Source organism: Pseudomonas sp. GW821-FHT07G10, assembly GCF_059418545.1.
Map to the genome: position 1 here is coordinate 56,401 of NZ_JBWKQB010000001.1, position 55,433 is coordinate 111,833.

A 55,433-nucleotide genomic window follows, 5' to 3' on the forward strand; every position below is an offset into this window, starting at 1 on the left:
TGATCGGCAAGCGCATAAACGGCCCGATCGGTTACGCGGTGGATGGCTTCGGGATCATCGCGACGGTGTTCGGTCTCGGCGCGGACATGGGTTTTGGCGTGTTGCACCTCAACTCAGGTCTCGACTTCCTGTTTGGCGTCGCTCATACCCAGTGGATTCAGGTTGGGCTGATCACGCTGATGATGGGAGCGGCGATCCTCGTCGCGGTCTGCGGCGTCGATAAAGGCGTACGGGTGATGTCCGACATCAACATGCTGCTGGCCTGTGCGCTGCTGTTGTTCGTGTTGTTCGCCGGACCCACCCAGCACCTGCTCAACACCCTGATCCAGAATATCGGCGACTACCTCGGTGCGCTGCCGACCAAGAGTTTCGATCTCTACGCCTACGACAAACCCGGCGACTGGCTGGGTGGCTGGACGGTGTTCTACTGGGCCTGGTGGATCGCATGGTCGCCGTTCGTGGGGCTGTTCATCGCGCGGATTTCCCGTGGCCGGACCATCCGCGAATTCGTCTTCGGCGTGCTGCTGATTCCGCTGGGCTTCACCCTGGCGTGGATGTCGATCTTCGGCAACAGCGCCATCGATCAGGTACTCAATCACGGTATGAGCGCACTGGGGATGTCGGCTATCGAAAATCCATCGATGACCCTTTACCTGCTGCTGGAAACTTACCCGTGGGGCAAGACGGTCATCGCGGTCACGGTGTTTATCAGCTTCGTGTTCTTTGTCACCTCGGCGGACTCTGGCACTGTGGTGCTTTCGACGCTCTGCGCCCGTGGCGGCAACCCCGACGAAGACGGACCGAAATGGCTACGGGTGTTCTGGGGAGCGATGACCGCGCTGATCACCAGTGCCTTGTTGTTTGCCGGCAGCATCGATTCGCTGAAGTCAGCAGTGGTGCTGACCTCGCTACCGTTCTCGTTGATCTTGCTGCTGATGATGTGGGGGCTGCACAAGGCGTTTTATCTCGAGTCGCAGAAGCAGATCGCACAACTGCACTCGTTGGCGCCAGTGTCCGGTTCACGACGTGGCGGTTGGCGTCAGCGCCTGAGCCAGGCCGTGCATTTCCCTTCACGGGATGAGGTGTACCGTTTCCTCGATTCAACGGTGCGCCCGGCGATCGAAGAAGTGACGGCGGTATTCGTCGAAAAAGGCCTGCATATGGTCACCTGGCCGGTCCCGGCCAACGACAGCGTCAACCTTGAAATCAGTCATGGCGAACAACAAGCGTTCATCTACCAGGTGCAGATGCGCGGCTACTTCACGCCATCTTTTGCCCGTGGCGGGATGGGTTCCAAAGAGCTCAACAACCGTCGTTATTACCGGGCCGAAGTGCATCTGAGCGAAGGCAGTCAGGATTATGATCTGGTGGGTTACACCAAGGAGCAGATCATCAACGACATCCTCGATCAGTACGAGCGGCATATGCAGTTTCTGCACTTGGTGCGTTGATCGAGGGCCGGTGGCGCTCAGGCTCTGGTCAGCATCAGGAACAGCAGCAGAGCGATCACCGGCACGCCAAACACCACACTGCCGACCGCCAGTTCCGTGGTCAGCGGCTGCTTTGCGGTGACCATGCCGACCGCGCCGTTGATCACCGCGAGTGCCAACCACAGGCCGACGAAGCTATAGCTGAGCGTCTGCTGGTTGAAGCCGAGTTTGTCGCCGATAAAGAGCATCAGGGCCAGAAGGATCAGGCCGAAGGTGATGATGATGGTGGTGTGCATGTGGGTGATTCTCCTGATTTGAAATCTTTGGCGCCTGTTAAGCCGCCATCGCGGGCAAGCCTCGCTCCTACGGGGGGTGTATCGATCACATGATTGTGGCCTGACCCAACTTTGATCGTAGGAGCGAGGCTTGCTCGCGATGAGGCCCTTACGGATTCACTCGCGCTGAGGCGTTGTCCATCACGTCGTGATAATGAGCATAGGCGTCGCTGCGGGCCACGTCGGCCGGGCGGTTGTGCTGAGTATTGAGGGCTTAAGCCAAACCGCCGTTGGTGCGCAGGATTTGCCCGTTGACCCAAGCGGCAGCGGGGCTTATCAGGAAGGAGATGACGTTGGCGATGTCTTCCGGCTGACCGAGGCGTTCCAGTGGCGGCATCTTGGCGAAGGTCTGGATCTGTTCTTCGCTTTTGCCGTGCAGGAACAGTTCAGTGGCAACCGGGCCGGGAGCGACCGCATTGACGGTGATGTTGCGACCACGCAGTTCCTTGGCGAACACCTGCGTGAAGGATTCCACCGCCGCTTTGCTGGCGATGTATACCGCGTAGCCCGGCAGGTTCATGGCCACGGTGCTGCTGGAGAAGTTGACGATCCGCCCGCCGGCGTTCAGGCGGGTCGCGGCTTCGCGCAGGGCGTTGAAGGTGCCGCGGGTATTGATGGCGAAGGTTTGCTCGAACAGTTCGTCGCTGTGCTGGGCCAATGGCAGAACGTTGAGGATTCCGGCGTTGTTCACCAGTACGTCGACCTTGCCCAGTTGCGCTTCGGTCTCATCGAACATCCGGCGCACGTCGGCAGCGTTGGACACGTCGGCCTTGATCGCTATGGCCCGATGGCCGGCCTGGCGCAGTTCCACAACCAGAGCCGAAGCTTCGTTGGCGCTGCTGGCGTAGTTGATGGCAACCGCGAAACCTTCGCAGGCGAGTTGTCTGGCGATCACCGCGCCGATGCCGCGGGAGGCGCCGGTAACGATTGCGACTTTTGAGGTTGGAGTAGTCATGGCGTTGTTTCCTTGAGGTGGTGAAGTTGCTTGCCGGGTGTGAAGCAAGATTCACCTGTTTACCCATGGCGATAAATGCACCAGAGTTGCCTTGACTGTTCAATAATCGCCAACAATCGAGCGCCAGGAGTCCCGCGTGGATCAAGTCAAAGCGATGAAGGTTTTTGTGCGGATCTACGAGCGCAGCAGCTTCACGCTAGCGGCCGATGACCTGAATCTGCCCCGCGCGACGTTGACCCACACCCTCAATCAATTCGAAGCCTGGCTCGGCACCCGGCTGCTGGAACGCAGCACGCGTCGGGTGCGTCCGACCCTGGATGGCGAGGCGTACTACGTGCGTTGCGTGCAATTGCTGGCGGAGCTGGAGGAGGCTGAACAGGCATTTCGGAGCGTGGCACCGAAAGGGCGATTGCGGGTCGATTTGCATGGCACGTTGGCCAAGTACTTCGTGATCCCGGCGTTACCGCAGTTCATGGAGCGCTACCCGCAGATCGAGTTGTCCATCAGCGAAGCGGATCGATTTGTCGACCTGATCGCTGAAGGGGTCGACTGCGTGTTGCGGGCCGGCACCTTGGGGGATTCGTCGCTCATCGGCCGCCGCGTCGCGACCTTGCGCCAGGTGACCTGCGCCAGCCCGGCCTACCTGCGTAAATACGGCGAACCGAAGAGCCTCGACGAGCTGGCGCAGCATCGGGCGGTGAACTACGTCTCGCGCACCACCGACAAACGGTTCCCGTTCGAATTCATGGTCGACGGCGAGCTGAAAGAGGTCGCCATCGAGGGTGCGTTGTCGGTGTTCGGTGCAGAGATCTACGCCGCCTCGGCGGTCGCAGGTCTAGGTCTCATCCAATGCCCGCACTACCGCATGGCGACGCAGATTTCCCAAGGATTGGTGCAGGAAATTCTCCTCGACACTCCACCACCGCCCATGCCGGTGTCGGTGCTCTATCCGCACAACCGCCACATGTCGCCCAGAGTGCGAGTGTTTGTCGATTGGTTGAGCGAGGTGTTTGCCAAGGCTCAGTAACCGTCCGTCTGGGCAGAAGCGGGCGAAGCTCTTGTGGACTAATATTTAACACGGTGTGTATGGTGTGTATTAATTCCGCCCTTTGCTGCATACAGTTCGCCGCAGATGCTGTCGAAAAGGGCGAGGGTGATGCGAAGTCGGGAAATGATTAACGCGATCGAGGAGGATGGGTGGTATCTGGTGGCGGTGAAAGGCAGTCATCATCAGTACAGACATCCGAGCAAGCCGGGTACGGTCACCATCAAGCACCCGGACTCCGATCTTCCGAAAGGTACGATCAACAGCATACTGAAACAGGCCGGACTGAAATGAGGCCGGCAAGCGGGTACGAGAGCCCACATGGGATCGCATTGAAGACAAACCGGTCTCCAACGAAAGCAGATTTAAAGGAAGGGTCCACCAACATGAAATTCCCAGTCGTTCTGCACAAGGATGCCGACTCAGACTATGGAGTGATTGTCCCTGACGTGCCGGGTTGCTTCTCCGCAGGTAGCACGGTGGCGAAGGCATTCGAAAACGTGAAAGAAGCGTTGTCCTTGCATTTCGAAGGATTGGTCGCCGATGGCGATCCACTTCCACAAGTGCACGAGATAGATGATCACCTTGATAACCCCGACTACGCCGGCGGTGTATGGGGTGTGGTTGAGTTTGACGTGACACCTTACTTTGGGAAGTCGGTGCGCTTTAACGCCACGCTTCCTGAGCGGTTACTTGAACGTATCGATCAAACCGTAAAGCGGGATCATCGTTACAGCTCGCGGTCCGGTTTTCTGGCGGCTGCGGCATTGCGAGAGTTGTCGGCTTAAAAACAGTTGATCGTTCCTCGCGCATTTTTGGGGAACGATCAGGCTGTGTGCTGTTTCCATACCGAATACGGTGGTCATACCTTGCCCGCTAAATGGTCGAAACGACCTTCTGAATTCCAAGACACTGTTACCCCAAACAAGTAGAGAGTCCGATGACCTATATCGCTGCTGCTGATCGCTACGACTCCATTCCTTACCGCCGCGTTGGTCGCAGCGGGCTGGTGCTGCCGGCGCTGTCCCTGGGCCTGTGGCACAACTTCGGCGACAGCACGCCGATCGACACCCAGCGCTCCTTGCTGCGCACCGCCTTCGACCTGGGCATCAATCATTTCGACCTGGCCAACAACTACGGACCGCCCTATGGCAGCGCCGAGATCAACTTCGGTCGTTTGCTGCGCGAAGACTTCAAGCACTACCGTGACGAGCTGATTATTTCCAGCAAGGCCGGCTGGGACATGTGGCCGGGCCCGTACGGTCAGGGCGGCGGTTCGCGTAAATACGTGCTGGCCAGCCTCGATCAGAGCCTGCAGCGGTTGGGGGTCGACTATGTGGATATCTTTTATTCGCACCGCTTCGACCCTGACACACCGCTGGAAGAAACCGCCGGCGCATTGGCTACTGCAGTGCAACAGGGCAAGGCGCTGTACATCGGCATCTCGTCGTATTCCGGGGCTAAGACCCGGGAAATCACAGCCTTGCTCAAAGAATGGAAAGTCCCGCTGTTGATCCATCAACCGGCCTACAACCTGCTCAACCGCTGGGTGGAAAAAGATCTGCTGGACACCACCGACGAACTCGGTGCCGGGGTAATCGCCTTCACTCCATTGGCCCAGGGTCTGCTGACTGACAAATACCTCAACGGCGTGCCCAAGGATGCGCGGGTCAATCGTCCGGGCGGCGGTTCGCTGCAAGACTCGCACTTGTCGCAGGCCAACATTGCCCAGGTGCGGGCTCTCAACGAAATCGCCCAACGCCGTGATCAAAGCCTCGCGCAAATGGCGTTGGCCTGGACCCTGCGCGACCCACGCGTGACCTCCGCTCTGATCGGCGCCAGCCGCCCGGAGCAGATCATTGAAAATGTCGGGGCGTTGAAGAACCTGAGCTTTAGTGCGGAGGAACTGGCCGAAATCGACCGGTTTGCCCAGGAAGGCGGGATTAACTTGTGGGAGAAGCCTTCTACAGCTGAGTGATGCTGATTGTTCCCACGCTCTGCGTGGGAATGCCGCCGTGGACGCTCCGGGTCCACAGTGACGCAGAGCGTCACGGGATGTGTTCCCACGCGGGAGCGTGGGAACACTCATTGATCACTTAAACCGGTACATCCCCCAATATCGTCGCCCGGTGCATCACACGCCGTTGCGGGCGATAGTCATCCACTGCGTAATGCTGCGTCACGCGGTTATCCCAGAATGCCACGTCGCTTTCCTGCCAGCGCCAGCGGATGGTGAACTCCGGGCGGGTGGCGTGGGCGAACAGCAACTTGAGGATGGCTTGGCTTTCCGTCGGCTCCAGCTCGTTAATGCGGGTGGTGAAGCCATCGTTGACGAACAGCGACTTGCGCCCGCTGACCGGGTGAGTACGGATTACCGGGTGCGACAGCGGCGGGTTTTTCTGGCGGGCTTCTTCCCAGCGCGCCAGGTCTTCGGCGGTGGTGCCGAAGCGTTCCTGCGGGAAGGATTTGGTGAAGTCGTGGGTAGCGGTCAGACCTTGCAGCAGGGTTTGCATTGGTGCCGACAACGCCTCATACGCCGCGATGCCGCTGGCCCATAAGGTATCGCCACCAAACGCTGGCAACAGCTTGGCGCTGAGGACCGCGCCCAGCGCCGGGGTCGGCAGGAAAGTCACGTCGGTGTGCCAGATTGCGTTGTCTCGCACGTCGGTCACCGCGGTGTCGAGGATCAGCACTTCAGGCTGTTGCGGCACATTCGGATAAATCGGGTGGATATGCAGATCACCGAAGTAGGCGGCGAAATGCGCCTGCTGCTGCGGGGTCAACGGCTGCTCGCGAAAGAACAGGACTTGATGCTTCAACAGAGCCTGCTCGATGGCATCGCGCTGTTCGACGCTCAGTGGCTGAGTGATGTCGACGCCACTGATCTGGGCGCCAAGTGCGGAGCTAATCGGGGTGATGGTCAGGCTCATGATCTTTCTCAAGTTCGGCGCCGAAGTGTCGGCGTGGTCAGTTTTTCAATACCTGTCAATGCGTCTGGCCATGCCACGGCACTAGCTTGCGTTGCAGCGCACGCAGACCCATTTCCATGGCGAAGGCAATCAGAGCGATCACCAGAATCCCCAGCACCACCACATCGGTGACCAGAAACTGCGCAGCCGACTGGACCATAAAGCCCAAGCCACTGGTGGCGGCGATCAATTCGGCGGCAACCAGGGTCGACCAACCGACCCCCAGGCCGATCCGCACACCCGTGAGAATGTCCGGCAAGGCGCTGGGCACAATCACATGGCGAATCAGCTGTGCCCGCGTCGCACCCAACGATTGCGCGGCGCGCAGTCTGGCCGGGTCGACCGTGCGCACACCGGTAGCGGTAGCGATGGCAATCGGGGCGAATATTGCCAGGTAAATCAGCAGGACTTTGGACAGCTCACCAATGCCGCACCAGATGACGATCAGCGGCAGATAGGCCAGCGGTGGAATAGGGCGGTAGAACTCGATCAACGGGTCGAAAATGCCGCGCGCGATACGGTTATGGCCAATGGCAATGCCGACCGGGACTGCCGTCAGCACCGCAAAACCCAGGCCCAGCCCGATACGGCTGAGGCTGGCGCCCAAATGCTGCCACAGCGTCGAATCCATATAGCCGGTGGTCGCCAGTAACCAGCCTTTTTGCAGCACCGACGAAGGTGGCGGCAGGAACAGCGGTTCAATCAGTCCGCTGGCCGTCACGGCCCACCAGATGGCGAGCAGGGTGATCATCGTCAATACGCTGATCCAGCGTGTACTCAGACTGCGACGAACAGGAATCACAACCGATTGGCCGACGGCAGGTTTAGTGGTGGCTGTAGCTGGTAATGGGTAGCTGCTCATGCGCGCTCCTGCCGCTGGACGGCGCTGCGTTGGGAGAACACCCGGGCCAGCACATGTTCGCGGGTTTCGATAAAGCGCGGGTCAGACTTGATTGCCCGGGCCGATTCGCCGGCGGCGTAACGCTGACCAAAGTCCAGGCTCAGACGCTCGACGATTTGCCCGGGGTTGGGTGCCAACAGAATCAAGTCGGTGGCGAGAAACACCGCTTCTTCAATGTCGTGGGTAATCAGGAACACCGGTTTGGCGGTGCGTTTGCAGACTTGCAGCAGCAGTTCCTGCATCTGTTCGCGGGTGAAGGCGTCGAGGGCGCCGAAGGGTTCGTCCATCAGCAACACGCGAGGATTGGCAGCGAGGGCGCGGGCCAGGCCGACACGCTGCTTCTGGCCGCCGGACAGCTGCCAGATGCGGCGATGGTCGAAGCCGGCCAGGTCCACCAGAGCGAGCATTTCCCGCGCACGGACTTCCCGTTGAGGCTTGCAGATGCCCGCCAGTTCCAGTCCGAAGCCGACGTTGGCCAACACGTCCTGCCACGGCAGCAGCGCGTCATCCTGAAACACCACGCCGCGCTCGGCACTCGGGCCTTTGACCGGCACGCCGTCGAGGGTGATGCGCCCGGCACTCGGTTCAACGAAACCGGCAATCAGGTTCAACAGCGATGTCTTGCCACTGCCGGAAGGGCCGAGGGCGACCAGCAGTTGCTGCGGCCCAAGGCTCAGGGAAATATCCGCCAGCACCGGTTCGGCCGCGCCGGGGTACTGTGCGCTGATGCGCTCCAGTTCTAACAAGGCCATCGCCGTGTGCTCCTGATCAGTTGGTAATGAACCTGGCGCTGACGTACGGCGCGTAGTCCGGCAGTACGGCTTCGACCTTGCCTTGTTCCTTGAGGAACGCCGCTGTGTCGGTGATGGCCTTGGTGGTCGGTGCGCCGAGGGTGATCACTTGATCAGCCGCCAGCGGGTAGACGTTGCCTTGCAGCAGCAATGGAATGTCGCTGGCCTTGGCGCCGGAGAGTTTCACCAGTTTGTCGACGTTGCCTTTGTCAGCCAGCCAGGCTTGTGGGTCTTTGCGGTAAGCGGCGTAGGCGTCCAGGGTGACTTTGGCGAACGCGGTGACGATTTCCGGGTGCTTCTCGGCGAAATCTTTGCGCACGATCCAGGCATCGAAGGTCGGCGCACCGAACCTGGCCAGTTCGCCGGAGGTGATCAGCACCTTGCCGTTTTCCTTGGCCACGCCCAGCGCCGGGTCCCAAACGTAGGTGGCGTCGATGTCACCGCGTTTCCACGCGGCTATGATCGCTGGCGGTGCGAGGTTGAGAATCTGCACTTTCGAGGGGTCGATGTTCCAGTGCTTCAACGCTGCCAGCAGGCTGTAGTGGCCGGTGGAAACGAAAGGCACGGCGACTTTCTTGCCGATCAGGTCTTGCGGGGTTTTGATTGCGGAGCCGTCGCGGGCTACCAGAGCTTCGGCGGCGCCGATCTGAGTGGCAATGAGGAAGGTTTCCACCGGAACCTTGCGGGTGATCGCGGCGGTCAGTGGACTGGAACCGAGGTAACCGATTTGCACATCGCCCGAGGCGATGGCGGCGATGATGTCTGCACCGTTGTCGAATTTGCGCCAGTCGATCTTGGCGTGGGTGGCTGTTTCGTAAGTGCCGTCGGCCTGGGCGACTTTCGCCGGGTCAACGGTGGTTTGGTAGGCAACGGTAACGTCAGCCGCCTGGGCAAAGAGGCTCGCTGCGGCCAGGGACGCGGCCGCCAGGAGGCGAAGGGGAAAGTACGTTTTCATTGGCAAGCTCCTTGTCAGGCGGCCGAGAGTCGGCTGACAAAGAGACTAAATGATCTAATAAAGTTAAAATAAATAACTTTTTAGAATTAGCTTATGAGCGGAAAATTCTAAGAATCAAAAGATCGCAGCCATCGGGGACCGGCCCTGGATTGATTTGATCGTTCCCACGCTCCCGCGTGGGAATGCATCCCGTGACGCTCTGCGTCACAGCCGAAGCGGACGCGGAGCGTCCCATGAGGCATTCCCACGCAGAGCGTGGGAACGATCAACCGCGGGAGCGTGGGAACGATCAAACCGGTCCCCGCTGGCTGCAATATTTTTACAGGCGCCGCTTAATTACTGATCGCCAGAATGCTCGCCTGATACGACCCGACAAACACATCGAAATCGCCGACTTCGTTCTGTTCCAGCTCTGTTTGCTGAGCAAGCGACGACCGCGCCAGTTCTTCAAACTTCGCCTGCTCGTCGGCCGCCAGTGGTTCACTACGGAAGTACTCCGCGTGAGCCCGGCTCTGGCGCAGGGAGAACTGGGTAAAGCTCTCTTTATGTTCGTTCATGGCCGCCAGCACCTGAGCGGATGGCGTCAGGGACGGATCCTTGACCTTGGCCAGTTGCGCTTCCAGCGCGTTGCTATGGGCATCGCCGCCGTGGCATTGATCGAGCAGCGCGGCCAATGGTGCAATCTTCTCCAGCAACTCGCTGGCCCACTCTTTCAAGTCCACCGGTTGGCCCTTGCGCTGCAGTTGCAGGCCCGGACGGCGACCTTCCTTGACCACGGTGAGGAAGTTCGAGGTGCAGTTGCCGCATTCGATGTTTTCAAGCAGCGGGCTTTCATTCAGCGCGCAATACAGCAGGAAAGCGTCGAGGAAACGCGACTCTTGCAGATCGATGCCCATCGGCAGGAACGGGTTGATGTCCAGGCAACGCGCTTCGACGTACTGAATGCCGCGGGCCACCAGCGCCTGGATCGGCCGTTCGCCGGTGTAGGTCACGCGTTTTGGGCGGATGTTGGAGTAGTACTCGTTTTCGATCTGCAGGATGTTGGTGTTGAGCTGAACCCACTCACCGTCCTGATGGGTGCCGATTTCGACGTACGGTGCATAGGGTGTCGCGACCGCTTTGCGCAGGCTGTTGGTGTAGCTGTCCAGATCGTTGTAGCACGGCGTCAGACCTGCCTGAGCGTTGCTCTGGTAACCCAGATCGCTCATGCGCAGGCTGGTGGCGTACGGCAGGTACAGCGTGTCGGGATCCAGTTGCTCCAGCTGATGGGCGCGACCGCGCAGGAAGCCTGCATCCAGAGCGGGCGACGCGCCGAACAAGTACATCAGCAGCCAGCTGTAGCGGCGGAAGTTACGAATAAGTGCGATATAGGCCGCCGACTGATAGTCGCGCTCGGTGCCGACATAACCCTCGGCTTGCTTGAGCAGCGGCCAGAGTTTCTCCGGCAGCGAAAAATTGTAGTGAATCCCGGCAATGCATTGCATGGTCTTGCCGTAACGCAGGGCCAGGCCCTTGCGGTATACGTATTTGAGCTTACCGATGTTGGAGGTGCCGTAGTAAGCGATCGGGATATCTTCCTCGGCCGGCAACGGGCACGGCATCGATGGACTCCACAGGTACTCGTTGCCGAGTTTGCTGTAGGCAAAACGGTGGATCTTGTCGAGGCTGCTCAGCATCTCCGCCGGGTCAGGCAGGGCCGGAGTGATGAACTCCAGCAGCGACTCGGAGTAGTCGGTGGTGATTTGCTCGTTGGTCAGTGCAGATCCCAGTTCTTCGGGATGCGGCGTCTGCGCCAGACGGCCAACACCTGTAACGCGCAGGCATTCGCGCTCGATGCCATGCAGGCACTGCTCGAGCAGAGAGAGGTTAGCGCGCTCGCCAAGCAGAGCCAGGCGGCGGTTGAGAAGTTCGCTCAAGTTGGATTCCTTCACGCGTCAGTCGCCCCAATATGGGGGTGGGCAAGACGGTCTACAAGGGTGAAGTGAAAACTGGCGTAGTCGCCTGGTTTTGTAGGAGCGAGCTTGCTCGCGAAGGACGTGAGGACGCCGTGTTCATCCAGGCTGCCCTCGTCATCGTTAACCCCTATCGCGAGCAAGCTCGCTCCTACAGGATTCGCAGCGCCGAAATTAACTCAAATTGATGGCAGGGAGCTATAGGACAGCGAACGTGCCTTGTGCTTTTGCGACGAGTTTATCGCCTTGCATCACATCCGCTTCGACCACCAGCGTGCGCCGGCCAGGGTGGATCACCTTGGCTACGCACACCACGTCACCGTCAGAGACGGCACGCATGTAGTTGATCTTGCACTCGATGGTCACGCTCTGCTGGTCGAAACCATGGGCGCTGGAACAGGCCAGCCCCATGGCGATATCCACCAGACTGAACAACGCCCCGCCGTGCAGCTTGCCACCGCGATTACGCAGCGGCGGTGTCAGCGTCAGGGCAACTTCGGCTATGCCGACGTCCAGGCGCTGCAAGCGGCAGCCGATCAACTCGCTGAAGGCGCTCTGAGTGAGGCCAGCGGGGATTTCCATCAGCGTTTCTTCAACTGCTTGGCGTTGGCGAAGAGTGAAGCCATGGCGTTGTTGCCCGGAGCTGGCGCCTGGGTTTCTTTACGCGGTGCAGTGTTTTGCGACTGGCGTGGAGCCGAGCCAGGGCGGGCGCCACGAGCACCGTCGATCTTCTCGCCCGGAGTGTCGCTCATGCGCATCGACAGGCCGACGCGTTTACGCGGGATGTCGACTTCCATGACCTTCACCTTGACCACATCACCGGCCTTCACCGCTTCGCGCGGATCCTTGATGAATTTCTCCGACAAGGCGGAAATGTGCACCAAGCCGTCCTGATGTACGCCGATATCGACGAAAGCACCGAAGTTGGTCACGTTGGTGACCACGCCCTCGAGAATCATTCCCAGTTCCAGGTCCTTGAGGTCTTCGACGCCGTCCTGGAACTCGGCAGTCTTGAACCCGGGGCGCGGGTCGCGACCAGGCTTTTCAAGCTCTTGAAGAATGTCGGTCACTGTCGGCAGACCGAAGGTTTCGTCGGTGTACTTCTTTGGATCCAGGCGCTTGAGGAAGCTCGAATCGCCGATCAGCGAGCGAATATCGCGGTCGGTTTCAGCCGCGATGCGCTGTACCAGCGGATAGGCTTCCGGGTGAACGGCAGACGAATCCAGCGGGTTGTCGCCATTCATTACCCGCAGGAAACCGGCGGCCTGTTCGAAGGTTTTCTCACCCAGACGCGCGACTTTCTTCAGCGCGGCGCGGGTCTTGAACGCACCGTTTTCGTCACGGTGAGTCACGATATTCTGCGCCAGCGTCGCATTGAGGCCGGAAATCCGTGCCAGCAGCGCCACCGAGGCGGTGTTCACGTCGACGCCGACGGCGTTCACGCAGTCCTCGACGACTGCATCCAGGCCGCGAGCCAGTTTGAGCTGCGATACGTCGTGCTGGTACTGGCCGACACCGATGGATTTCGGATCGATTTTCACCAGCTCGGCCAATGGATCCTGCAGGCGACGGGCAATCGACACTGCGCCACGGATCGACACGTCCAGGTCCGGGAACTCCTTCGATGCCAGTTCCGACGCCGAATACACCGAAGCGCCGGCCTCGGAGACCATGACCTTGGTCATTTTCATGGCTGGGTATTTTTTGATCAGCTCAGCGGCCAACTTGTCGGTTTCGCGGCTGGCGGTGCCGTTACCGATGGCAATCAGGTCCACCGAGTGCTTGGCACACAAGGCGGCCAGCACGGCGATGGTCTGGTCCCACTGGTTTTTGGGTACGTGCGGGTAAACGGTGGCGTAGTCCAGCAGCTTGCCGGTGGCATCGACTACCGCAACTTTGCAGCCGGTGCGCAGGCCCGGGTCAAGGCCCAGGGTCGCGCGCGGGCCGGCCGGTGCGGCCAGCAGCAAGTCGTGCAGGTTGTGGGCGAATACGTTGATCGCTTCGGTTTCCGCGCCATCGCGCAGTTCGCCCAGCAAGTCGGTTTCCAGGTGGGTATAGAGCTTGACCTTCCAGGTCCAGCGCACCACTTCACCCAGCCATTTGTCCGCCGCACGGTTCTGATTCTGAATGCCAAAGCGTTCGCCAATCATCCCTTCGCACGGATGCATGCTGCCCGGCAGCTCTTCGCCGACTTTCAGTGCAGAGCTGAGAATACCCTCGTTGCGGCCACGGAAAATCGCCAGCGCGCGGTGCGACGGCATGCTTTTCAGTGGTTCGTCGTGTTCGAAATAGTCGCGGAACTTGGCGCCTTCCTCTTCCTTGCCGGCGATCACTCGGGCACTGAGGGTGGCTTCCTGCTTGAGGTAGCTGCGCAGCTTGTCCAGCAGGCTGGCGTCTTCGGCGAAGCGCTCCATGAGGATGTACTTGGCGCCTTCGAGGGCCGTCTTTACATCGGCAACGCCCTTTTGGGCATCAACGAAGCGCGCGGCTTCGGTGTCCGGGCTCAGGGTCGGGTCGTTGAACAGACCGTCAGCCAGCTCGCCGAGGCCGGCTTCCAGGGCGATCTGGCCCTTGGTGCGGCGCTTTTGTTTGTACGGCAGGTACAAATCTTCGAGGCGGGTCTTGGTGTCGGCGAGTTTGATGTCGCGGGCCAATTCCGGGGTCAGCTTGCCTTGCTCTTCGATACTGGCAAGGATGCTGATGCGCCGTTCGTCGAGTTCTCGCAGGTAGCGCAGGCGCTCTTCCAGGTGTCGCAATTGCGTGTCATCGAGGCTGCCGGTCACTTCTTTCCGGTAACGGGCGATGAAGGGCACTGTGGAGCCTTCATCCAGTAGAGCGACGGCCGCTTCGACCTGTTGCGGGCGTACACCGAGTTCCTCGGCGATGCGGCTGTTGATGCTGTCCATAAAACCACCTGACAAATTGTGAAAGCAGGCTCGCAGGCGCTGTTTAGAAGGCTTGGCGAGTCTGGTTGAGCGGCCTGGCCGGCGCCGCTACCTGGATCAAAAGGCAGCCTGTTGACCCGTGGAATCGAAAAATTACTGCGCGGCGATGGAAAATAAATAGCTGCCATTCACAGTAACGATCAGACGTTGCCCTACACAAAAGGCGGCGCATTATAACCAGCGTTCTGTCCTTCGGGGGCATCGCGCAATGTAGGCACAATGGCTGGTTTGCTGGCGGTCGAGGAAAAATCTGCTAACAATGCACACGGTGCGTATAACGGCGGCTACGCCATAATGCGCGCCGAGATCAAAGGAGCATCCAATGAGCAGCACTGCACAAACTGCTGAAGGCGAAAAAATTCTCATCGTTGACGACGACCCGGGACTGAGCAGCCTGCTGGAACGTTTTTTCGTCAGCAAGGGCTATCGTGCCCGCGCGGTGCCGAACACCGAACAAATGGATCGCCTGCTGGGTCGTGAGGTCTTCAACCTGGTGGTGCTCGACCTGATGATGCCTGGTGAAGACGGCCTGAGCGCCCTCAAGCGCCTGCGCACGGCGAAGAATCAAATACCGATCATCATGCTCACCGCCAAGGGCGACGAGCTGAGCCGCATCAACGGCCTCGAACTGGGCGCCGATGATTACCTGGCCAAACCGTTCAACCCGGACGAGTTGATGGCCCGCGTCAAAGCGGTCCTGCGTCGTCAGTCGGCACCGGTGCCTGGCGCACCGGGCAGCGAAGACGAAAGCGTGACCTTCGGCGACTACGAACTGTCCCTGGCCACCCGCGAACTCAAGCGAGGCGAGGAAGTGCACATGCTCACCACCGGTGAATTCGCTGTGCTCAAGGCGCTGGTGATGAACGCTCGTCAGCCGCTGACCCGCGACAAACTGATGAACCTGGCCCGTGGCCGTGAATGGGATGCCCTGGAGCGTTCCATCGACGTGCAAATCTCCCGCCTGCGCCGGATGATTGAGCCCGACCCGTCCAAACCGCGTTATATCCAGACAGTCTGGGGCGTGGGTTATGTGTTCGTACCGGACGGTACCGCAACCAAGTGATCAGTGATTTGTAGGAGCGGGTTTCTCGGGCGCGTTGTCATATGATTGCGAGCCGGGCGGCTCGCAATCCGCAATTCTGCGAGTGCGCTCGCTCCTGCAAAGTGTGTCTGCTGTCTATGAAAACCCCCGTGTGGTTCCCCCAAAGTTTCTTCTCTCGCACCCTCTGGCTGGTGCTGATCGTCGTGCTGTTCTCCAAGGCGCTGACCCTGGTTTATCTATTGATGAACGAGGACGTGCTGGTGGACCGCCAGTACAGCCACGGCGTGGCCCTGACCTTGCGGGCCTATTGGGCTGCAGACGAATCCAATCGCGACACCATTGCCAAGGCGGCCGGGTTGATCAAAGTGGTCGGTAGCGGCGTGCCCGAAGGCGAGCAGCACTGGCCGTACAGCGAGATCTACCAACGACAGATGCAGGCCGAACTGGGCTCAGACACCGAAGTGCGCTTGCGCATGCACGCCCCGCCGGCCCTTTGGGTGCGTGCGCCGAGCCTGGGTGATGGCTGGCTGAAAGTGCCGCTGTATCCACACCCGTTGCGTGGTCAGAAAATCTGGAGCGTGCTTGGCTGGTTCCTGGCAATCGGTTTGTTATCCACAGCCTCGGCCTGGATTTTCGTCAGTCAGCTCAACCAACCCCTCAAGCGTCTTGTGTATGCCGCCCGCCAATTAGGTCAGGGGCGTAGCGTGCGTCTGCCAATCAGCGATACCCCGAGCGAAATGGCCGAGGTGTATCGCGCCTTCAACCAGATGGCCGAGGATGTCGAACAGGCCGGACGTGAGCGCGAGTTGATGCTCGCCGGCGTGTCTCATGACCTGCGCACGCCGTTGACCCGTCTGCGACTATCCCTGGAGCTGATGGGCGACCACAGCGACCTGAGTGACGACATGGTGCGCGACATTGAAGACATGGACGCGATTCTCGATCAGTTCCTGGCGTTCATTCGCGACGGTCGTGATGAGACGGTCGAAGAAGTCGACCTCAGTGATCTGGTGCGTGAAGTCGCGGCGCCTTACAACCAGAACGATGAGCGGGTTCGCCTGCGCCTGGAGCCCATCCAGCCGTTCCCGTTGCGCCGGGTTTCGATGAAGCGTCTGTTGAACAACCTGATCGGCAACGCTTTGAATCACGCTGGCACTGAGGTTGAAGTGGCCGCCTATGTATCAGGCGACACCAACGCACCTTATGTGGTGTTGAGCGTAATGGACCGTGGGGCAGGGATCGATCAGTCAGAGCTGGAGGCTATCTTCAACCCCTTCACCCGTGGTGACCGCGCCCGTGGCGGCAAAGGCACCGGGCTTGGTCTGGCAATCGTCAAGCGGATCGCCTCCATGCACGGCGGCAATGTGGAACTGCGCAACCGTACAGACGGCGGGCTGGAAGCGCGAGTGCGCTTGCCGTTGGGGCTGATGTTGCCCAGGGATGCGGTGTAAGGGCCTGACAGTAGATCGTTCCCACGCGCAGCAAAGGAACGCATCCCGTGCCGCTGCACGTCACAGCGGAGCCGGACGCGGAGCGTCCAAGGCGGCATTCCCACGCAGAGCGTGGGAACGATCAAACGATCTACCTTCAGCCTTAGCCTTAGCCTTAGCCTTAGCCTTTTCCTTTAGTCCGCGTCATGTTCGGCCCGCCATTCTTCTCCAGATGCTGAATGATGATCCCTGCCACGTCCTTGCTCGTGGTGGTTTCAATCCCTTCCAGCCCCGGTGAGGAATTAACCTCCATCACCAACGGCCCGTGGTTGGAGCGCAGGATATCCACACCCGCGACACTCAGGCCCATGACCTTGGCTGCGCGCAGCGCGGTCATGCGTTCCTCGGGAGTGATCTTGATCAGGCTGGCGCTGCCGCCACGGTGCAGGTTGGAGCGGAACTCGCCGGGCTTGGCCTGACGCTTCATCGCGGCGATCACCTTGTCGCCCACCACGAAACAGCGGATATCCGCACCGCCGGCCTCCTTGATGTACTCCTGTACCATGATGTTCTGCTTGAGGCCCATGAACGCCTCAATCACCGACTCTGCTGCCGTGGCCGTTTCACACATCACCACGCCGATGCCCTGAGTGCCTTCCAGCACCTTGATCACCAACGGCGCGCCATTGACCATCTCGATCAGGTCGGGGATATCGTCCGGCGAGTGGGCAAAGCCGGTGACCGGCAAGCCGATACCGCGACGCGAGAGCAATTGCAGCGAGCGCAGCTTGTCCCGCGAGCGGGCAATGGCCACCGATTCGTTGAGCGGGAATACACCCATCATTTCAAACTGGCGCAATACCGCGCAGCCATAAAAGGTTACCGAAGCGCCGATCCGCGGGATCACCGCATCGAAGCCTTCCAGCGGCTTGCCGCGATAGTGAATCTGCGGCTTATGACTGGCAATGTTCATATAGGCGCGCAGGGTATCGATCACCACCATTTCATGGCCACGCTCGGTGCCGGCCTCGACCAGACGACGAGTGGAATACAGACGCGGGTTACGCGACAGCACAGCGATCTTCATGCAACACCTGTGGCAGAGGTAGTGGACGCCGGAAATGCCGGCTTGTCTTGAACGTATTTAATCCCCGGATTGACCACTAACTGGCCATCGATCAGGGCTTTGGAACCGAGTAACAAGCGATAACGCATGGCTTTGCGGCAGGCCAGGGTGAATTCCACCCGCCAGACCCGATCGCCCAGTGCCAGGGTCGTGCTGATCACGTAACGCACCTGCGCCTGGCCGTTGGAGCTTTTAATGGTTTTTATCGCTACCAGCGGTGCTTCGCAATGACGATGGCGCAGCTGCACCACGGTGCCCAGGTGGGCGTTGAAGCGCACCCACTTTTCCCCGTCGCGCTCGAATGGCTCGATCTCGGTGGCATGCAGGCTGGAGGTGCTGGCTCCGGTGTCGATCTTCGCCCGCAGGCCTGCCACTCCCAAATCTGGAAGCGCCACCCACTCGCGTAGACCGATAACGGTCAAATGGTCAAAAGTCTTCAAATGTGCTCAACCGGTGAGAAACCTGCTCGCGCCGCAAGCGGCCGAATTCGCGGTATTCACGCAGAATAATGGGTAAAAGGCGACAGATATCTACGGCCCGGATTTCCAGTCCTCGAACGAGGCGCTGGAGAGGCGCGCATTCTAAACTGAGCCGGTGTAATTCATGGCACAACAGAAACGGTAGTACAGTTCAGAAATATTTCAGGATGAGGAAATCCCATGGCACAAAAGACCGAAGAGGACGACAAAGTCCGTCTGGATAAGTGGTTGTGGGCTGCGCGCTTTTACAAAACCCGCGCGCTGGCCAAAGCGGCGATTGAAAGTGGCAAAGTGCACTGCCGGGGCGAACGCTGCAAACCGGGCAAAGAGCCGAGAGTCGGCGATGAGTTTCAGATCCGCACCGGTTTCGAGGAGCGCACCGTGACGGTCCTGGCGCTATCGATCGTGCGCCGTGGCGCACCGCAAGCCCAGACGTTGTACGCCGAAACCGAAGCCAGCATCGCCAAACGCGAGAACGCCGCCGCAATGCGCAAGGCCGGCGCCCTGGGCGTCAGCACCGATGGCAAACCGACCAAAAAACAGCGGCGTGATCTGTTCAAGTTTCATGGTGGGAGTAGTGGGGAGTAAGCTTGCCCGGAAAGCCCGAAGCCCGGAACCAAAAACACAGCAGCGCCAGAGGTAGTAAATTACACGGAACCAACCTGCCGATGTTCTACCTTGCTTGGAACAATCCCGGATTGTTCATAAAATGCGTTCCATGGCCGAACATTCGCGCACCAAAATGGCGCAAAAACGCAAGTTTCGATCCTTGTAACCATTTTTGTTTTCACTTTAGATACCCAAACCTATGACCGATCTACCGGATAACGACTACACCCAACGCTTCATCTTCGATGAAAGCGACGCCCGCGGCGAGATGGTTGCGTTGGAGCGTAGCTACGCCGAAGTCCTTGCCAAACACCCTTATCCCGAGCCAGTCGCGCAACTGCTCGGCGAGCTGATGGCCGCGGCGGCGTTGCTGGTCGGCACCTTGAAGTTCGATGGCTTGCTGATCCTCCAGGCCCGTTCCGAAGGCCCGGTGCCCTTGCTGATGATCGAGTGTTCCAGCGAGCGCGAAATCCGTGGCCTGGCGCGTTATGACGCAGACAAGATCGCTCCTGATGCGACCCTGGCCGACCTGATGCCCAACGGCGTGCTGGCGCTCACCGTCGACCCGCGTCAGGGGCAGCGTTACCAGGGCATCGTCGACCTCGACGGCGAGACCCTGTCGGAATGCTTCACGAATTATTTCGTCATGTCCCAGCAAGTCGGCACACGCTTCTGGCTCAACGCCGACGGCCGTCGCGCCCGTGGTCTGCTGCTGCAGCAGCTGCCGGCCGATCGCATCAAGGATGACGAGGAACGCGCCTCCAGCTGGCAGCACATCACTACCCTGGCCAGCACCCTGACCGCTGACGAACTGCTTGGCCTGGACAATGAAACCGTACTGCATCGCCTCTACCATGATGAAGCGGTACGTATGTTCGACGTGCAGACATTGCGCTTCAGCTGCAGCTGCTCGCGCGATCGATCGGGTAACGCGCTGGTGAGTCTGGGTCAAGAAGACGCGCAACAACTGGTTATCGAAAGCGGTGGCAGCGTCGAGATCGACTGTCAGTTCTGCAACGAGCGCTACCTGTTCGATGCTGCCGATGTTGCTCAATTATTCGCTGGAGCGGGTGTCAACACACCGTCAGATACTCGCCACTAAAACGGTTCAGCGCAGGTAAATTACCTGTCAAACGCCAGATTTACGCCGCCCTGACAGGAGGGCCCTACTTTTTTTGGGCATTTCTGGCATAATCCGGCCCACTTTTTTCGCGGTAGTAGTGCACAACTTTCTACTACAAAACGTTTGGAGCACTCGGCCACTGGCCGACGGGGAACCTCATGACGCAAGCCAATAACGCCGTGTACACCGATCTGAGTGTTGATGATCTGGTTAAAGAAGCCCTGAACCGCGGTGAAGGCGAGCTGTCCGATACCGGCGCTCTGGTTGTACGCACCGGTCACCGCACCGGCCGTTCGCCAGTCGACCGTTTCATCGTGGAAGAGCCTTCCACCCAAGGCGCCATCGCCTGGGGCCCGATCAACCGCAAGTTCCCGGCCGACAAGTTCGATGCCCTGTGGAACCGCGTTGAAGCCTACCTGGGCGAGCGCGAGCGTTTTGTTTCCCACGTCCACGTAGGTTCTGACCCTGCGCATTACCTCGCGGTCAAAATGACCACCGAGACTGCCTGGCACAACCTGTTCGGCCGTTGCCTGTTCATCAACCCTGAACAGTACAACCCAGCTGAAAAAGTCGAGTGGCAGATCCTCAACGCCCCAGCGTTCGTTTGCGAACCTGAGCGTGACGGCACCAACTCCGATGGCACCGTAATCATCAACTTCGCGGCCAAAAAAGTTCTGATCGCGGGCATGCGTTACGCCGGCGAAATGAAAAAAGCCCTGTTCTCGGTACAAAACTTCCTGCTGCCAGCAGCCGACGTTCTGCCGATGCACTGCGCGGCCAACATGGGCGAAGAGGGCGACGTAACGCTGTTCTTCGGCCTGTCCGGCACCGGTAAAACCACCCTGTCCGCTGACGAAAGCCGCTACCTGATCGGCGACGACGAACACGGCTGGGGCGTTGGCGTGGTGTTCAACATCGAAGGCGGTTGCTATGCCAAGTGCATCGACCTCTCCGAGAAGAACGAGCCGGTCATCTGGAAAGCCATCCAGCACGGTGCCGTACTGGAAAACGTCGTACTCGACCCGGTCACCAAGAAAGCCGACTACGCCGATGACAGCCTGACCCAGAACAGCCGCGCCGCTTACCCGCGCGAACTGATCGAAAAACGCGCCCCGAAAAACCTCGGCGGCGAGCCAAACGCTGTGATCTTTCTGACTTGCGACCTGACCGGCGTACTGCCGCCAGTCTCGATCCTCAGCGAAGAACAAGCGGCCTACCACTTCCTGTCCGGCTACACCGCTTTGGTGGGCTCGACCGAAATGGGTTCCGGCAGCGGCATCAAATCGACCTTCTCCACCTGCTTCGGCGCCCCGTTCTTCCCGCGTCCGGCTGGCGAATACGCTGAACTGCTGATCAAACGCATCCGCGGCTTCGGCTCCAAGGTCTACCTGGTCAACACCGGCTGGACCGGCGGTGGCTACGGCGTCGGCAAACGCTTCAACATCCCGACCACCCGTGGCGTCATCGCAGCCATCCAGAGCGGCGCGTTGATCGGTGCAGAAACCGAACACCTGGACACCATCAACCTCGACGTGCCGCTGGCCGTACCGGGCGTTGAAACCGGCCTGTTGAACCCACGCAACACCTGGGCTGACAAAGCTGCTTACGACGAAGCCGCCAAAGCACTGGCGGGTCTGTTCATTGAGAACTTCAAGAAGTTTGACGTGAGCGATGCGATCAAGGCTGCTGGCCCGAAGCTGTAACAATCGGGTAGTGGTTTGAGGTAAAGAAAAGCCGCCTGCGAGGGCGGCTTTTTCGTACCTGTTGATAAGTATTCAACTTTGCATCACCCCGACGTCCACGCCAGAACCTTATAGGTGCGGCGTGAAACCCTAAAACCCTTCCAGCTCCTCAGTGTCCCAGCGCTGGGCCTTGATGGCCCGGTAGAGCATGCCGATGGTTAACGGCAGTTTGTCGCCGCGACCTTTGGCCCTGCGTTTGAGGAACACGTCGTAGCCTTCGTGCTGGAAGTAGCGATAGGCGTCGTAGTCGATGAAGTCGATGGCGAACTGTTCTTCCAGTGCTTCCATCAGGTGTCTCACATCCGAGCCGTCGCAACCGAGGTCGAAGTTGATCGAGGTGGTGAGGCTGATGGTTTTGCGTTCGGGCAGGCCGAGTTCTTCGTGCAGCAGCTGCATGAGCAGGTGCATGACGTGGTCGTCGGGGAAGTTGGGGGCGAGGTGCATTGCGGGGCGTCCGGTTGGGCTTAGGCGGATTTTATTGGCCGTCGGGCTTGGGGGGAAGGGCGGACGCAGATATTGGTGGTTCGTCTTGTCGGTACTTTGCGAGCACTTCTTCTCGTGTAGGAAGTGGTTTGTCGAGGTCTACCGGTGACGTGTCGAATCCGGCGAGGCGTAGGCTGGCCAAGTAGTTTGAGCGGCGGACTTTTTCGTAATGCGCTTGTTTTTGTTTGAAGGTTAATTGGCTCATGGCGGTGGTCCCGGGGCTGCTGTTTCTTTCACTTATGTTTGAAAACACGCGGCGCGTTCATCGCTGGCAAGCCAGGCTCCTACAGGAACGTGGCGTGCCTGCGAGTGGGGTGTGTCAGGTAGGTGCTTTCCAGTTCAGCATGCGTTGCTGGGCGACTTGGAGCAGGTCGCGGCCGTCTTGAGTCAGCAGGTACAGGGCGTGGGTGATATGGGGAATGTCTTTAACGTCGCCGTGCTTGAAGCATTGGCAGTGCAGGGTTTCGAGCAGGTCGCTGGAGGTTCGGATGCGCTGAAGGGCAGCTTCGAGGATGTCTTGCGGGTCGGCCTCTGTGTCGATGATCAGAACCGGGGTGTCGGTGAAGTTGGTTTTGGTGGGGCGATAGCGATCTGCAAACGGATCTAATGTGTTCATGGTTAGTTCTCTGTATGGATCAAATGAACCACACCAACCGTGACCAAACGATGGGTGGCGGACTGTGTTCAGGTTGGTCAACCGGCGAGAACACCCGGCACGCTCGAAAGCGTCCCAAACACAGCCGCCATAAAGCGTACCGACATGTTAGTGCCGGCAGCATACAAGGGGATGCGAATGTTCCCCACGCGCTTGTCAGGCGTGTCGAATAGAGCCGCGGTAACACGTGCGCCAGACTGTGTAGGGGATTTCGTGATCTTCGATTCACATTTGAACGCCATCAGCCATGGAATCGCATCACGGGCCTTGCGCCGTTCTCCCTGTATCATGCCGTATCCTTTTTGCGCCCGACCTTTTCTCGACCCGCCGTTTTGCCGCGCTAGGCTTCAGGCATCTGCGCGGTCAATGGAGTGACAGTTTATGCACAACACCCTTGAACAGGTCTTTGGTTATCCACAGTTTCGGCCCGGCCAGGAGGTGGCGGTCAGCGCGGTGTTGGCCGGGCGGTCGGCGGCGGCGATTTTTCCTACTGGGTCCGGCAAGTCGTTGTGTTATCAATTGTCGGCCTTGCTGCTGCCGAATCTGACGCTGGTGGTCTCGCCGTTACTGGCGTTGATGCAGGACCAGTTGGCGTTCCTGGCGCGTCACGGCATTGCGGCAGCGAGTATCGATTCGGCGCAGAGCCGCGATGATGCCAACGAGGTGATGGCGCGGGCCCGCTCCGGCGAGTTGAAGATTTTGATGATCTCCGTGGAGCGCCTGAAGAACGAACGTTTTCGCAACTTTTTGCAGCAGGTGCCAATCTCGTTGTTGGTGGTGGACGAGGCGCACTGTATTTCGGAGTGGGGTCATAACTTCCGTCCGGACTATTTAAAGCTGCCGGCCTATCAGCGCCAGTTCAACATTCCACAAGCTTTGCTGCTGACCGCCACTGCAACGCCGAAGGTGATCGCCGACATGCAGGCGAAATTCGCCATCGCCCCGGCGGATGTGGTGACCACCGGTTTCTACCGACCCAACCTCAACCTGCTGGTGGAGCCGGTGCGTGGCCAGGACAAGCGTCGGCGTCTGGTCGAGTGGATGGGCCAGCGCGCCGGGCAGCCGAGCATCGTTTACGTCACGTTGCAGAAAACGGCCGAACAGATCGCTCAGCACCTGGCTCAGCACGGCATTCAGGCCGAGGCTTATCACGCAGGTTTACCCCACGAGCAACGCGAAGCGATTCAGCGCCGGTTCATGGGCGGGCAGTCCAATTGCATCGTCGCCACCATCGCTTTCGGGATGGGCATCGACAAGAGCGACATCCGCAACGTGGCGCATTTCGACTTGCCGAAATCCATTGAAAACTACAGCCAGGAAATCGGTCGCGCCGGGCGTGACGGGCAGTCCTCCGACTGCCTGGTGCTGGCCAACCGCGACAGCCTCAATGTGCTGGAGAATTTCGTTTACGGCGACACGCCGGAGCTGGAAGGCATTCGTTGTGTGCTGGATGAACTACAAGCAGCCAGCCCCGATGGTCAGTGGGAGTTTCTGCTGGGACCGCTGGCGGATCAGAGCAACATTCGTCAGTTGCCGCTCAAGACCTTGCTGGTGCAGCTGGAGCTGCGTGGTTTGATCGCGCCGCGTTATGCCTATTTTGCGGAGTACCGCTTCAAATTTCTGGTCGAGCCCGAAGCCTTGTTGGCGCGTTTCGAGGGCGAGCGGCGGGACTTCGTGTCGGCGATTATCCAGACGTCGAGCCGCGCCAGGACCTGGGCCACGGTGAATTTCGACGCGTTGTATTTACAGCATCAGGCCGAACGAAATCGCGTGGTGAAGGCGCTGGATTATTTCCAGGAAAAGGGTTGGGTGGAGCTCGAAAGCAAGCAAATGACAGAGGTCTACAGCCTGCTGATGACAGATTTCGATGCGCAGGCGCTGAGCGCCGAATTGCATGCGTACTTCACACAGCATGAGCGCACCGAGATCGCGCGGATCCACGCGATGCTCGATTTGTTCGCGACCGAGCGTTGCCTGGGTTATCGACTGGCGCAGTACTTCGGCGATGAAAACGCACCGCAGCGGTGTGGGCATTGTTCGGTGTGCCATGGCCAGGTTGCACGTCTGCCAGAGCCTCCCGAGTTGCCGGCGCTTGTGGATAAAAATTTCCAGGCACTGTGCGGCGATTTTATCCACAGGCATGAGCAGTACAACGGGAGTCTGCCGGGTGCGGAACGACTGACGCGGTTTTTGTGCGGGATCAGCGTGCCGCTGTTCACCAAACTCAAGGCTCGGGCGATTCCGGGGTTTGCGGTGTTGGAGGATTACCCGTATGCAGAGGTGAGGGCGTGGGTTGAGGCGAATCTTTAGGCCAAAGCTAGCGGGCAAGCCTGCGAATGACCCTGAGTCTCGCCCGATCGTGGAGGTCACAGCGATTACACTGCTTGCCCATTCTCTGAGAGACCACTCAATGACCAACCGCATGCCGCAACGCACTGACTACCGTCACTTCCAGCCGATCATCACCCGGTGGCATGACAACGACGTTTACGGCCATGTGAACAACGTCACCTACTACAGCTTTTTCGACACGGCGGTGAACACCTACCTGATCGAGGTGGGTGGGCTGGATATTCATGACGGTGAGGTGGTGGGTTTTGTGGTGAGTTCGGCGTGCGATTATTTCGCTTCGATTGCTTTCCCCGAGCGTATCGAAATCGGATTGCGGGTGGGCAAGTTGGGTAACAGTTCGGTGCAGTACGAGTTGGCGGTGTTCAAGGCGGGGGAAGAAGACGCCTGTGCGGCGGGGCGGTTCGTGCATGTGTTTGTGGATCGGGCGTCGAATCAGCCGGTGGCGATTCCTGCCGGGTTACGCGGGGCGTTGGAGCAGTTGCTGGTGTGAGGTCGTCGGCTACAGTGAAGACTTCTGTAGCCGCTGCCTTGGGCAGCGGCTACAGATCGCATGTCAATCCCGGTCTTCCCAGTGGCGGTGATGCTTGTGATGCCCCCAGGCATGGCCGCGGCCGCGGTGCTCATCATAATCACGGTAGTAGCGGCGATCACCACGACCGCGGTAGTCGCGATCCTCACGATAGCTTTCATTGCCCATATGGTTACCCAGCGCACCGCCCACGCCGCCGCCGGCTGCTGAGCCGATCAGGCTGCCGCTGGTGCCGCCCAGGCTGCGGCCAACCACGTTGCCGCCCGCAGCACCGAGTGCGCCGCCAATGGCCGCCTGGCCACGGCTACGTCTGTCGGCTCCGACCGCACTACCACCCGCGCCGCCCAGGGCTGCGCCAATGGTAGAACCGGTGTTGCCGCCTAACGACTGACCGACGACCGAGCCGAGAACCCCGCCCAATGCGCCGCCCACGCCTGCTTCGGCAGTGCCGCCGGCAGAAGCAATGCCACTGACCAGGCTAAGGGACAACAAGAGAATCGAGGAGTACTTCATGGGAGAGCCTCTAAGGGATGACGGCGCGATCCTGAGGCTGTGTTGAGATGCTTACAATCGAAATCCGACGAGTAACACGACTTGTGCACAATTCTATAAGTTACTGTTTTTTAGACGGAACTTAAGTGTTTTTCGCCGGTCTTTAGCTAATTCTGAAAGGCCGCTTTTATGCAAAAGCGGCCTTTTTTGTGGGCGTTTGAAAGGTTTCGTATTCAGCGGCGACGCGATCTTATGATCTTGCCTTACGCCGACTTTGCCATGATTAACCCGTTATCACTCGCCGCTTGCAACCGAATCGCGACGAACTTCGATGTTGGCGTGTGGCTGCCGTCGCCGGTGCTTTCCAGGGGCACCAGGGGATTGACCTCCGGATAGTAGGCGGCCGCTTGACCGGCGGGGATATCGAACGCCAGCAAGGTGAAGCCCTTGACCCGACGTTCGCGGCCATCATCCCAGATCGACACGATGTCGGCTTTCTGACCGGGTTTGAAGCCCAGGCGAATGATGTCGGCTTCGTTGACGAACAGCACATCCCGCTGACCTTTGACACCGCGATAACGGTCGTCCAGGCCATAAATGGTGGTGTTGTACTGATCGTGGGAACGCATCGATTGCATGATCAGGTCCGGCAGCACGCCAGTGGCGCGGGTGCGCTCGTGCACCAGATCGACCGGCAGGATGTTCGCGCGGAAGTTGGCCCGCCCCGACGGGGTGTCCCACTGACGTGCCCCGGCAGCGTTGCCCAGGTAGAAACCGCCTGGGTTCTCAATACGCTGGTTGAAATCCTTGAAGGCTGGAATGGTGTCGGCAATCAGGTCGCGGATGCGGCCGTAGTCGGCGACCAGCCAGTTCCAGTCCACCGGATGTGTACCCAATGTCGCGGCGGCGATGCCGGCAATGATCGACGGCTCTGAACGCATCTGTTTCGACAGCGGCTGCAACTGGCCGTTGGAGGCGTGGACCATGCTGAACGAGTCTTCCACGGTCACCGCTTGCGGGCCTTCAGTTTGCACGTCGATGTCGGTACGGCCCAGACAGGGCAGGATCAGCGCTTCTTTACCGTGAGCCAGATGGCTGCGGTTGAGCTTGGTGCTGATCTGCACGGTGAGGTCGCAGTTGCTCAGCGCCTGGAAGGTTCGTGTGCTGTCCGGGGTAGCTTGGGCGAAGTTACCGCCCAGACCGATAAAGACTTTCGAGCGACCGTCGAGCATCGCGTGAATCGCCTCCACCACGTTGTGACCGTTTTGGCGCGGTACTTTGAACTGGAAGCGCCGTTCCAGTGCATCGAGAAAGAACGCCGGTGGGCGCTCGTTGATGCCCATGGTGCGGTCGCCCTGCACGTTACTGTGGCCACGCACCGGGCACAGGCCTGCACCAGGCCGGCCGAGGTTGCCGCGCAGCAGCATCAGGTTGGCGATTTCCTGGATGGTCGGTACCGAATGGCGATGCTGGGTGATGCCCATCGCCCAGCACATGATCACGTTCTTGGCCTTGGCATACATGCGTGCGGCTTGTTCGATATCGCTCAGGGGCAGCCCGGACTGCTCGACGATCTGCGTCCATGAGGTGTCGTCGATGGCGGCCAGGTAGTCGAGCACACCACCGGTGTGTTCGTTGAGGAAGTCGTGGTCAAACACCGCCGGTTCATACGTCAGCTGCGCTTCGCGCTCCCATTGCAGCAGGAACTTGGCCATGCCTCGCAGCAATGCCATGTCACCGCCCAGTGCGGGTCGGAAATAGGCGGTGTTGGTCGGACGGTCACCGTTGGTGAGCATCTCGATAGGATGTTGCGGGTGTTGGAAGCGTTCCAGCCCACGCTCTTTGAGCGGGTTGACGCACACTACTTGAGCGCCGCGCTTCACCGCTTCGCGCAGGGGTTCGAGCATCCGCGGGTGGTTGGTGCCAGGGTTTTGCCCCAGGACGAAAATCGCATCGGCGTGTTCGAAGTCGTCGAAGGTCACCGTGCCTTTGCCCACACCGACGCTTTGCGCCATGGCCACACCGCTGGCTTCGTGGCACATGTTCGAGCAGTCGGGGAAGTTGTTGGTGCCGAAGGCGCGCACGAACAGTTGGTAGAGGTACGCCGCTTCGTTGCTGGCCCGGCCGGAGGTGTAGAACTCGGCCTGATCGGGGCTGCTGAGGTTCTGCAAGTGTTTACCGATCAGCGCGAACGCCGCTTCCCAGCTGATGGGTGTGTAGCGATCGGTTTCAGCGTCGTAGCTCATCGGTTCGGTGAGACGGCCCTGGTATTCGAGCCAGTAATCACTTTGTTCCAGCAATGAGCTGACGCTGTGCCTGGCGAAGAAGGCGCCATCGACCCGGCGCTTGGTGGCTTCCCAATTGACCGCTTTGGCGCCGTTTTCGCAGAACTTGACCATGCCACTTTCCGGTGAGTCACCCCAGGCGCAACCCGGGCAGTCAAAGCCGCCGTTCTGGTTGGTCTTGAGCATCATGCGGATGTTTTTCAGTGCGTTGTCGCTGGTCAACCAGGCTTGAGCGACGCTGATCAGTGCGCCCCAACCGCCGGCTGCGCCTTTGTAGGGCTTGTAGCGTTTGTAGCGCGGGGTTGGTTTTTGGTCGGTTTGAAGATGAGTGCTCACGCTTGATTTTCCATCGAAGGGCTGTAGACCCGCGGCGCACTTTTCTGCGGCAGGTGGATGAGATTGAGGTTGTGCCGGCGGGCCCATTGCAGGGCCAGGCCGGTGGGCGACGACAGGCTGACTAATGTCTGGATGCCTGCGCGCAAGACTTTCTGGATCAATTCCAGGCTGCAACGGCTGGTGACAATGGCCAGGCCGCCAGCAGTGGGGATGTTCTGCCGGATCAGCGCGCCGATCAGCTTGTCGAGGGCGTTGTGCCGACCGATGTCTTCGCGACCCAGCAGCAGTTCGCCCCGGTTGTTCATGAACACGGCCGCATGCACCGCGCCACTGTGCTGACCCAAGGGCTGGAAGGCACTGATGCGCTGACGCAAACCGTCGAGCCACTCGGCCGGCGGCAAGGGCGCGCCGGGCAAAACCTTCAGATCAGGCAATGCCTGCTCAACCGCCTCTACGCCGCAGAGCCCGCAACCGCTGGTGCCGGCCAGTTGGCGGCGTTGCTGTTTGAGGTTCCAGAAGGCGCGGCTGGAGATTTGCACTTGCGCGTATTGCGCCGGGCCGGATCCGCTGAGTTGCAGGTCGTAGATATCGCAGGCGTCGGTAATGATGCCGCTGCCCAGGCTGAAGCCGACGATGAAGTCCTCAAGGTCGGTCGGGGTGACCAGCATCACTGCCTGACTGATGCCGTTGTAGGCAATCGCCAGCGCAACTTCTTCAGCGAGCGCGGTGCTGGCCGATTCGGTTTGCGCAAGGTTGCAGTAGTGATAACTCTGACTGGCGGCGGGCGCAGGCGTTTCGACGGCAGGCGCCGCGCAGTCGGGGTGCTTGGCGTTCATGAGGAGTTACCGGCAGTATCAGGTCGTATTGACTACTGATAAGACTAGGCGCGTCAAAGTGTCGCGTCTAATCGCTAATACTGATCTGCCGATAGATGGCGTCGATCAAGAGTCTGTCGGTGATTTCTGATACAACGCAAAAACGGCCTCGGCCAAGGCTGAACGCGGCGCGCCGCGGCGCATGATCAGGCCCAGGCAGGCGAGGGTCTGAGCGCTTTCAATCGGTTGCAGACGCAGGTCGTCGATCAAGTCTTCAAGACCGCCTTCCAGGGGCATCACCGCACAGCACAGGCCACCGTGTACCGCTTGTAACAGCTGATGGACCGCGTCGGTTTGCAGCAGCGGTTGCGGGTTGAGGCCACGGCTGTGGAAGTTGTGGTCGATGGACTGGCGAAAGTGCATGCCGCTGGTGAGCATGCCCAGTGGTAATTCGATCAGCGCCTCCCAGCTCAAGGGTTTTTCGCCAAAGCTGAAGAAGCGTTGGTCGTAGAGCAGGCCCATGCGGGTTTCGCTAAAGGCCAGCGAGTCGAAGCGTTCGTTGTCCAGCCGCTCCAGATACGAAACGCCGAGGTCGAGGCGATTGCTCGCCAGTTGCTCAAGAATTTCTTCGGAGCTCAACGCCGAGAGTTCGAAGCGCAGGTTCGGGTGTTCTTTGTGCAAGCGTTGCATCAGCGCCAGCGGGTCGAAGCTCGACAGCGGTACCACGCCCAGACGCAAAGTCCCGACCAGGTTGCCACGACAGGCTGCGGCCTCGGCATGCAGGCCGTCGTAGGCCGCGAGCACGGTGCGGGCCCAGGCCAGCACACGCTCGCCCGGAGCGGTAAAACCTTCAAAGCGCTGACCGCGGTTGACCAGCGGCAGCTCGAGCTCTTCTTCAAGGCTGCGCAGGCGCATGGATAAGGTTGGCTGGGTGATGTGACAGCGAGCAGCGGCTTGGCCAAAGTGGCGGGTTTCGTCGAGGGCGATGAGGAATTTCAGCTGTTTGATGTCCATCTTCGCTCCAGGGCGCAGGCAAGGGAGCAATTCTAACGTGCTTGCAGTGCACTTGAGTCATTGGCCGGATCGCGCAACCTTGCCCGTGGCCATCGCGAGCAAGCCTCGCTCCTACGGACCGCGCTATCTGTGGGCTCGGGCTTGCTGGCGATGCAGTCGACTCGGTTTAAAGACCTGCTATCAACTCCCGATAATCCTCGACCGCCGCAAATTCCGCGGTGTCTTTGGGCTCTTTTTGGCTGTCCGGCTGGCTGACCGCCAGCAGATGCCCAACGCCGAAATTTCGCGCGCTGCGCAGGATCGGCAAAGTGTCGTCGATAAACAGGCTACGGGCCGGGTCGAAGCCGATATCGGCTTGCAAGGCATCCCAGAACTGTGGGTTTTCCTTGGCGAAGCCGTAATCGTGGGAGCTGATCAAACGCTCGAAATACGGCGCCAGTTCGATTTTTTCCAGCTTCAATGACAGCGAATCGCGGTGAGCGTTGGTGATCAGCACCACGCGCTTGCCGGCCTGTTTGATCGCAGCCAGAAAGGTATCGGCGTCGGGACGCAGGGCAATCAGATGGGCGGTTTCCAGTTTCAGTTCGCGCACCGGCAGTCTCAGTTCCGCGCTCCAGAAGTCCAGGCAATACCACTGTAACTGGCCGGCGTTGCGCTCGAACAACGGCTGCAACTCCAGTTCGGCCATGGCCCGGCTCACACCATGCAACTCGGCGTAGCGCTGGGGCAGGTGCTCCATCCAGAAATGGTTGTCGTAGTGCAGGTCCAGCAGCGTGCCGTCCATATCCAGCAGAACGGTATCGATGTCGCGCCAGGGTAATGAGGGCATGGAAAACTTCTCGAACAGTAGAAAGACATCCGACACAAATGATCGGCAACGCCGGGTACGCACTGATTTGAAAGTGTAGCGAGCGATGCGCGCAGTAGCTTTCAAACAGCCTGTATAGTAACGCGTTCACGCCAAGGAGCTTGTCATGCGCCAGAAACCCACCGTACTCGCCCGCGAGATCGTCGCCACTAGTCGATTGTTCTGCGTCGAAGAGTTGCAGTTGCGCTTTTCCAACGGCGTCGAACGTACCTATGAGCGACTGGTCAGCAAGGGTACCGGTTATGGCGCAGTGATGATCGTGGCGATGGTCGATGACAACCATGCGCTATTGATCGAAGAATATTGCGGCGGCACCGGGGAGTACGAACTGTCTTTACCCAAGGGCCTGATCGAGCCGGGCGAGGATGTGTTGGCAGCGGCCGAGCGTGAGCTCAAGGAAGAGGCCGGTTTTGGCGCACGTCAACTTGAGCATCTGACTGAGCTGTCATTGTCGCCCGGTTACATGAGCCAGAAGATTCAAGTGGTCCTGGCGACCGATCTTTACGAAGAACGACTTGAGGGCGACGAGCCTGAGCCGATGCGCGTGGATCGCGTCAACCTGCGGGAATTGTCTGCTCTGGCGCAGAACTCGCAATTCACTGAAGGCCGTGCCTTGGCGGCGTTGTACCTGGCCCGCGATCTGTTGACTGAGCGCGGGGTGTTTCAACCATGAGTGTGCACTCCATGAATTTCCCCCATCCGTTACTGGCCCCCGTCATCGAACTGGCGCGTCAAGCCGGTGAAGCCATCCTGCCGTTCTGGCGCGCCGACGTGGCGGTCACCGCCAAGCTTGATGACTCGCCGGTGACCGCGGCTGACATGGCGGCGCATCATCTGATCCTCGCCGGCCTGACGGCGCTCGACCCAAGCATTGCGGTGCTCTCGGAAGAAGACGCCGACATCCCGATGAGCGTGCGAGCCGGCTGGCAGCGCTGGTGGCTGGTGGATCCGCTGGATGGCACCAAGGAATTCATTTCCGGAAGTGAGGAATTTACCGTCAACATCGCGCTGATCGAACAAGGGCGTGTGGTGTTTGGCGTGGTGTCGATGCCGACCAACGGTCGCTGCTATTTCGGCGGTGCTGGCCTGGGTGCCTGGCGTGCAGACAAAGATGCCGAGCCGACGCCGATCCATGTACGGGACGTTCCGCCAGTAGGTGAAGCATTCACCGTGGTTGCCAGCCGTCGACATTCGAGCCCTGAACAGGAGCGTTTGCTGGCCGGGCTGAGTGACAGCCTGGGCGAGCTGCAACTGGCGAATATCGGCAGCTCGTTGAAATTCTGCCTGTTGGCGGAGGGGGCTGCCGATTGCTATCCACGCTTGGCGCCGACGTCGCAGTGGGACACCGCCGCCGCGCAAGGCGTGCTGGAAGGCGCGGGTGGCGAGGTGTTGAATTTGAGCGGCGAGCCGTTCAGCTATCCGGCGCGCGAATCCCTACTGAATTCATTTTTCCTGGCACTGCCGGCCAAAGCCGCATGGCGGGAGAAGTTGTTGGTGTTGGCCAGGTCTTGAGAGCGCTACAGGTTGATCGTTCCCACGCTCCGCGTGGGAATTTTGCATCCAGTGACGCTCTGCGTCACCCACGGCGGACGCAGAGCGTCCAGGGCGGCATTCCCACGCAGAGCGTGGGAACGATCAAACGATCAGCGCCAAGTCTACCGATGCAACACATACTGCCCGGTAAACGTTACAGCATCCTCATTGCTGCCGGCATTGACGATGCGTGAGTGCAGCGTCAGCCGGGCCCGCCCGTAGCGCTGGTATATCACCAGAAACTTCTTCCATACCGCTGCACTTGGCGCATCGCAAATTGCCATCGCATCGGTCGTGACCGGCAGCGGATAGCTGATGTGCCCTTCCTGAATCACGATATGCCCGTCTTCGATGCCCTCTTCACGCAAGCGTAAATGCAGCCAGCCCCAGCCGGCCAGTACCGCGCCGCAGTACAGGCTGCCGCCGAACATGGTGCTTTTGTGATTGACGTTGGCTTCCAGCGGCAAGTGCAAACGCAGTTGTTGTGCTTGCCAATCAAGCACTTTGAGACCCATATCCCGCGTGAGGGGGATGTCGCGATGCAGGACTGATTCCAGGTGACGACTGTCGCGGTTCATGCAGGGTCCCTTTGTTCAGGATGCTTTTTCAAGATTAGTCGGCGTGGCTCAATCGAGTTCGTCGGTGCCGCTGTTGGCGCCGCCATCGGCGAAGCTCAGACCGTGTTTGCGCAATTTGTCGTGCAAGGTCTTGCGTGGAATACCCAGCGCTTCGGCCAGGCTGCGCAGTGAGCTGTGGGAGCGTGCCAGCTCGGCAGCAATCAAGGTTTTTTCGAAGTTTTCCACTTGCTCGCTCAGGCCTGCGCTGAGGTTTGCGCTGATCGGCGCAACGCTGCCGTCCGGCGCGCTGTTATCCAGTGCCAGTTCCAGGCCGAGGGCGAAGCGTTCAGCGGCGTTCTGCAGTTCGCGCACGTTGCCTGGCCAGTTATGGCGCAACAGCGATGCCCGTTGCCCCGGCTGCAGTTCGTGGGGCGGCAGACCGTGGCGGGTGCTGGCTTCGTCGGCGAAGTGCTGGAACAGCATCAGCGCGTCTTCGCCGCGTTCACGCAGTGGCGGGATGCGCAGCGGCGCGACGTTCAGGCGGTAATACAAGTCGGCGCGGAAGCGGCCCTGATCCGCCGCCTGGCGTAAGTCTTCCTTGGTTGCAGCAATGATGCGGATATCCAGCGGGATCAGCTGATTGCCGCCCAGGCGCTCAACCACCCGCTCTTGCAGCATGCGCAGCAACTTGACCTGCACATCCAGACTCATGCTTTCGATTTCATCGAGGAACAGCGTACCGCCGTTGGCGAATTCGAACTTGCCGATGCGGCGCTTTTGCGCGCCGGTGAAGGCGCCCGGTTCGTGGCCGAACAGCTCGCTCTCCACCACCGACTCCGCCAGGGCGCCGGCATTGATCGCGACAAACGGCCCGTTGCGGCGGCTCGACAGGTCGTGCAGCGCGCGGGCGACTACTTCCTTGCCGGCACCGGTCTCGCCGAGGATCAACACATCGGCTTTGGTCGCCGCCAGGGCGCCGATCTGCTCGCGCAAACGCAGCATCGGTGCCGACTGCCCTACCAACCGGGTGCTGAGTTCATTGCGATCGCTCAGGGCCAGGCGCAGGCTGCGGTTATCCAGCACCAGCCGGCGCAGCGCCAGGGCGCGGCGCACGCTGTCGAGCAGGGCGTCGCTGGCGAAGGGTTTCTCCAGAAAGTCATAGGCCCCGGCACGCATCGCTTGCACGGCCAGCGGCACGTCGCCGTGACCGGTGATCAACAGTACTGGCAGTTCCGGGTCTTGCTCGTGCAGTTCGCTCAGCAGTTCGAGGCCATCCATACCGGGCATGCGAATGTCGCTGACCACCACGCCCGGCCAGTCGCGTTCAAGACGTCCGGCCAGGCCCTTGGCTTCAGCCAGCGGCAGGACTTTCAGCCCGGCGAGGTCAAGAGTCTGGCTCAGGGCCTGACGCAAATGTGGATCGTCGTCGATCAACACCACCTGGATGCGGTTGTCGATGTTCATGCACTGCGGTCCTCGGATGGTTGCAGATTGACTCCTGGCGCACCGGCGCGCAGTCGCAGGGTTAGCAGGGCGCCGCCATCGCGGTGGTTGGCGAACGACAGTTCACCACCAAAGGCGCGCATCAGGGTGTCGCAGATTGCCAATCCCAGCCCGAGCCCTTGGGTGCGGGTCTTGGTGGTGTAGAAAGGCTCGCTGGCGCGGCCAAGGGCTTCCATGCAAAAACCCGGGCCGTTATCGCGAATGTACAGGTTGACGCCATCGGCGGTGGATTCGGCACTCAACCAGAGTTTGCGTGGCGGGCCCTTTTCGGTCAGAGCGTCGAGGGCGTTGGCCAGCAAGTTGCCGAGCACCTGGCGCAGGCGGGTTTCTCCGGCCTCGACCCACAGGGTGGCGGCCGGCAGGTCGCGGATCAGCTCGACTTCCATGGCGCGTCTGCGCTTGGCCAGCAAGGCCAGCGCGTCATCCAGCGCCGGTTGCAGGGCGACGCTTTCCGGCGCGTGGCGGTCGCGGCGGGCGAAGGCTCGCAAGTGGGCAATGATCGAGGCCATGCGCCCGGTCAGTTCGCTGATCAGTTTCAGGTTGCCGCGAGCGTCGTCGATGCGTTCGTGATCGAGCAGAACTTCGGTGTTTTCCGCGTAGCTGCGAATCGCCGCCAGCGGTTGATTGAGTTCGTGGCTGATGCTCGCCGACATCGTCCCCAGCGCCGACAGCTTGCCGGCCTGTACCAGGTCATCCTGAGCGCGCACCAGTTCTTGCTGGGCGTGTTCGCGCTCCAGCACTTCCTGTTTGAGGCGCCGGTTGAGGCCTTCGAGATCGCTGGTGCGTTCGACGACGCGCATTTCCAGCTCACGACGGGCCTTGGCTTCGAAAGCGATGCGCTCCAGGTAATGACGCCGGCGCTGCATCATCAGACCGAGCAACAACATCAATACCAACAGCGTCGCGCCACCGATCGCGACCACGGTGCGCACCGGGCGGGCGATCAGGGTGCGCGGGGCGAGGATGCTGACGCTCCAACCGGTTTCCTGGATCTGCTGGGTCTGGGTCAGCCAGGCGTCGGGATTGAGGTCCAGAGGCTGCGGGTCGCGGGTCGGGTAGGGCTGGACCGTGATGATCGCCTGGCGCTCTTCGTCAGTCAGCGGACGGGTCGCGCGAAAACGCCATTCCGGCCGCGAGGTGAGAATCACCACGCCGTTGTGGTCGGTCATCAGCATTTGTTCGGGGGTTTTGCCCCACAGGCTTTCGGTGAGATCGAGGTCAACCTTGACCACCAGCACGCCGATGATCCGCTCGCCATCGCGTACAGCACCGGCAAAGAAATAACCGCGTTTGGCAGACGTCGTGCCCTGGCCGAAGAAGCGCCCCAAACGCCCGGTCATGGCTTCGCTGAAATACGGCCGGAAAGAAAAATTGCGCCCGACGAAGCTGTCGTGTTTGTCCCAGTTGGACGCCGCTAGGGTGTTGCCGGTGGTGTCCATCAGGTACATGACTTCGGCGCCGGTCTGGGCACAGATGTCTTTGAGCAGCTGGTTGGCGTTGTCTTGAGTCACGCGCTGTTGCGGCTCGGCGAGGGCGGCACGCAGGGCCGGCAGATCACCGAGGATTTGCGGCAGCACTTCGTAGCGATGCAGCGTGCCCAGCAGGTTGGCGACGTACAGGTCGAGGGTCTGACGGTTTTGCTCCACCAGTTCGCTGCGGTAGTAACGCTCGGCCAGGTGCTCCAGCGGCCACAACAATGGCGTCAGGCACAGTGCGAGCAGTGCCAGGCTGCGCCATCGGGGTCTGCGGGGGAGGGTTGGGGTCATGGGAGTCGAGCGCCTGTGGGTACAGGCGCATTATGCCTAGCCGTGAACGAGAACGCTCACGGGAACAGGTCGGCCTCTTGAAGGGTTTTGCCGGCCAGATCCTTTGCCGACAGCTGCGGCATTTCACTGAGCTGCCAGTCAATGGCCAGGGTCGGGTCGTCCCAGCGAATGCAACGCTCGGCCGATGGGGTGTAGTAGTCGGTGGTTTTGTAGAGGAATTCAGCGAAGTCGCTCAGCACCACGAAACCGTGGGCAAAACCTTCCGGAACCCAGAGCTGGCGATTGTTTTCAGCTGACAAACGCACAGCAACCCAGCGACCAAAATTCGGCGAACTGCGGCGGATGTCCACCGCTACGTCGAGCACTTCACCGGCAATAACGCGCACCAGTTTTCCCTGGGTGTTTTCAAGCTGGTAGTGCAAGCCGCGCAGCACACCTTTTTGCGAGCGGGAATGATTGTCCTGAACGAATTGCGTGTTCAGGCCGGTCGCCTCCTCGAAAGCCCTGGCATTGAAGCTCTCGTAGAAGAAGCCGCGCTCGTCACCAAATACCTTGGGTTCGATGATCAGAACACCGGGCAGGTCGGTGGTGACTACATTCATTGGTTTTCTCCAGCATTAGTGAACAGGTAATGGCCGTAATCGGCTTGCCCAGAGTGAGCATGATAGAGCAGTGCCTTGATCAGGCGATCAGATCTTTGAAGTCGCTGGCACCCAAGCGTTCGCCTTGATAGCTGCCGTCCTGGACCCGTTGGCACCACTCCAGGTTATCCAGATACCACTGTACCGTTTTGCGCAGACCGGTTTCGAAGGTTTCCTCGGGAACCCAGCCCAGTTCGCGCTCGATTTTGCTGGCGTCGATGGCGTAACGCAGATCGTGGCCCGGACGGTCCTTGACGAAGGTGATCAGGTCGGCAAAATTCGCAACGCCAGCAGGGCGCTGTGGCGCCAACTCTTCCAGCAGGCTGCAGATACCACGCACCACGTCGATGTTCTTCTGTTCGTTATGACCGCCAATGTTGTAGGTCTCACCGACTACACCTTCGGTTACCACTTTGAGCAGCGCCCGGGCGTGATCCTCGACGAACAACCAGTCGCGCACTTGCAGACCGTTACCGTACACCGGCAGTGGTTTGCCTGCCAGCGCGTTGAGGATAACCAGCGGGATCAGCTTCTCGGGGAAATGGAACGGCCCGTAATTGTTCGAGCAGTTGGTCAACAGCACAGGCAAACCGTAGGTGCGCTGCCAGGCGCGAACCAGGTGGTCGGACGCGGCTTTGCTGGCTGAATAGGGAGAGCTCGGCGCGTAAGGCGTGGTTTCGGTGAACAGGTCATCGACGCCATGCAGGTCACCGTAGACCTCGTCGGTGGAGATATGGTGAAAACGAAAGGCGGCTTTCTCGGGCTCGGCCAATGTCTGCCAATAGGCACGAGTAGCCTCCAGCAGGCTGTAGGTGCCGACGATGTTGGTCTGGATAAAATCCGACGGACCGTCGATGGAGCGGTCGACATGGGATTCGGCCGCCAAATGCATGATGGCATGGGGCTGAAACCGTGCCAGCACGGCGCTGACGGCGGCCTGGTCGACGATGTCGGCCTGTACGAACTCATAGCGGGTGTCGGTGGCGATGCTGGTCAGCGACTCCAGATTGCCGGCGTAGGTCAGCTTGTCCAGGTTGAGCACTTCGTGTTCGGTGTGCTGAATCAGATGACGGACCAAAGCCGAACCAATAAAACCGGCGCCGCCGGTAATGAGAATGCGCATGTCAGGAGCCTTCTTCCATAAGACGGGTATAGAGCGAATGGGGCATAGCTTGTCGGCAGGTGAGGGGCGGTGCAAGAGGGGCGTTGGTCAGATTTTGGAGAAGGTTCGGGATTGAGGTCGTTTGGGAGGACGCTTTCGCGGGCAAGCCTCGCTCCTACAGGGGACGGTGGCGCTTTTGTAGGAGCGAGCGGTGCGGCGATCCGACTTGCCCGCGATGGCGATAGTGCTACCACCTTGATGCTGGGCTTACCCAGTACTTATTGTTCCTGGCTGAAAAACATCGGATTTTCTGCACGGAAGGTTTTAAAGGTCTTGTGCCTCCAACGTTCCTCCTCGGAGCCATCATCGGCTTCATCGACCTCGCCAAAGTACCAATGCTCGGACTCAAACCTTTGCCCATCCTCATCCTCGTGAACAAAGTGGAACCCTGCTTCATTCATTCCTGCAGGAAGGGTTAAACCCCAGTCTGCGGCGAGGCTTTTGTCGGTGATACGGGTTTGGCAGAAGTATTCGTAGTCGAACGGTAATACATGGCCGCGATAGCGGCTCATGTCGGTGTAGATGCATATTTCACTGGAGAACATGGAGGGAGTGATAACGCAGGCGACTACTCGACAGTTGATAGTATCGTCAGGTCTGGCCTGGAGTAGGTGGTGGGCGGCATTGATCAGTTGTTGGGCGCATTCTTTCTGGATGGCGAAGGTTGTTTGTTTTCCTTCTACCAAGGTTTCCAGAACAGGGATCTTGTCCTTGAGATAACCATCTTCCAAAGACAGATCTTCGGGGAAGTATCCTTTGTAGCTGGCTGCCCACCGGATCAACGCCCTGAGGCGTCTTGGGATGTTGCGTACTTTTTTGTCTGAAAGGGCAATTCGGCGCATAAGTAGTGTTCTATGTCGTGGTCTAGTTGGATTTATGCGTAGCTGGTTAAAAAAAGCTCTAGATTCTTGGGTAACTCCAATGAGCAGGCTTTTTCTATATCGCTGATCTGTTGTTCGGTGAGGCGATAATCGAAGGCGCAATAATTGTCTGTTTGCCAGCCCATGATGGGTACGAGATCGATTGTCGAAATGGGCAGGTTTTTTTCAAAGCATGGGAAGTCTTCACCACGCTGAACACCCATGACCATGTGTAAGAGGTTCTCTTTCATCTGGGCTGTCACCATTGATCCCTATAGGCGAATCCCAATTGATAGTCGTGAGCACTTATATCGATGGTATGGCTAAAGTAAGGCTGAATGAGTGCTACCCATTCTGCAGGTACATCAAATACCCCTTGGTTTACAGTATCGTATGGTTTCAAATCCAATGACTCGATAACCGCCCCATCGTCCCCGAAGTCCTGTGAATAGACTTCTCCTTCACAGAATTCCGTGATTTTGTTGAACCAGTGCAACTTCAGTCTTAAATCCATAGTGCTCTCACAAATACTTTTTAATATTCCGGCCCTTCTTTGCCTATAAATGTCCAATTGAAGTGATTGCAGGCGTAATGGGCATGCATTATGCTGTTCCCGCTTTAATTAAATAGCTGTATTGTATTCGGCTTCTGCAACCGCCGTTCTTGCCAAAATTAAATGTCCTTGCGATTTGTTTTATGCCAAATGTCTTTATAGTCAAATGCAATCGTGTAGTCATAAGCGTCTAGCTCAATAATATGTTCGAAAAATGGTTGCACCAAAGGTAGCCAGTTTTCCAATAGTTCAAAGCAACCATTGTTGATGTTCTCATCAGGAGGCAGGCCGAGCGATTTCATCACCAAATAGTCGTCCTGTAGGTCCTTGGAGCGCTCTGTACCAACGCCGAGTTCCGAGCTTTTGTCGAACCATTGCAGTCTTAGCTTTAATCCCATTAGGTCCTCACAAATATTTTTTTATATTTCGTTTTTTTGAAGCGGGCTTTAGCTGTTCCCCGGTTATATGGTTGAACGCGCCTAAATGGCTACCGTCGCTTGCTCGATACACTTCTAACTCACCATGCTGAGAGTCCCATTCGTAAATTTTTCGCCCTTTTGCATCGATCCAGCGCTCTCGTAACCCTCCACCACCTTGTCTCGGCGTTTTCGGTTTGGCAGTTTGCAATCCGATGAAGCCGGTTATTTCTTCAGTATCTGGAGCCTGACGGTATTTATGATCGCCAGGCCGAACACTCACCACCACATAAAGCGGCCTAACCCCCGAGTCCGCCGGGAACACCAGGATGAAATCCTGATACTCCGGTGGGTAGATCGGGTTGACCAATATGTCGTTGCTGGCCTCTGTCGGAGGATAGACCCAGATGTTCGGTGCTTGTGGCGCGGCTTCCAGTGCCGGGATGCCGAGGGTGTCGGCGGGGTTGAGGGCTGGGGTCCAGATCAGTTCCAGGCCGTCGCCGAACACCGCTACTTGTTGGCTGCCGCGGGGCTGGAACTGGATAACATCGATCATCTGCCAGTCGGCGTTTTTGCCGGTGTAGAAGCCGTAACCCTTGAGCGTGCCGTCGGCTTGTTGCTCGACGCGCAGGCGCACCCGTGAGTTGGCTTGCTTGAGCGAGCGCAGCTGTTCTTCGCTGTAGAGGGCGCTGTCGCCGAGTTCGGAGGGCCAGAGCAGGGCGACCAGGCCGGTCAGCAGGCCGGCGGCGACGGTGCCGCCGGCTGCTACTGTGACACTGCTGACCGATGATCCGGCCAGAGCAAGACCACCCAGGCCGACCGGTAATGCACTGCCACTGATTTTCTTTAACGGGACGGCGCCGGAGCTGTCGGCCTCACGTGCGCCCAATAATGCGAAGTGGCCGTAATCCTTCAACGCATCCAGGGGGACGAAACCGGAGGGATTGGCGTAGCTGATGATGCCGTCTGGCAGGTTGCAGGACTTGGCGAAGACGCAGCCCAGTGGCGTTACGGGCTCAGGATCAGATGGTGTGTTCTCGAAGAGCTCGGCAATGGGTGGATACAGTTCTGCCGACGGCTGCGGTGTCAGGATGCGGCGGCGCAGTTGATCGTTGTAGGTCAGTGGGTATGAGCGTTCTGGCATGAGTGACTGGCTTCCCTGTCCAAGGAAGTCAGCCTATGGGCATGGGTAAAAGCCGAACATTCCTGCCATTCGACGCATGGCGTAGGAAAGGTCTTTGAATGGCTGGCGCACTCAAACACTCATCCGGTTCCGAGGACTGACCTGCATCAAAGGGGGTTGCGTATCGGCGGTCGCAGTGGCGATATAGACGCCTTATAAAAATTCCAGAGGTCGTTGTATGTCGCTCGCCACGTTGATTCATCGCGCCAGTTTGCCGAGTCCGCAGGTCACTGCGCAGCAAGCGCTGCAACTGCTGCAGGTGCATTACGGTCTGAGCGCAACGCTGCACTCGCTGGGCAGCCAGCAGGATCTCAACTTTCGGGTCGACAGCGACCAGGGCCGTTTCGTCCTGAAAATCTGTCGCGGCGACTACGCGAGGATTGAGCTTGAGGCCCAGCACGCGGCCCTCAATCATCTGGGCGCGCACCCCGAGCTTCATGTGCCACGGGTGATTGCGGCAAACAACGGTGAAGACCTGCTTTCTCTGGACGTGGCCGGGCAAGCGGTGCACGTGCGGTTGCTCGATTACATCGAAGGCCAGTCGCTGACTCACCTCAAGCACTTGGGCCATGAGCTGGTGTCCGGCCTGGGGCAACTCTGCGGCGAGATGGATCTGGCCTTGGCCAGCTTCCAGCACCCGGGGCTGGAACGCGCACTGCAATGGGATGCCCGCCACGCCAACGCACTGATCACCCATTTATTGCCGGTGATCACCCATGAACGCCAGCGAGCGTTGATTGCCGAGGCCGCGCTGCACGCCGAGCGTCGTTTGCAACCGTTGGTGGCGAAGCTGCCGGTGCAGGCGATCCATATGGACATCACCGATGACAACGTGGTCTGGCAACGGGACCAGCAGCGCCACTGGCAGCTGCAGGGCGTGATCGATTTCGGCGACTTGATTCGCACCTGGCGCATTACCGATCTGTCGGTGACTTGCGCTGCTCTGCTGCACCATGCCGACGGTGATCCATTCTGCATTCTTCCAGCGATCCAGGCGTATCACGCGGTCAATCCGTTGCAGCATGAAGAGTTGCTGGCGCTCTGGCCGTTGATCGTCGCCCGTGCGGCGGTACTGGTGCTCAGCGGGGAACAGCAGGTCAGCATCGATCCGCAGAACCAATACAGCCGCGACAACCTCACTCACGAGTGGGAAATTTTCCGCGTAGCCACCTCGGTTTCGTTCGAACTGATGGAGGCGGCGATCCTCACGGCGGTAGGGCATTCGCTGCCACTGATCGCCAGCGAAGGCTTTGCGCCGTTGCTGCCGAGCCTGGTGGGACGCGAATTCGCCTTGATTGACCTTGGCGTGCTCAGCCCGCATTTCGAAGCTGGCAACTGGGAGCAGGAGGGGATAGACGAGCGTTTGCTGGCTCAAGCCGCCGCGACTCACGGCCTGGCGGCCAGTCGTTATGGGCAATACCGTTTGTCCCGGACTCGCCCGGACAGTGCCACTGAACCGGACACCTGCCCGCTGCATGTGCAATTGCAGGTACCGCGAGGCACCGCCGTGGAGGCACCGTTTGCCGGTGTTTTGCACGTGGCGGCCGATGGTGCGTTGCGGCTCGATAGTGCGCAGTTGAGCGTGCGCTTGTGGGGCGTCAGCCCTTCGCTGCATTCGGGAGCCGCGCTGGTCAAAGGCCAAGTGCTGGGCGAGGTCGAGGGTGCATTGCGGGTGCAGTTGTGCCGAGGCCTTGAGCTCAGCCCGCCGTTGTTCTGCACACCTTCACGAGTACCCGCGTGGCAGGCATTGTGCCCCTCTCCGTCGGCACTGTTGGGGCTGGCCTGCGATGCTGAACCCGAACTCGACCCGCAAACCCTGCTGGCCCGCCGCGACGCCAGTTTTGCCCGTTCGCAAAAACACTATTACGTCGACCCGCCGCGCATCGAACGTGGCTGGCGCAATCACCTGATCGACATGCAGGGCCGCTCCTACCTGGACATGCTCAACAATGTCGCGGTACTCGGCCACGGTCATCCGCGCATGGCCGCTGAAGCCAGCCGACAGTGGTCGCTGCTCAACACCAATTCGCGTTTCCATTACGCGGCAATCGCCGAGTTCTCCGAGCGCTTGCTGGCGCTGGCGCCGGATTCCATGGACCGGGTGTTCCTGGTCAACAGCGGCACCGAGGCCAATGACCTGGCGATCCGTCTGGCCTGGGCCTACAGCGGTGGGCGTGACATGCTCAGCGTGCTGGAGGCCTATCACGGCTGGTCGGCGGCCACCGATGCAATTTCCACCTCGATCGCCGACAACCCGAAAGCCCTCAGCACCCGCCCGGACTGGGTGCATCCGGTGACCGCACCGAACACTTATCGTGGTGAGTTTCGCGGCCTCGACAGTGCGCCGGACTACGTGCGCAGCGTCGAGCATAATCTGGCCAAACTGGCCGGGCAGAATCGCCAACTGGCCGGTTTTATCTGCGAACCGGTGTACGGCAATGCCGGGGGCATTTCGTTGCCGCCCGGCTACCTGCAACAGGTGTACGCACTGGTTCGCGCGCAGGGCGGTGTGTGTATCGCTGACGAAGTGCAGGTCGGCTATGGCCGGATGGGCAAGTTCTTCTGGGGCTTCGAAGAGCAGGGTGTGGTGCCGGACATCATCACCATGGCCAAAGGTATGGGCAACGGTCAGCCATTGGGCGCGGTGATCACTCGTCGGGAAATCGCTGAAGCGCTGGAGGCTGAGGGCTACTTCTTCTCATCGGCAGGCGGCAGCCCGGTCAGTTGCCGGATCGGCATGGCGGTGCTGGATGTGATGGAGGAAGAGAAACTGTGGGAAAACGCGCAGATTGTTGGCGGACATTTCAAGGAGCGTCTTGAAGCGCTGATCGACCGTCATCCGCTGGTCGGCGCGGTCCATGGTTCAGGCTTCTATCTGGGAGTGGAGCTGATCCGCAACCGCGAAACTCTTGAGCCGGCCACCGAAGAAACCACTGCGCTGTGCGATCGCTTGCGTGAGCTGGGAATCTTCATGCAGCCGACCGGCGACTACCTGAACATCCTCAAAATCAAACCACCGATGTGCACCACGCGGCAAAGCGTGGATTTCTTTGTCGATACCTTGTCGAAGGTGTTGGAAGAAGGGTTATAAAAACGCTGAACAAAGATCATTCCCACGCTCGCGCGTGGGAATGCCTCACCGGACGCTCTGCGTCTGCCTTTGTGACGCGGAGCGTCACGGGCTGCATTCCCACGCAGAGCGTGGGAACGATCAAATAACGATCAAATACCCCCTGTGGGAGCGAGCTTGCTCGCGATGAGGCCGGTACATCCGATATCAATGTTGACTATCAGATCGCCATCGCGAGCAAGCTCGCTCCCACAGGGATTGCGTTTAAGTTCGATTGTTATCGGGATTATTTGAAATATTTTCGATGGGTGGAGATATAAATACTGTTAAAGCCGATTTTTATCGGCTATAAAGTCGCCATAACCCAAGGTGTGGATAATCCACGCCTCACTGTTCCCATTTCTGTCATCGGTCGATGCCAATATCGACCCTCTGCACCTGCCCAGGAGATGATTCATGAGCCGTATCGTTACCGTCGCCGCCACCCAGATGGCCTGTTCCTGGGACCTTGAAGCCAACATCGAGACCGCTGAGAAGCTGGTCCGTGAGGCCGCTGCCAAAGGCGCGCAGATCATCCTGATTCAGGAACTGTTCGAGAGCCCTTATTTCTGCCAGAAGCCGAATCCGGACTACTTGCAGTTGGCCACTCCGGTTGAGACCAACGTCGCCATCGCGCACTTCCAGAAAGTCGCCAAGGAGCTGCAGGTTGTATTGCCGATCAGCTTCTTCGAACTGGCTGGCCGTGCACGCTTCAACAGCATCGCGATCATCGATGCCGACGGCAGCAACCTCGGGATTTATCGTAAAAGCCACATCCCGGATGGCCCTGGCTACCACGAAAAGTACTACTTCAACCCGGGCGATACCGGCTTCAAAGTCTGGAATACCCGTTACGCGAAGATCGGTGTCGGCATCTGCTGGGACCAGTGGTTCCCGGAATGCGCCCGTAGCATGGCGTTGCAAGGCGCGGAAATTCTGTTCTACCCAACCGCCATCGGCAGCGAACCGCACGACAAGACCATCTCGTCCCGCGACCATTGGCAGCGTGTGCAGCAAGGCCATGCCGGCGCCAACCTGATGCCGCTGATCGCCAGCAACCGCATTGGCAATGAAGAACAGGACGGTTACGACATCACCTTCTACGGCTCGTCGTTCATCGCCAACCAGTTCGGCGAGAAAGTCCAGGAACTCAACGAAACCGAAGAAGGCGTGCTGGTCCACAGCTTCGACCTCGACGAGCTGGAACACACCCGCAGTGCCTGGGGTTCGTTCCGTGACCGTCGCCCGAACCTGTACGGCGCGATCAAGACCCTCGACGGTTCGCTGGAGTCCTGATCGCCATGAGCACTTTGCAAAGCACGCCTCGCGCCGACGGCTTTTACATGCCGGCCGAGTGGGCGCCGCAGACCCAGGCCTGGATGATCTGGCCCGAGCGCCCGGACAACTGGCGCCTGGGCGGCAAGCCGGCGCAGGCCGCACACGCAGCGGTGGCCAAGGCCATCGCCCGTTTTGAACCGGTGACCGTGGCGGTGTCCGCCGGGCAGTACGAGAATGCTCGGGCGCGTCTGCTGGATGTGCCGAATATTCGCCTGGTCGAGATGTCCAGCGACGACGCCTGGGTCCGTGATACCGGTCCAACTTTCGTCATTAACGACAGCGGCGAAGTTCGTGGCGTCGACTGGGGATTCAACTCCTGGGGCGGCTTCGACGGCGGTTTGTATTCGCCGTGGAACCGTGACGAGCAGATTGCCGGCAAAGTGCTGGAGATCGAGCGTTGCCACCGTTACTGCACCGAAGGCTTCGTGCTTGAAGGCGGTTCGATTCACGTCGACGGCGAAGGCACGCTGATCACCACCGAAGAATGCCTGCTTAACCGCAATCGCAACTCGCACCTGAACCGTGCCGAGATCGAAGCGGTACTTAGCGCGCAACTGGCTGTGGATAAGATCATCTGGTTGCCGGACGGTTTGTACAACGACGAAACCGACGGCCATGTGGATAACTTCTGCTGCTATGTGCGTCCGGGTGAAGTGCTGTTGGCCTGGACCGATGACCCGCAGGACCCGAACTACTCGCGATGCCACGCGGCGATGAACGTGCTACAAAGCAGTCGCGATGCCAAGGGTCGCACCTTTACAGTGCATAAAATGCCTATTCCTGGGCCGCTGTATGCGACCGAGGAAGAGTGTGCCGGTGTCGATCCAGTGGACGGCACTCAAGAGCGTAATCCTTCGGTGCGCCTGGCGGGTTCCTACGTCAACTTCCTGATCGTCAACGGCGGCATTATCGCGCCAAGCTTCGACGATCCACTGGATAACCAGGCCAAGGAGATTCTCCAGAGCCTGTTCCCGCAGCACGAAGTGGTCATGGTTCCCGGCCGTGAACTGTTACTGGGTGGCGGTAATATCCATTGCCTTACCCAACAACAACCGGCGCCGCACAAAAGTTGAGTGAGGTTGTAACAGCTGGCCTCGTCTGAGGGACGAGATCAGCGGTAAATTCAATCGCACGACCCGCCTCAAGCCCGCAGCCCATCAGGACTGCGGGCTTTTTTGTACCTGCGTTCAAACAAACGGACACATTGGCATAGCTCTTGTATCTGTTTGAGTGTCATTCACGGACGTGAAGAACTTCGATGTTCTGTCATAAACCTTGGATAAGTTAGCCGCTCACAAACCGGGAGAGAGCGCTGAAATGAACGCCGAAATGAACGTGGTCAGCGAGCGGGCATCCCATCCCTTGGCAATAAATAGCGAATCGCTCCAGGTTCTGGTGCACTGGTTGAAGTCCAATGGAACGCGTCAGATCAGAAACTCTGATCCGCGCCGGATGATGATCGAGCGCTACCCCGCTGGTTTATTCAGCGAGGCGGAACTGGACGCGTTGTGGGATGTGATCGAAGGATAAGAAAACAACGGATTGGTAAAAGCGCTGCCTGGAAGGCGGCGTTTTTTTTATCCGGCGTAAGCTCCCCCGTAGCAGCTGCCGAAGGCTGCGTTCGGCTGCGCAGCAGTCGTAAACCTGACCCCGCGGTTTTTCAGGTATACCGAGGTGCCTGGTTTTGCGAGGACTACGGTCGAGCGCGACCCCGGCCCGAATGCAATCTTCGGTAGCTGCTACGCGGATTATGCATAGGTCCAAATACATTGGCTCTGCGCGGCATTCGACCGATTCGCGAAACAAACTAAAAGCCATTCCAGCGTTTTTCACTGGCGTGCAAGGGATTAGGCTGCCGACATCGAATTTTCACGACTTCAGCTGGAGCCGATCATGTCTGCTGCAACCCTTCACTATATCTACGACCCTCTGTGCGGCTGGTGCTATGGCGCCAAACCCCTGGTGCAAGCGGCGCAGGCTGTTTTGCCGGTCATCGCCCATGGCGGCGGCATGATGACGGGCAATAACCGTCAGAGCGTTTCGCCACAGCTGCGCGATTACGTGATGCCCCATGACCGGCGCATCGCCGAATACACCGGGCAGCCGTTTGGCGAGGCGTATTTCGAAGGCTTGCTGCGCGATCATTCGGCGGTCTTCGATTCGGCGCCGCCGATTGCGGCTGTCCTGGCTGCCGAGCAACTGGCCGGGCGTGGTCTTGAGTTGCTAGGGCGTTTGCAGACGGCGCATTACGTCGAAGGTCGACGCATTGCCGATAAAGACGTTTTGCTGGAGCTCGCCAGGACTATCGGTTTCGAGCCTCAAGCCTTCGATATAGCGTTCGAGGAGGCCGCTGCGAGCGCAACCCAGAACCATATCAAGGAAAGTCGCACACTGTTGGCGCAGGTCGGTGGCCAGGGTTTCCCGACATTGGTGCTGGAGCACGAAGGCACGTTCACGCTGATCGACATCGGCCCCTGGCTCGGCAAACCCGAAGCCTTTGCCACCTGGCTGAGCGAGTCGGTCGGTACTGCGGCGGTCGAATCCTCATCGAGCATTCAGGCCTGTGGTCTGGATGGTTGTGCACACTGAACCCACTCAATAGGCTATCGCGGGCTGAAGGCTAAACGGCCATGAATGCATCGCCGCCTTGCGCCCACCCGCGGTGTCGATCCCGCTGCCAGGCAAGCATATTCGCTACGCCTGGAGTGCCAGCAGCCGAAAAATCTCGTTTGTGTTCGAGATCAACGAGGTTTAAACCGAGAAGTCCGGCGGGCGTAAACCCAGCGACGTCCTTGTTTCTGCTGAACACCCATTCAGCCAACGTTTGCTTCGGTGGCTGTGCGCTGTTTGGCGCTGACGCTACTGTGTGGAAACACCTCAGGCGAATGGGTGGCAGCTGTGCGCGGGCATAAAAAACACCTGCAATCGTGTCGTCGACAGCAACACGTTAATGCCCCACTAGCGACATGAGTTGAAGCCTCTCTTCTGCTTCAAAATGTATACGAAATGACCCCATCCGAAACTGATGTAGTTACTCATCCGCGCCAACAATAAACTTCCCCCCTTTGCTCGTGAAACTTGTGTTGAGGCCCACAGTCTTAGCCCAGCCTTGGAATCCATTTGCGAGCCAATACAGCGAAGCGCTCTGCGGTCATGCCTCAGCCCACTATCGCCATTACCGCCGTCATCCCATCAGAGCTGCCCGCCTCATGCGCCAGACCGTTCGCTCCTCCCGCGTTTTCTCGCTCTGCCTTATTCCTTTGCTCCCCCTGTTCGCCAGTCCCGCCCATGCCGGCGGGGAAAGGCAACTGGTGGAGGACATCAACGACTACCGCGCCCAGCCGCAGCGCTGCGCGGGGCGCACGGTCCAAGCCTTGACGCCGCTGGCTCTGAAATCGAGCCTGGCCTTGCCGATCGGCTATGGAGGCGTTTCGCGGGAGACGTTGAAGGATTCCGGCTATCAGGCGGTGTCTGTGCGGACTATCCATCTGGTCGGCGCTGAAGATGCCGAGGAGGCCTTTGACATGCTCCAGAGCAGCTACTGTGGGGCCTTGCTCGATACCCAGTTCGCCGATATTGGCGTGTATCGCGACGAGAGTGAATGGCAGGTGGTGCTGGCGCGGCCCTTGCTCGATGGGCATCTGGACGATCCGCGAGCGGCGGGCAAGACGTTGCTGGCACAAGTCAACGCGGCACGGGCGAAACCGCGCCTGTGTGGTCGTCAGCGCTTCGCCGCTGCACCGCCGCTGACCTGGAATGCCGCCCTGGGGACAGCGGCGCAGGGGCACAGCCGGGCCATGGCCAACGACAATTACTTCGCGCACCAGGACCCAAACGGTGATATGCCGTGGGACCGAGCGAAGGCCGCCGGCTACGGTGGCCGGCAGATCGGAGAGAACATCGCCGCCGGGCAGAGTTCGCCGGGCAAGGCTATGGAAGGCTGGCTGGCCAGCCCCGGGCATTGCGCCAACCTGATGAACCCGATGTTTACCCAGGTTGGCGCGGCCTATGCCGCGAACTCGCGTAGCGACGAGGGCGTCTATTGGACGATGCTGTTCGGCGCGAAATGAGAAAATGGGAGACACCCGTTAGCCAGTCCAGCGTCAAGATCCAAAGCCTACCCACCCTGCTTTATTAACGGCAGGGTGTTTTCCTCGCTAAACCTGATCGGGTGAACCGGTCGAACTCATTACATCACGTCACTAATGATGTTCCTGCACCCGTCTTTATCCCTCCCAAACAACCTCATACATTGACCTCCACTACCTACCCGTCATATCGAAGGGAGGTCACAGGAGAGTTGTCATGCCTTTCGTCAGCGTACGCATTACTCGCGATGGCGTCACATCGGAGCAGAAAGCTCAGGTGATCGCTGAAATCACTGAAACTCTGGAGCGCGTCCTCCACAAGCGCCCGGACCTGACCCACATCGTGATCGAGGAAGTCGACACCGATAACTGGGGCTATGCCGGGATGACCACTACCAAGTACCGCAAACAACTCGCGGAAGGTCAGTCATGACCCAGTCCATCACCATCGATTTCGTTTCCGATGTGGTGTGCCCGTGGTGCGCCTTGGGCGTGACGGCACTGGAGCAAGCCATCGACAACCTGGCCGGTGAAGTCTCGGTCGCACTGACCTTCAAGCCCTTCGAATTGAACCCGGACATGCCGGCGGTCGGCGAGAACGCGGTCAAGCACTTGATGCGCAAATACGGGCGCAGCGCCGAGGAAATCGCCGCCGGCAAAGCGATGCAGATCGCCCGTGGTCAAGCCATCGGTTTCAAGTTCGATCTGGAGAAACGCAGCCACTTCTACAACACCTTTGATGCTCACCGTCTGCTGTTGTGGGCGTTGCAGGAAGGGCGGCAGGTCGCACTCAAGAAAGGCTTGCTGCGCGCTTATTTCACCGCCGGCCAAAACCCAAGCGATCAGGAGACGCTGGTGCGCCTGGCCAATGAAGCGGGGTTGGATTCGGCCCGTGCGCGTGAGGTGTTGGTGTCCGCAGAGTTTGCCAAGGAGGTACGTGAACTTGAAGAGTTCTACCGCGAACGCGGTATCAATTCGGTCCCGGCCATGATCCTCAACGGTCGTCACCTGGTGTCCGGTTCGCAGTCGGTCGAGTACTACGAACAAATGTTGAGACAAATGGCGAAGGCACCCGCCGAAGCCTGATTGATCACTTTTCAAACCCCAATATTTAGTAGAGGTTCATCATGAGCAATTCGAAAAAAGTCATTGTTATTACTGGCGCATCCCAAGGTCTCGGCGCAGGTATGGTCAAGGCCTTCCGTGATCTCGATTACCGGGTGGTTGCCACTTCGCGTTCGATCAAACCGTCCACCGACCCGGACATCCTCACCGTGGCGGGCGACATCGGCGACCCGGCGATCGCCGAGCGCGTGATTCGTGAAGCGATCGCACGTTTTGGCCGTATCGACACCCTGGTCAACAACGCCGGGATCTTCGTCGCCAAGCCGTTCACCAGCTACACCCACGAAGACTACGCGGCTGTGCTGTCGGTGAACCTGAATGGTTTCTTCTACATCACCCAACTCGCCATCACCGAGATGGAAAAACAAGGCAGCGGCCACGTCGTCAACATCACCACCAGTCTGACGGATCACGCCATCGACGGCGTGCCTTCGGTACTGGCGTCATTGACCAAAGGGGGCCTCAACGCGGCGACCAAATCCCTGGCCATCGAATACGCCAAGCGTGGCATCCGTGTGAACGCGGTCAGCCCCGGCATCATCAAAACTCCGATGCATGGCGAAGAAACCCATGAAGCGCTGGGGAATTTGCACCCGGTCGGGCACATGGGTGAGATCAGCGATATCGCCCAGGCCGTGGTGTATCTGGACTCTGCCAGATTCGTTACTGGCGAAATCCTGCACGTCGATGGCGGTCAGAGCGCCGGTCACTAAGACCTGTGCGCAGCGTCGTCGATCAACATCGACGGCGCTGCGATAGTGGAGCGCGCACCATGAACACTCTGGTACACAAGGTTTTCCTGATCACCGGCGTCAGTTCGGGCCTGGGCCTTGCCTTTTCGCAAGCGGCGCTGGCGGCGGGGCATACGGTGGTTGGCACGGTGCGGCGCGAGGCCGAGCGTAGCGCGTTCGAAGCGCTGGACGCCCATCGCGCCAAGGCGTTCGTGCTCGACGTCACCGATTATCCGGCGATCGAGCCGCTGGTGGCCGATATCCTGCGCGATGTGGGGCGGATCGACGTGTTGGTGAACAACGCCGGCTATGGTCATGAGGGCATTCTTGAGGAGTCGCCGCTGACTGACATACAGCGCCAGTTCGACGTCAATGTGTTTGGCGCGGTGGCAATGATCAAGGCAGTACTGCCCGGCATGCGTGAGCGGCGCAGCGGGCATATCGTCAATATCACCTCCATGGCCGGCTTCATCACCTTGCCAGGCATCGCTTACTACTGCGGCAGTAAGTTCGCCCTCGAAGGCGTCAGCGAAGCGCTGGCCAAAGAAGTGGAAAGTTTGGGTATCCACGTGACCGCCATGGCGCCTGGCTCGTTTCGTACCGAATGGGCGGGTCGCTCGATGATCCGTTCGGCTCGCACCTTGAGTGACTACGACCCGGTTTTCGATCCGGTCCGCAAGGCGCGTGAAGAGAAGAGTGGCAAGCAGACCGGCGATCCGCACAAGGCGGCGCAGGCGTTGTTGACCCTGGTCGCCGCTGAAAAGCCACCCGTTCATCTGTTGCTCGGCAAGGATGCAGTGAGGCTGGTGCGCGAAAAAATCGCGGGTCTTCAGGCGGAAATCGACGCCTGGGAATATCTGTCAGGATCGACGGATTTCGACTGATCGAAAACGCTGCTGCATGATCATTCAGACGCCGATGGCGGGGATTTCCTCAATCGTGGCGAGGTGGTACACGTGTCATTTACTACAACACGCTTTCTGAAGGCTCTATCTGGTTGCTAATCGCCTATACCAAGGCGAAGTTCGACAATTTACCCGCAGCCTTCTTCAAGCAGCTGAAGGAGGAAATCAACAATGGACAATGAACTGGAACAGTTCCAAAAGGACTTGCTGGACTCTGTGCGTCAAATGAAAGCCGGTAAAGGCGCTCGCGTAACGGAAGTGCGGCTGTCAGCTGCTGCCGAAGCGCGGGCCAAAGTAGGCGTATCTCAAAATGCGTTCGCCAAGCTGCTTGGAGTCAGTTTGCGTACGTTGCAGGACTGGGAGCAAGGGCGTCGACAACCTACTGGAGCTGCGCAGACGCTGCTGCGCGTGGCAAGCCAACATCCTGAAGCATTGCGTGACTTACACGCGCTGTGAGATTGGAACAGGGAAGCATTATTGTAAGCTCGCTATAAACCCCATCTATCGGTAGGTGGGGTTATGACGCACTTACAAATAGATGGTATCGATTTCAGTCTGAAAAAAACCTCGACTTGTTCGTAATGCCGTTCAGTTAAGGCGACGACGCGATCCGTAGCAGCTGGCGAAGCCTGCGTTCGGCTGCGCAGCAGTCGCAAATCATGCAACCACGGTCAACCTGTAACACCACAGTGCCTGATTTTACGACCGCTACGCAGCCGAACGCAGCCTTCGGCAGCTGCTACGGGGAATGTGCGGAGCCAGAAATTCCTTAACTGAACAGCATTGCGACTTGTTCGAGGTTTTTTATGGGACGCAGGATCTGGCGAGCACAAATTTTCCAGCCAATAGAGACAACTAAGGCCTCGCATTTCTGCGAGCCTTTGCATCCGCTGTCAACAGCGAAGCTGCATGCCGTTCAGCGCCAATTCCACTGCGTGGGAACGACTAACTGCCTTTCTTTTGCGCGGGTGCGAGTGGAAGGCTGAGCACCTTCACCACGTCATCGATCACCGCCTTGCTCATCTCCTGCAAATAATGCGACGCCCAGGCATAGCGGTCCGACCCCCGCTCCATCGCCGCATCCTCCGCCAGCATCTTCGCGACATGGAGCAAGTCGGACACGTGGGACAGGGCTTCTCGAATCGGTACGCCGCCGTTGACGCAGAACAGGGCCTGATCCGAATGGATGGAGAAGGGTGTGAGGCCGATGGTTTTTAGGTCTTGTGGGTTGGTCATTGGGCATCTCCGGGGGATGGGAGATAGCGGATGAGGGGGATGCAGATTTCGGACGGATTTATGGTGTGCATGGTGGGGTCTAGCTCCTTGACTTGAGGAACTGCCACGAACCTTCTCACAGGTTTGGGTGGCAGCCGTGCGCGGGGTGAGAAACCGGCAATCAAGGCAACCGGTAGACCCGAAGGTCTCCCACGCACAGCCGCCATAAAACGATATCGCGGGCGAAAAAAAACGCCGCAATAGGTCTTTTGGCGCTTTTGCGCCTTGATTTGCTCGGGTTCTCACACCCGGTCGCTGAATTTGCAACGACGGGGCAAGGTTAGCGTGGTGGTGGGATAGCTGCAACCGCGTGTTGGCCAAAGCGGCAGAAACAGCCGGGAGGGATCAAGGTTTCCTGGAGGAAGCGCGGTTCACCGCTGCTCAAGAACCTTGATCAAGGTTGACTGACTTCCTCAGGGCATGAAGCAGTCACTCGATTTGTGGGGCTTTATCCAAATTAAATCACTACGCCCCGTATGTCTCTGAGCCCCCCCGTCAATTTTGATAACTCCAAGTACTTAGTGCTACGTCACTGCGCCAAAAGAATCTAAATCCATCCTGTTGTTTCTACGATGTTTAAGAATTCATTGCTGGAGTCGTCCTGCTGCCGACTCTGGCATGGCTGCCAGCGAACTAAACTACTAGTTGTATCTCTGGAGCAAGATACCTCCAGAGAAGCAAGGAGGTGTCAAATGGCCATTCGTGATACTTATCGGGAAATTGAACAGACCCTCGGTCAGGTGCCGGAGTGGATTAAACAGATGCCGGAAGGCGGAGCGAGCGGTTTTTGGGGCGTGGCCCGGGACTTCTGGCTGGCGGATACCAAGATTCCTAATAAGTACAAGGAGTTGATAGGTCTGGCGGTGTCCGGGGCGACCCGTTGTAAGTATTGCGCCCTGTTCCATACCGAAGCCGCGCGCTTGTTTGGCGCGAGCGACGAGGAAATTTCCGAAGCCAGCTTTATGGGCGCGCTGACCATGATGGGCAGCACCTTTATTAACGCCCAGCAGATCGACTACGAGCAGTTCCG

At 59.2% G+C, this 55,433-nt stretch carries 55 protein-coding genes and 3 pseudogenes (2 of these 58 only partly in view); 28 read left to right on the forward strand and 30 right to left on the reverse strand.

From position 1 onward, the window contains the following. Positions 1-1,451 carry the 3' portion of a choline transporter BetT gene (betT, locus tag AC07O1_RS00275; RefSeq protein WP_495087878.1) on the forward strand. Its footprint begins 505 nt before the window's first position, so 1,451 of the gene's 1,956 nt are visible here — the last part of the coding sequence; its start codon lies beyond the left edge, outside the window; it ends in the stop codon at positions 1,449-1,451. A 17-nt stretch (positions 1,452-1,468) separates the two neighbouring features. Here the strand turns inward: betT and AC07O1_RS00280 are convergent, their stop codons facing one another. Both AC07O1_RS00280 and AC07O1_RS00285 read right to left on the reverse strand, forming a co-directional pair. Continuing rightward, positions 1,469-1,726, reverse strand: coding sequence for a hypothetical protein (locus tag AC07O1_RS00280; RefSeq protein ID WP_494994436.1), 258 nt, complete (start codon positions 1,724-1,726; stop codon positions 1,469-1,471). Positions 1,727-1,979: 253 nt separating this feature from the next. Continuing rightward, positions 1,980-2,720: an SDR family oxidoreductase gene (locus AC07O1_RS00285; protein ID WP_495087580.1), complete on the reverse strand. Its 741-nt coding sequence runs from the start codon at positions 2,718-2,720 to the stop codon at positions 1,980-1,982. Between the two features lie 136 nt (positions 2,721-2,856). Here AC07O1_RS00285 and AC07O1_RS00290 point away from each other — a divergent pair, with 136 nt between their 5' ends. From AC07O1_RS00290 to mgrA, 4 genes are all read left to right on the forward strand, one after another. After that, positions 2,857-3,747 carry a LysR family transcriptional regulator gene (locus AC07O1_RS00290; RefSeq protein ID WP_495087581.1) on the forward strand — a complete coding sequence of 297 codons (891 nt, stop codon included), beginning with the start codon at positions 2,857-2,859 and terminating at the stop codon, positions 3,745-3,747. Positions 3,748-3,876: 129 nt separating this feature from the next. After that, a complete protein-coding gene (locus AC07O1_RS00295; RefSeq protein ID WP_495087582.1) occupies positions 3,877-4,059 on the forward strand; it encodes a type II toxin-antitoxin system HicA family toxin in 183 nt (60 codons plus the stop codon). A 92-nt stretch (positions 4,060-4,151) separates the two neighbouring features. Continuing rightward, positions 4,152-4,553, forward strand: a complete 402-nt coding sequence (locus tag AC07O1_RS00300; protein WP_495010978.1) for a type II toxin-antitoxin system HicB family antitoxin — start codon at positions 4,152-4,154, stop codon at positions 4,551-4,553. A gap of 152 nt (positions 4,554-4,705) precedes the next feature. Continuing rightward, positions 4,706-5,743: an L-glyceraldehyde 3-phosphate reductase gene (gene mgrA / locus AC07O1_RS00305; protein WP_495087583.1), complete on the forward strand. Its 1,038-nt coding sequence runs from the start codon at positions 4,706-4,708 to the stop codon at positions 5,741-5,743. 118 nt (positions 5,744-5,861) lie between these two features. Here the strand turns inward: mgrA and tauD are convergent, their stop codons facing one another. From tauD to AC07O1_RS00340, 7 genes are all read right to left on the reverse strand, one after another. After that, positions 5,862-6,695, reverse strand: coding sequence for a taurine dioxygenase (gene tauD / locus AC07O1_RS00310; RefSeq protein WP_495087584.1), 834 nt, complete (start codon positions 6,693-6,695; stop codon positions 5,862-5,864). Between the two features lie 55 nt (positions 6,696-6,750). Beyond that, a complete protein-coding gene (tauC, locus tag AC07O1_RS00315) occupies positions 6,751-7,596 on the reverse strand; it encodes a taurine ABC transporter permease TauC (RefSeq protein WP_494994429.1) in 846 nt (281 codons plus the stop codon). Then, positions 7,593-8,387: a taurine ABC transporter ATP-binding subunit gene (tauB, locus tag AC07O1_RS00320; RefSeq protein WP_495087585.1), complete on the reverse strand. Its 795-nt coding sequence runs from the start codon at positions 8,385-8,387 to the stop codon at positions 7,593-7,595. The genes tauC and tauB overlap by 4 nt, the downstream gene beginning before the upstream one ends. Positions 8,388-8,403: 16 nt before the next feature. After that, positions 8,404-9,381, reverse strand: coding sequence for a taurine ABC transporter substrate-binding protein (tauA, locus tag AC07O1_RS00325; protein WP_494994427.1), 978 nt, complete (start codon positions 9,379-9,381; stop codon positions 8,404-8,406). A gap of 332 nt (positions 9,382-9,713) precedes the next feature. Continuing rightward, positions 9,714-11,297, reverse strand: a complete 1,584-nt coding sequence (gshA, locus tag AC07O1_RS00330; RefSeq protein WP_495087586.1) for a glutamate--cysteine ligase — start codon at positions 11,295-11,297, stop codon at positions 9,714-9,716. Positions 11,298-11,531: 234 nt separating this feature from the next. Next, a complete protein-coding gene (locus AC07O1_RS00335; RefSeq protein WP_494994425.1) occupies positions 11,532-11,915 on the reverse strand; it encodes a PaaI family thioesterase in 384 nt (127 codons plus the stop codon). Beyond that, entirely contained in the window at positions 11,915-14,239 is a 2,325-nt protein-coding gene (locus AC07O1_RS00340) for a Tex family protein (protein WP_495087587.1), read from the reverse strand. The genes AC07O1_RS00335 and AC07O1_RS00340 overlap by 1 nt, the downstream gene beginning before the upstream one ends. A 361-nt stretch (positions 14,240-14,600) precedes the next feature. On the opposite strand from AC07O1_RS00340, the gene ompR reads away from it, so the two are divergent. Together ompR and AC07O1_RS00350 are read left to right on the forward strand one after the other, a co-directional pair. After that, positions 14,601-15,341, forward strand: coding sequence for an osmolarity response regulator transcription factor OmpR (gene ompR / locus AC07O1_RS00345; RefSeq protein ID WP_494994423.1), 741 nt, complete (start codon positions 14,601-14,603; stop codon positions 15,339-15,341). A gap of 116 nt (positions 15,342-15,457) precedes the next feature. Next, the gene (locus AC07O1_RS00350) at positions 15,458-16,771 is read left to right on the forward strand and encodes an ATP-binding protein (RefSeq protein WP_494994422.1); all 1,314 of its coding nucleotides are present in this window, start codon (positions 15,458-15,460) and stop codon (positions 16,769-16,771) included. Positions 16,772-16,931: 160 nt separating this feature from the next. On the opposite strand, the gene rimK is transcribed toward AC07O1_RS00350, so the two are convergent. Together rimK and rimB are read right to left on the reverse strand one after the other, a co-directional pair. Next, positions 16,932-17,837 carry a 30S ribosomal protein S6--L-glutamate ligase gene (gene rimK, locus AC07O1_RS00355; RefSeq protein ID WP_494994421.1) on the reverse strand — a complete coding sequence of 302 codons (906 nt, stop codon included), beginning with the start codon at positions 17,835-17,837 and terminating at the stop codon, positions 16,932-16,934. Then, a complete protein-coding gene (gene rimB / locus AC07O1_RS00360; protein ID WP_494994420.1) occupies positions 17,834-18,316 on the reverse strand; it encodes a retropepsin-like aspartic endopeptidase RimB in 483 nt (160 codons plus the stop codon). The genes rimK and rimB overlap by 4 nt, the downstream gene beginning before the upstream one ends. A 219-nt stretch (positions 18,317-18,535) precedes the next feature. On the opposite strand from rimB, the gene AC07O1_RS00365 reads away from it, so the two are divergent. The 3 genes from AC07O1_RS00365 to AC07O1_RS00375 all read left to right on the forward strand — a co-directional run bounded on the left by AC07O1_RS00365 (position 18,536) and on the right by AC07O1_RS00375 (position 21,790). After that, positions 18,536-18,943, forward strand: coding sequence for an RNA-binding S4 domain-containing protein (locus AC07O1_RS00365; protein ID WP_495010985.1), 408 nt, complete (start codon positions 18,536-18,538; stop codon positions 18,941-18,943). A 220-nt stretch (positions 18,944-19,163) separates the two neighbouring features. After that, on the forward strand, positions 19,164-20,066 hold the full coding sequence (gene hslO, locus AC07O1_RS00370; RefSeq protein ID WP_495010986.1) for an Hsp33 family molecular chaperone HslO: 903 nt from the start codon (positions 19,164-19,166) through the stop codon (positions 20,064-20,066). A 179-nt stretch (positions 20,067-20,245) separates the two neighbouring features. Then, positions 20,246-21,790 carry a phosphoenolpyruvate carboxykinase gene (locus tag AC07O1_RS00375; RefSeq protein WP_495010987.1) on the forward strand — a complete coding sequence of 515 codons (1,545 nt, stop codon included), beginning with the start codon at positions 20,246-20,248 and terminating at the stop codon, positions 21,788-21,790. 129 nt (positions 21,791-21,919) lie between these two features. Here the strand turns inward: AC07O1_RS00375 and AC07O1_RS00380 are convergent, their stop codons facing one another. The 3 genes and pseudogenes from AC07O1_RS00380 to AC07O1_RS00390 all read right to left on the reverse strand — a co-directional run bounded on the left by AC07O1_RS00380 (position 21,920) and on the right by AC07O1_RS00390 (position 22,928). Then, positions 21,920-22,273, reverse strand: coding sequence for a DUF1493 family protein (locus AC07O1_RS00380; RefSeq protein WP_495087588.1), 354 nt, complete (start codon positions 22,271-22,273; stop codon positions 21,920-21,922). 88 nt (positions 22,274-22,361) lie between these two features. Continuing rightward, positions 22,362-22,517: pseudogene (locus AC07O1_RS00385) on the reverse strand (YhfG family protein); the annotation flags it as partial. A 114-nt stretch (positions 22,518-22,631) separates the two neighbouring features. Continuing rightward, the gene (locus tag AC07O1_RS00390; RefSeq protein ID WP_495087589.1) at positions 22,632-22,928 is read right to left on the reverse strand and encodes a hypothetical protein; all 297 of its coding nucleotides are present in this window, start codon (positions 22,926-22,928) and stop codon (positions 22,632-22,634) included. A 420-nt stretch (positions 22,929-23,348) separates the two neighbouring features. On the opposite strand from AC07O1_RS00390, the gene AC07O1_RS00395 reads away from it, so the two are divergent. Both AC07O1_RS00395 and AC07O1_RS00400 read left to right on the forward strand, forming a co-directional pair. Then, positions 23,349-25,277: a RecQ family ATP-dependent DNA helicase gene (locus AC07O1_RS00395; RefSeq protein WP_495087590.1), complete on the forward strand. Its 1,929-nt coding sequence runs from the start codon at positions 23,349-23,351 to the stop codon at positions 25,275-25,277. Between the two features lie 100 nt (positions 25,278-25,377). Further along, a complete protein-coding gene (locus AC07O1_RS00400; protein ID WP_495087591.1) occupies positions 25,378-25,809 on the forward strand; it encodes an acyl-CoA thioesterase in 432 nt (143 codons plus the stop codon). 63 nt (positions 25,810-25,872) lie between these two features. Here AC07O1_RS00400 and AC07O1_RS00405 read toward each other — a convergent pair whose 3' ends face one another. From AC07O1_RS00405 to yrfG, 5 genes are all read right to left on the reverse strand, one after another. After that, positions 25,873-26,361 carry a glycine zipper domain-containing protein gene (locus AC07O1_RS00405; RefSeq protein WP_495087592.1) on the reverse strand — a complete coding sequence of 163 codons (489 nt, stop codon included), beginning with the start codon at positions 26,359-26,361 and terminating at the stop codon, positions 25,873-25,875. 242 nt (positions 26,362-26,603) lie between these two features. Then, positions 26,604-28,961 (reverse strand): FdhF/YdeP family oxidoreductase, encoded by a 2,358-nt coding sequence (locus AC07O1_RS00410; RefSeq protein WP_495087593.1) that lies wholly within the window; start codon positions 28,959-28,961, stop codon positions 26,604-26,606. Beyond that, complete coding sequence (gene fdhD, locus AC07O1_RS00415; RefSeq protein WP_495087594.1) at positions 28,958-29,797, reverse strand: formate dehydrogenase accessory sulfurtransferase FdhD; 840 nt, start codon at positions 29,795-29,797, stop codon at positions 28,958-28,960. The genes AC07O1_RS00410 and fdhD overlap by 4 nt, the downstream gene beginning before the upstream one ends. A 105-nt stretch (positions 29,798-29,902) precedes the next feature. Further along, positions 29,903-30,790, reverse strand: coding sequence for a LysR family transcriptional regulator (locus AC07O1_RS00420; protein ID WP_494994410.1), 888 nt, complete (start codon positions 30,788-30,790; stop codon positions 29,903-29,905). Positions 30,791-30,956: 166 nt separating this feature from the next. Next, positions 30,957-31,619 (reverse strand): GMP/IMP nucleotidase, encoded by a 663-nt coding sequence (yrfG, locus tag AC07O1_RS00425; protein ID WP_495087595.1) that lies wholly within the window; start codon positions 31,617-31,619, stop codon positions 30,957-30,959. A gap of 145 nt (positions 31,620-31,764) precedes the next feature. On the opposite strand from yrfG, the gene nudE reads away from it, so the two are divergent. Together nudE and cysQ are read left to right on the forward strand one after the other, a co-directional pair. Continuing rightward, complete coding sequence (gene nudE / locus AC07O1_RS00430) at positions 31,765-32,331, forward strand: ADP compounds hydrolase NudE (RefSeq protein WP_494994408.1); 567 nt, start codon at positions 31,765-31,767, stop codon at positions 32,329-32,331. 11 nt (positions 32,332-32,342) lie between these two features. Then, positions 32,343-33,170: a 3'(2'),5'-bisphosphate nucleotidase CysQ gene (gene cysQ / locus AC07O1_RS00435; RefSeq protein ID WP_494994486.1), complete on the forward strand. Its 828-nt coding sequence runs from the start codon at positions 32,343-32,345 to the stop codon at positions 33,168-33,170. A 143-nt stretch (positions 33,171-33,313) separates the two neighbouring features. On the opposite strand, the gene AC07O1_RS00440 is transcribed toward cysQ, so the two are convergent. The 10 genes from AC07O1_RS00440 to AC07O1_RS00485 form a co-directional block, all read right to left on the reverse strand. Then, complete coding sequence (locus AC07O1_RS00440) at positions 33,314-33,769, reverse strand: thioesterase domain-containing protein (protein ID WP_495087596.1); 456 nt, start codon at positions 33,767-33,769, stop codon at positions 33,314-33,316. 48 nt (positions 33,770-33,817) lie between these two features. Beyond that, on the reverse strand, positions 33,818-35,212 hold the full coding sequence (locus AC07O1_RS00445) for a sigma-54-dependent transcriptional regulator (RefSeq protein WP_495010994.1): 1,395 nt from the start codon (positions 35,210-35,212) through the stop codon (positions 33,818-33,820). Further along, the gene (locus tag AC07O1_RS00450) at positions 35,209-37,017 is read right to left on the reverse strand and encodes a sensor histidine kinase (protein WP_495087597.1); all 1,809 of its coding nucleotides are present in this window, start codon (positions 37,015-37,017) and stop codon (positions 35,209-35,211) included. Before AC07O1_RS00450 ends, AC07O1_RS00445 begins: the two co-directional genes overlap by 4 nt. A 56-nt stretch (positions 37,018-37,073) precedes the next feature. Continuing rightward, positions 37,074-37,619: a dTDP-4-dehydrorhamnose 3,5-epimerase gene (gene rfbC / locus AC07O1_RS00455; RefSeq protein WP_495087598.1), complete on the reverse strand. Its 546-nt coding sequence runs from the start codon at positions 37,617-37,619 to the stop codon at positions 37,074-37,076. Positions 37,620-37,698: 79 nt separating this feature from the next. Next, positions 37,699-38,781 (reverse strand): dTDP-glucose 4,6-dehydratase, encoded by a 1,083-nt coding sequence (gene rfbB, locus AC07O1_RS00460; protein WP_494994403.1) that lies wholly within the window; start codon positions 38,779-38,781, stop codon positions 37,699-37,701. Positions 38,782-39,038: 257 nt separating this feature from the next. Then, positions 39,039-39,662, reverse strand: coding sequence for a DUF3916 domain-containing protein (locus AC07O1_RS00465; protein ID WP_495087599.1), 624 nt, complete (start codon positions 39,660-39,662; stop codon positions 39,039-39,041). Positions 39,663-39,694: 32 nt separating this feature from the next. Continuing rightward, on the reverse strand, positions 39,695-39,931 hold the full coding sequence (locus AC07O1_RS00470) for a DUF7683 domain-containing protein (RefSeq protein ID WP_495010997.1): 237 nt from the start codon (positions 39,929-39,931) through the stop codon (positions 39,695-39,697). Between the two features lie 8 nt (positions 39,932-39,939). Continuing rightward, the gene (locus tag AC07O1_RS00475) at positions 39,940-40,194 is read right to left on the reverse strand and encodes a colicin E3-like toxin immunity protein (RefSeq protein ID WP_495087600.1); all 255 of its coding nucleotides are present in this window, start codon (positions 40,192-40,194) and stop codon (positions 39,940-39,942) included. A 158-nt stretch (positions 40,195-40,352) separates the two neighbouring features. Further along, positions 40,353-40,631 (reverse strand): colicin E3-like toxin immunity protein, encoded by a 279-nt coding sequence (locus AC07O1_RS00480; RefSeq protein ID WP_495087601.1) that lies wholly within the window; start codon positions 40,629-40,631, stop codon positions 40,353-40,355. Between the two features lie 7 nt (positions 40,632-40,638). Next, positions 40,639-41,793, reverse strand: coding sequence for a colicin E3/pyocin S6 family cytotoxin (locus AC07O1_RS00485; RefSeq protein ID WP_495087602.1), 1,155 nt, complete (start codon positions 41,791-41,793; stop codon positions 40,639-40,641). A gap of 217 nt (positions 41,794-42,010) precedes the next feature. On the opposite strand from AC07O1_RS00485, the gene AC07O1_RS00490 reads away from it, so the two are divergent. The 13 genes and pseudogenes from AC07O1_RS00490 to AC07O1_RS00550 all read left to right on the forward strand — a co-directional run bounded on the left by AC07O1_RS00490 (position 42,011) and on the right by AC07O1_RS00550 (position 53,584). Then, entirely contained in the window at positions 42,011-44,923 is a 2,913-nt protein-coding gene (locus AC07O1_RS00490) for an aminotransferase (RefSeq protein ID WP_495087603.1), read from the forward strand. A gap of 435 nt (positions 44,924-45,358) precedes the next feature. Continuing rightward, the gene (gene aguB / locus AC07O1_RS00495) at positions 45,359-46,237 is read left to right on the forward strand and encodes an N-carbamoylputrescine amidase (protein WP_494994398.1); all 879 of its coding nucleotides are present in this window, start codon (positions 45,359-45,361) and stop codon (positions 46,235-46,237) included. A gap of 5 nt (positions 46,238-46,242) precedes the next feature. After that, a complete protein-coding gene (gene aguA / locus AC07O1_RS00500) occupies positions 46,243-47,352 on the forward strand; it encodes an agmatine deiminase (protein WP_495087604.1) in 1,110 nt (369 codons plus the stop codon). 244 nt (positions 47,353-47,596) lie between these two features. Beyond that, entirely contained in the window at positions 47,597-47,809 is a 213-nt protein-coding gene (locus AC07O1_RS00505) for a hypothetical protein (protein ID WP_494994396.1), read from the forward strand. Positions 47,810-48,172: 363 nt separating this feature from the next. Then, a complete protein-coding gene (locus AC07O1_RS00510; protein ID WP_495087605.1) occupies positions 48,173-48,868 on the forward strand; it encodes a DsbA family protein in 696 nt (231 codons plus the stop codon). Between the two features lie 28 nt (positions 48,869-48,896). After that, positions 48,897-49,034, forward strand: a pseudogene (locus tag AC07O1_RS00515) (RES domain-containing protein); the annotation flags it as partial. A gap of 454 nt (positions 49,035-49,488) precedes the next feature. Further along, on the forward strand, positions 49,489-50,349 hold the full coding sequence (locus AC07O1_RS00520; protein ID WP_495011003.1) for a CAP domain-containing protein: 861 nt from the start codon (positions 49,489-49,491) through the stop codon (positions 50,347-50,349). A 235-nt stretch (positions 50,350-50,584) separates the two neighbouring features. Then, positions 50,585-50,800 carry a tautomerase family protein gene (locus tag AC07O1_RS00525; protein WP_494994393.1) on the forward strand — a complete coding sequence of 72 codons (216 nt, stop codon included), beginning with the start codon at positions 50,585-50,587 and terminating at the stop codon, positions 50,798-50,800. Continuing rightward, positions 50,797-51,453 carry a DsbA family oxidoreductase gene (locus AC07O1_RS00530; protein ID WP_495087606.1) on the forward strand — a complete coding sequence of 219 codons (657 nt, stop codon included), beginning with the start codon at positions 50,797-50,799 and terminating at the stop codon, positions 51,451-51,453. Before AC07O1_RS00525 ends, AC07O1_RS00530 begins: the two co-directional genes overlap by 4 nt. A gap of 41 nt (positions 51,454-51,494) precedes the next feature. After that, positions 51,495-52,205, forward strand: a complete 711-nt coding sequence (locus AC07O1_RS00535; RefSeq protein ID WP_495087607.1) for an SDR family NAD(P)-dependent oxidoreductase — start codon at positions 51,495-51,497, stop codon at positions 52,203-52,205. 59 nt (positions 52,206-52,264) lie between these two features. Continuing rightward, the gene (locus AC07O1_RS00540) at positions 52,265-53,107 is read left to right on the forward strand and encodes an oxidoreductase (protein ID WP_495087608.1); all 843 of its coding nucleotides are present in this window, start codon (positions 52,265-52,267) and stop codon (positions 53,105-53,107) included. A gap of 56 nt (positions 53,108-53,163) precedes the next feature. Further along, a pseudogene (locus tag AC07O1_RS00545) lies at positions 53,164-53,310 on the forward strand (transcriptional regulator); the annotation flags it as partial. Continuing rightward, complete coding sequence (locus AC07O1_RS00550) at positions 53,300-53,584, forward strand: helix-turn-helix domain-containing protein (RefSeq protein ID WP_495087609.1); 285 nt, start codon at positions 53,300-53,302, stop codon at positions 53,582-53,584. The pseudogene AC07O1_RS00545 and the gene AC07O1_RS00550, both read left to right, overlap by 11 nt. A gap of 489 nt (positions 53,585-54,073) precedes the next feature. On the opposite strand, the gene AC07O1_RS00555 is transcribed toward AC07O1_RS00550, so the two are convergent. Continuing rightward, positions 54,074-54,364, reverse strand: coding sequence for a DUF3077 domain-containing protein (locus AC07O1_RS00555; protein WP_494994388.1), 291 nt, complete (start codon positions 54,362-54,364; stop codon positions 54,074-54,076). Between the two features lie 731 nt (positions 54,365-55,095). Here AC07O1_RS00555 and AC07O1_RS00560 point away from each other — a divergent pair. Then, on the forward strand, positions 55,096-55,433 hold the 5' portion of the coding sequence (locus AC07O1_RS00560; RefSeq protein WP_494994387.1) for a carboxymuconolactone decarboxylase family protein. 61 nt of this gene lie beyond the right edge of the window; 338 of the gene's 399 nt are visible here — the first part of the coding sequence; it begins with the start codon at positions 55,096-55,098; its stop codon lies beyond the right edge, outside the window.

What these genes read in the sequence shown, in the direction of transcription:
- AC07O1_RS00280 (WP_494994436.1), bottom strand. Translation starts at nt 1,726, where the DNA reads ATGCACACCACCATCATCATCACCTTCGGCCTGATCCTTCTGGCCCTG.
- AC07O1_RS00285 (WP_495087580.1), bottom strand. Translation starts at nt 2,720, where the DNA reads ATGACTACTCCAACCTCAAAAGTCGCAATCGTTACCGGCGCCTCCCGC.
- AC07O1_RS00295 (WP_495087582.1), top strand. Translation starts at nt 3,877, where the DNA reads ATGCGAAGTCGGGAAATGATTAACGCGATCGAGGAGGATGGGTGGTAT.
- AC07O1_RS00300 (WP_495010978.1), top strand. Translation starts at nt 4,152, where the DNA reads ATGAAATTCCCAGTCGTTCTGCACAAGGATGCCGACTCAGACTATGGA.
- mgrA (WP_495087583.1), top strand. Translation starts at nt 4,706, where the DNA reads ATGACCTATATCGCTGCTGCTGATCGCTACGACTCCATTCCTTACCGC.
- tauD (WP_495087584.1), bottom strand. Translation starts at nt 6,695, where the DNA reads ATGAGCCTGACCATCACCCCGATTAGCTCCGCACTTGGCGCCCAGATC.
- tauC (WP_494994429.1), bottom strand. Translation starts at nt 7,596, where the DNA reads ATGAGCAGCTACCCATTACCAGCTACAGCCACCACTAAACCTGCCGTC.
- tauB (WP_495087585.1), bottom strand. Translation starts at nt 8,387, where the DNA reads ATGGCCTTGTTAGAACTGGAGCGCATCAGCGCACAGTACCCCGGCGCG.
- tauA (WP_494994427.1), bottom strand. Translation starts at nt 9,381, where the DNA reads ATGAAAACGTACTTTCCCCTTCGCCTCCTGGCGGCCGCGTCCCTGGCC.
- AC07O1_RS00335 (WP_494994425.1), bottom strand. Translation starts at nt 11,915, where the DNA reads ATGGAAATCCCCGCTGGCCTCACTCAGAGCGCCTTCAGCGAGTTGATC.
- AC07O1_RS00340 (WP_495087587.1), bottom strand. Translation starts at nt 14,239, where the DNA reads ATGGACAGCATCAACAGCCGCATCGCCGAGGAACTCGGTGTACGCCCG.
- ompR (WP_494994423.1), top strand. Translation starts at nt 14,601, where the DNA reads ATGAGCAGCACTGCACAAACTGCTGAAGGCGAAAAAATTCTCATCGTT.
- AC07O1_RS00350 (WP_494994422.1), top strand. Translation starts at nt 15,458, where the DNA reads ATGAAAACCCCCGTGTGGTTCCCCCAAAGTTTCTTCTCTCGCACCCTC.
- rimK (WP_494994421.1), bottom strand. Translation starts at nt 17,837, where the DNA reads ATGAAGATCGCTGTGCTGTCGCGTAACCCGCGTCTGTATTCCACTCGT.
- AC07O1_RS00365 (WP_495010985.1), top strand. Translation starts at nt 18,536, where the DNA reads ATGGCACAAAAGACCGAAGAGGACGACAAAGTCCGTCTGGATAAGTGG.
- hslO (WP_495010986.1), top strand. Translation starts at nt 19,164, where the DNA reads ATGACCGATCTACCGGATAACGACTACACCCAACGCTTCATCTTCGAT.
- AC07O1_RS00375 (WP_495010987.1), top strand. Translation starts at nt 20,246, where the DNA reads ATGACGCAAGCCAATAACGCCGTGTACACCGATCTGAGTGTTGATGAT.
- AC07O1_RS00380 (WP_495087588.1), bottom strand. Translation starts at nt 22,273, where the DNA reads ATGCACCTCGCCCCCAACTTCCCCGACGACCACGTCATGCACCTGCTC.
- AC07O1_RS00390 (WP_495087589.1), bottom strand. Translation starts at nt 22,928, where the DNA reads ATGAACACATTAGATCCGTTTGCAGATCGCTATCGCCCCACCAAAACC.
- AC07O1_RS00395 (WP_495087590.1), top strand. Translation starts at nt 23,349, where the DNA reads ATGCACAACACCCTTGAACAGGTCTTTGGTTATCCACAGTTTCGGCCC.
- AC07O1_RS00400 (WP_495087591.1), top strand. Translation starts at nt 25,378, where the DNA reads ATGACCAACCGCATGCCGCAACGCACTGACTACCGTCACTTCCAGCCG.
- AC07O1_RS00405 (WP_495087592.1), bottom strand. Translation starts at nt 26,361, where the DNA reads ATGAAGTACTCCTCGATTCTCTTGTTGTCCCTTAGCCTGGTCAGTGGC.
- fdhD (WP_495087594.1), bottom strand. Translation starts at nt 29,797, where the DNA reads ATGAACGCCAAGCACCCCGACTGCGCGGCGCCTGCCGTCGAAACGCCT.
- AC07O1_RS00420 (WP_494994410.1), bottom strand. Translation starts at nt 30,790, where the DNA reads ATGGACATCAAACAGCTGAAATTCCTCATCGCCCTCGACGAAACCCGC.
- yrfG (WP_495087595.1), bottom strand. Translation starts at nt 31,619, where the DNA reads ATGCCCTCATTACCCTGGCGCGACATCGATACCGTTCTGCTGGATATG.
- nudE (WP_494994408.1), top strand. Translation starts at nt 31,765, where the DNA reads ATGCGCCAGAAACCCACCGTACTCGCCCGCGAGATCGTCGCCACTAGT.
- cysQ (WP_494994486.1), top strand. Translation starts at nt 32,343, where the DNA reads ATGAATTTCCCCCATCCGTTACTGGCCCCCGTCATCGAACTGGCGCGT.
- AC07O1_RS00440 (WP_495087596.1), bottom strand. Translation starts at nt 33,769, where the DNA reads ATGAACCGCGACAGTCGTCACCTGGAATCAGTCCTGCATCGCGACATC.
- AC07O1_RS00445 (WP_495010994.1), bottom strand. Translation starts at nt 35,212, where the DNA reads ATGAACATCGACAACCGCATCCAGGTGGTGTTGATCGACGACGATCCA.
- AC07O1_RS00450 (WP_495087597.1), bottom strand. Translation starts at nt 37,017, where the DNA reads ATGACCCCAACCCTCCCCCGCAGACCCCGATGGCGCAGCCTGGCACTG.
- rfbC (WP_495087598.1), bottom strand. Translation starts at nt 37,619, where the DNA reads ATGAATGTAGTCACCACCGACCTGCCCGGTGTTCTGATCATCGAACCC.
- rfbB (WP_494994403.1), bottom strand. Translation starts at nt 38,781, where the DNA reads ATGCGCATTCTCATTACCGGCGGCGCCGGTTTTATTGGTTCGGCTTTG.
- AC07O1_RS00465 (WP_495087599.1), bottom strand. Translation starts at nt 39,662, where the DNA reads ATGCGCCGAATTGCCCTTTCAGACAAAAAAGTACGCAACATCCCAAGA.
- AC07O1_RS00470 (WP_495010997.1), bottom strand. Translation starts at nt 39,931, where the DNA reads ATGAAAGAGAACCTCTTACACATGGTCATGGGTGTTCAGCGTGGTGAA.
- AC07O1_RS00475 (WP_495087600.1), bottom strand. Translation starts at nt 40,194, where the DNA reads ATGGATTTAAGACTGAAGTTGCACTGGTTCAACAAAATCACGGAATTC.
- AC07O1_RS00480 (WP_495087601.1), bottom strand. Translation starts at nt 40,631, where the DNA reads ATGGGATTAAAGCTAAGACTGCAATGGTTCGACAAAAGCTCGGAACTC.
- AC07O1_RS00485 (WP_495087602.1), bottom strand. Translation starts at nt 41,793, where the DNA reads ATGCCAGAACGCTCATACCCACTGACCTACAACGATCAACTGCGCCGC.
- AC07O1_RS00490 (WP_495087603.1), top strand. Translation starts at nt 42,011, where the DNA reads ATGTCGCTCGCCACGTTGATTCATCGCGCCAGTTTGCCGAGTCCGCAG.
- aguB (WP_494994398.1), top strand. Translation starts at nt 45,359, where the DNA reads ATGAGCCGTATCGTTACCGTCGCCGCCACCCAGATGGCCTGTTCCTGG.
- aguA (WP_495087604.1), top strand. Translation starts at nt 46,243, where the DNA reads ATGAGCACTTTGCAAAGCACGCCTCGCGCCGACGGCTTTTACATGCCG.
- AC07O1_RS00505 (WP_494994396.1), top strand. Translation starts at nt 47,597, where the DNA reads ATGAACGCCGAAATGAACGTGGTCAGCGAGCGGGCATCCCATCCCTTG.
- AC07O1_RS00510 (WP_495087605.1), top strand. Translation starts at nt 48,173, where the DNA reads ATGTCTGCTGCAACCCTTCACTATATCTACGACCCTCTGTGCGGCTGG.
- AC07O1_RS00520 (WP_495011003.1), top strand. Translation starts at nt 49,489, where the DNA reads ATGCGCCAGACCGTTCGCTCCTCCCGCGTTTTCTCGCTCTGCCTTATT.
- AC07O1_RS00525 (WP_494994393.1), top strand. Translation starts at nt 50,585, where the DNA reads ATGCCTTTCGTCAGCGTACGCATTACTCGCGATGGCGTCACATCGGAG.
- AC07O1_RS00530 (WP_495087606.1), top strand. Translation starts at nt 50,797, where the DNA reads ATGACCCAGTCCATCACCATCGATTTCGTTTCCGATGTGGTGTGCCCG.
- AC07O1_RS00535 (WP_495087607.1), top strand. Translation starts at nt 51,495, where the DNA reads ATGAGCAATTCGAAAAAAGTCATTGTTATTACTGGCGCATCCCAAGGT.
- AC07O1_RS00540 (WP_495087608.1), top strand. Translation starts at nt 52,265, where the DNA reads ATGAACACTCTGGTACACAAGGTTTTCCTGATCACCGGCGTCAGTTCG.
- AC07O1_RS00550 (WP_495087609.1), top strand. Translation starts at nt 53,300, where the DNA reads ATGGACAATGAACTGGAACAGTTCCAAAAGGACTTGCTGGACTCTGTG.
- AC07O1_RS00555 (WP_494994388.1), bottom strand. Translation starts at nt 54,364, where the DNA reads ATGACCAACCCACAAGACCTAAAAACCATCGGCCTCACACCCTTCTCC.